The 56189-nt window shown below is 73.6% G+C and carries 50 protein-coding genes (1 of these 50 running past the window's edge); 24 read left to right on the forward strand and 26 right to left on the reverse strand.

The window, feature by feature from the left end; genetic code table 11:
• Positions 1 to 181 precede the first annotated feature (181 nt).
• The gene (locus ABZ444_RS23355; RefSeq protein WP_358000396.1) at positions 182 to 1348 is read left to right on the forward strand and encodes an extracellular solute-binding protein; all 1167 of its coding nucleotides are present in this window, start codon (positions 182 to 184) and stop codon (positions 1346 to 1348) included.
• Positions 1349 to 1579: 231 nt separating this feature from the next.
• Positions 1580 to 2791: a saccharopine dehydrogenase C-terminal domain-containing protein gene (locus tag ABZ444_RS23360; RefSeq protein WP_358000399.1), complete on the forward strand. Its 1212-nt coding sequence runs from the start codon at positions 1580 to 1582 to the stop codon at positions 2789 to 2791.
• Positions 2792 to 2829: 38 nt separating this feature from the next.
• Here the strand turns inward: ABZ444_RS23360 and ABZ444_RS23365 are convergent, their stop codons facing one another.
• Together ABZ444_RS23365 and gabT are read right to left on the reverse strand one after the other, a co-directional pair.
• Positions 2830 to 3030, reverse strand: a complete 201-nt coding sequence (locus tag ABZ444_RS23365) for a hypothetical protein (protein WP_352362958.1) — start codon at positions 3028 to 3030, stop codon at positions 2830 to 2832.
• A 210-nt stretch (positions 3031 to 3240) separates the two neighbouring features.
• Positions 3241 to 4569: a 4-aminobutyrate--2-oxoglutarate transaminase gene (gabT, locus tag ABZ444_RS23370; RefSeq protein WP_358000402.1), complete on the reverse strand. Its 1329-nt coding sequence runs from the start codon at positions 4567 to 4569 to the stop codon at positions 3241 to 3243.
• A gap of 124 nt (positions 4570 to 4693) precedes the next feature.
• Between gabT and ABZ444_RS23375 the strand changes: the two genes are divergently transcribed.
• Positions 4694 to 6355, forward strand: coding sequence for a PucR family transcriptional regulator (locus tag ABZ444_RS23375; protein WP_358000405.1), 1662 nt, complete (start codon positions 4694 to 4696; stop codon positions 6353 to 6355).
• Between the two features lie 12 nt (positions 6356 to 6367).
• On the opposite strand, the gene ABZ444_RS23380 is transcribed toward ABZ444_RS23375, so the two are convergent.
• On the reverse strand, positions 6368 to 7015 hold the full coding sequence (locus ABZ444_RS23380) for a TetR/AcrR family transcriptional regulator (protein ID WP_358000408.1): 648 nt from the start codon (positions 7013 to 7015) through the stop codon (positions 6368 to 6370).
• A 291-nt stretch (positions 7016 to 7306) separates the two neighbouring features.
• Between ABZ444_RS23380 and ABZ444_RS23385 the strand changes: the two genes are divergently transcribed.
• Positions 7307 to 8734, forward strand: coding sequence for an aldehyde dehydrogenase family protein (locus tag ABZ444_RS23385; protein ID WP_358000411.1), 1428 nt, complete (start codon positions 7307 to 7309; stop codon positions 8732 to 8734).
• 57 nt (positions 8735 to 8791) lie between these two features.
• Here the strand turns inward: ABZ444_RS23385 and ABZ444_RS23390 are convergent, their stop codons facing one another.
• Positions 8792 to 9856, reverse strand: coding sequence for a trypsin-like serine protease (locus tag ABZ444_RS23390; RefSeq protein WP_358000414.1), 1065 nt, complete (start codon positions 9854 to 9856; stop codon positions 8792 to 8794).
• A 55-nt stretch (positions 9857 to 9911) separates the two neighbouring features.
• Positions 9912 to 10745, reverse strand: coding sequence for a peptidase (locus ABZ444_RS23395; RefSeq protein WP_358000417.1), 834 nt, complete (start codon positions 10743 to 10745; stop codon positions 9912 to 9914).
• 211 nt (positions 10746 to 10956) lie between these two features.
• On the opposite strand from ABZ444_RS23395, the gene dxr reads away from it, so the two are divergent.
• The 4 genes from dxr (at position 10957) to ABZ444_RS23415 (ending at position 15946) form a co-directional block, all read left to right on the forward strand.
• Positions 10957 to 12147, forward strand: coding sequence for a 1-deoxy-D-xylulose-5-phosphate reductoisomerase (gene dxr / locus ABZ444_RS23400; protein WP_358000420.1), 1191 nt, complete (start codon positions 10957 to 10959; stop codon positions 12145 to 12147).
• Between the two features lie 40 nt (positions 12148 to 12187).
• On the forward strand, positions 12188 to 13357 hold the full coding sequence (gene ispG, locus ABZ444_RS23405; RefSeq protein ID WP_358000423.1) for a flavodoxin-dependent (E)-4-hydroxy-3-methylbut-2-enyl-diphosphate synthase: 1170 nt from the start codon (positions 12188 to 12190) through the stop codon (positions 13355 to 13357).
• A gap of 129 nt (positions 13358 to 13486) precedes the next feature.
• The gene (locus ABZ444_RS23410) at positions 13487 to 15067 is read left to right on the forward strand and encodes an alpha/beta hydrolase (protein ID WP_358000426.1); all 1581 of its coding nucleotides are present in this window, start codon (positions 13487 to 13489) and stop codon (positions 15065 to 15067) included.
• Positions 15068 to 15103: 36 nt separating this feature from the next.
• Positions 15104 to 15946: a GNAT family N-acetyltransferase gene (locus ABZ444_RS23415; protein WP_358000730.1), complete on the forward strand. Its 843-nt coding sequence runs from the start codon at positions 15104 to 15106 to the stop codon at positions 15944 to 15946.
• Positions 15947 to 15956: 10 nt separating this feature from the next.
• Here ABZ444_RS23415 and ABZ444_RS23420 read toward each other — a convergent pair whose 3' ends face one another.
• From ABZ444_RS23420 to ABZ444_RS23430, 3 genes are read right to left on the reverse strand one after another with little or no spacing between them, the layout of a single operon-like run.
• Positions 15957 to 16334, reverse strand: coding sequence for a DUF3037 domain-containing protein (locus tag ABZ444_RS23420; protein ID WP_358000429.1), 378 nt, complete (start codon positions 16332 to 16334; stop codon positions 15957 to 15959).
• Positions 16331 to 17143: a HipA family kinase gene (locus ABZ444_RS23425; protein WP_358000432.1), complete on the reverse strand. Its 813-nt coding sequence runs from the start codon at positions 17141 to 17143 to the stop codon at positions 16331 to 16333. The genes ABZ444_RS23420 and ABZ444_RS23425 overlap by 4 nt, the downstream gene beginning before the upstream one ends.
• Positions 17144 to 17192: 49 nt before the next feature.
• Positions 17193 to 18371 (reverse strand): FAD-dependent monooxygenase, encoded by a 1179-nt coding sequence (locus tag ABZ444_RS23430; RefSeq protein WP_358000435.1) that lies wholly within the window; start codon positions 18369 to 18371, stop codon positions 17193 to 17195.
• 62 nt (positions 18372 to 18433) lie between these two features.
• Between ABZ444_RS23430 and ABZ444_RS23435 the strand changes: the two genes are divergently transcribed.
• On the forward strand, positions 18434 to 18889 hold the full coding sequence (locus ABZ444_RS23435; protein WP_358000438.1) for a MarR family winged helix-turn-helix transcriptional regulator: 456 nt from the start codon (positions 18434 to 18436) through the stop codon (positions 18887 to 18889).
• A gap of 52 nt (positions 18890 to 18941) precedes the next feature.
• Here ABZ444_RS23435 and ABZ444_RS23440 read toward each other — a convergent pair whose 3' ends face one another.
• On the reverse strand, positions 18942 to 19811 hold the full coding sequence (locus tag ABZ444_RS23440) for a TIGR03619 family F420-dependent LLM class oxidoreductase (protein WP_357984076.1): 870 nt from the start codon (positions 19809 to 19811) through the stop codon (positions 18942 to 18944).
• On the reverse strand, positions 19808 to 21055 hold the full coding sequence (locus ABZ444_RS23445) for an LLM class flavin-dependent oxidoreductase (RefSeq protein ID WP_358000441.1): 1248 nt from the start codon (positions 21053 to 21055) through the stop codon (positions 19808 to 19810). Before ABZ444_RS23445 ends, ABZ444_RS23440 begins: the two co-directional genes overlap by 4 nt.
• A gap of 86 nt (positions 21056 to 21141) precedes the next feature.
• Between ABZ444_RS23445 and ABZ444_RS23450 the strand changes: the two genes are divergently transcribed.
• From ABZ444_RS23450 to ABZ444_RS23460, 3 genes are all read left to right on the forward strand, one after another.
• Positions 21142 to 21951: a TIGR03619 family F420-dependent LLM class oxidoreductase gene (locus tag ABZ444_RS23450; protein WP_358000444.1), complete on the forward strand. Its 810-nt coding sequence runs from the start codon at positions 21142 to 21144 to the stop codon at positions 21949 to 21951.
• 21 nt (positions 21952 to 21972) lie between these two features.
• The gene (locus tag ABZ444_RS23455) at positions 21973 to 23406 is read left to right on the forward strand and encodes a serine/threonine-protein kinase (protein WP_358000447.1); all 1434 of its coding nucleotides are present in this window, start codon (positions 21973 to 21975) and stop codon (positions 23404 to 23406) included.
• A 108-nt stretch (positions 23407 to 23514) separates the two neighbouring features.
• Entirely contained in the window at positions 23515 to 25545 is a 2031-nt protein-coding gene (locus tag ABZ444_RS23460; RefSeq protein ID WP_358000450.1) for a PASTA domain-containing protein, read from the forward strand.
• Between the two features lie 80 nt (positions 25546 to 25625).
• On the opposite strand, the gene ABZ444_RS23465 is transcribed toward ABZ444_RS23460, so the two are convergent.
• Entirely contained in the window at positions 25626 to 26147 is a 522-nt protein-coding gene (locus ABZ444_RS23465; protein WP_358000453.1) for a TetR family transcriptional regulator, read from the reverse strand.
• Positions 26148 to 26244: 97 nt separating this feature from the next.
• On the opposite strand from ABZ444_RS23465, the gene ABZ444_RS23470 reads away from it, so the two are divergent.
• Positions 26245 to 28476, forward strand: a complete 2232-nt coding sequence (locus tag ABZ444_RS23470) for an MMPL family transporter (RefSeq protein WP_358000456.1) — start codon at positions 26245 to 26247, stop codon at positions 28474 to 28476.
• Positions 28477 to 28523: 47 nt separating this feature from the next.
• On the opposite strand, the gene ABZ444_RS23475 is transcribed toward ABZ444_RS23470, so the two are convergent.
• From ABZ444_RS23475 to ABZ444_RS23490, 4 genes are read right to left on the reverse strand one after another with little or no spacing between them, the layout of a single operon-like run.
• A complete protein-coding gene (locus ABZ444_RS23475) occupies positions 28524 to 28835 on the reverse strand; it encodes a hypothetical protein (RefSeq protein ID WP_358000459.1) in 312 nt (103 codons plus the stop codon).
• A gap of 24 nt (positions 28836 to 28859) precedes the next feature.
• Positions 28860 to 29525 carry a metalloregulator ArsR/SmtB family transcription factor gene (locus ABZ444_RS23480; RefSeq protein WP_358000462.1) on the reverse strand — a complete coding sequence of 222 codons (666 nt, stop codon included), beginning with the start codon at positions 29523 to 29525 and terminating at the stop codon, positions 28860 to 28862.
• Entirely contained in the window at positions 29525 to 30016 is a 492-nt protein-coding gene (locus tag ABZ444_RS23485) for a cupin domain-containing protein (RefSeq protein ID WP_357984052.1), read from the reverse strand. Before ABZ444_RS23485 ends, ABZ444_RS23480 begins: the two co-directional genes overlap by 1 nt.
• Before the next feature lie 41 nt (positions 30017 to 30057).
• Positions 30058 to 31146 (reverse strand): alcohol dehydrogenase catalytic domain-containing protein, encoded by a 1089-nt coding sequence (locus ABZ444_RS23490; protein WP_358000465.1) that lies wholly within the window; start codon positions 31144 to 31146, stop codon positions 30058 to 30060.
• 128 nt (positions 31147 to 31274) lie between these two features.
• Here ABZ444_RS23490 and ABZ444_RS23495 point away from each other — a divergent pair, with 128 nt between their 5' ends.
• Genes ABZ444_RS23495 through ABZ444_RS23505 form a run of 3 tightly spaced genes read left to right on the forward strand, consistent with a single transcriptional unit; the run spans position 31275 to position 35933 of the window.
• Positions 31275 to 32507 (forward strand): ABC transporter substrate-binding protein, encoded by a 1233-nt coding sequence (locus ABZ444_RS23495; protein WP_358000468.1) that lies wholly within the window; start codon positions 31275 to 31277, stop codon positions 32505 to 32507.
• Positions 32504 to 35191, forward strand: coding sequence for an ATP-binding cassette domain-containing protein (locus ABZ444_RS23500; protein ID WP_358000471.1), 2688 nt, complete (start codon positions 32504 to 32506; stop codon positions 35189 to 35191). The genes ABZ444_RS23495 and ABZ444_RS23500 overlap by 4 nt, the downstream gene beginning before the upstream one ends.
• A 1-nt stretch (position 35192) precedes the next feature.
• Positions 35193 to 35933 carry an ABC transporter ATP-binding protein gene (locus tag ABZ444_RS23505; protein WP_358000474.1) on the forward strand — a complete coding sequence of 247 codons (741 nt, stop codon included), beginning with the start codon at positions 35193 to 35195 and terminating at the stop codon, positions 35931 to 35933.
• On the opposite strand, the gene ABZ444_RS23510 is transcribed toward ABZ444_RS23505, so the two are convergent.
• Together ABZ444_RS23510 and ABZ444_RS23515 are read right to left on the reverse strand one after the other, a co-directional pair.
• Complete coding sequence (locus ABZ444_RS23510) at positions 35925 to 36653, reverse strand: dienelactone hydrolase family protein (RefSeq protein WP_358000477.1); 729 nt, start codon at positions 36651 to 36653, stop codon at positions 35925 to 35927. The two genes, ABZ444_RS23505 and ABZ444_RS23510, sit on opposite strands and share 9 nt — an antisense overlap.
• Positions 36654 to 36698: 45 nt before the next feature.
• Positions 36699 to 37592, reverse strand: coding sequence for a LysR family transcriptional regulator (locus tag ABZ444_RS23515; protein WP_358000480.1), 894 nt, complete (start codon positions 37590 to 37592; stop codon positions 36699 to 36701).
• Positions 37593 to 37665: 73 nt separating this feature from the next.
• Here ABZ444_RS23515 and ABZ444_RS23520 point away from each other — a divergent pair, with 73 nt between their 5' ends.
• Together ABZ444_RS23520 and ABZ444_RS23525 are read left to right on the forward strand one after the other, a co-directional pair.
• Complete coding sequence (locus ABZ444_RS23520; protein WP_358000483.1) at positions 37666 to 38322, forward strand: type 1 glutamine amidotransferase domain-containing protein; 657 nt, start codon at positions 37666 to 37668, stop codon at positions 38320 to 38322.
• A gap of 148 nt (positions 38323 to 38470) precedes the next feature.
• Entirely contained in the window at positions 38471 to 39436 is a 966-nt protein-coding gene (locus tag ABZ444_RS23525) for an alpha/beta hydrolase (RefSeq protein WP_358000486.1), read from the forward strand.
• Here the strand turns inward: ABZ444_RS23525 and ABZ444_RS23530 are convergent.
• A complete protein-coding gene (locus ABZ444_RS23530) occupies positions 39414 to 40502 on the reverse strand; it encodes a helix-turn-helix domain-containing protein (protein WP_358000489.1) in 1089 nt (362 codons plus the stop codon). The two genes, ABZ444_RS23525 and ABZ444_RS23530, sit on opposite strands and share 23 nt — an antisense overlap.
• Before the next feature lie 66 nt (positions 40503 to 40568).
• On the opposite strand from ABZ444_RS23530, the gene ABZ444_RS23535 reads away from it, so the two are divergent.
• The 3 genes from ABZ444_RS23535 to ABZ444_RS23545 are packed head-to-tail and all read left to right on the forward strand — an operon-like array spanning position 40569 to position 43472.
• Positions 40569 to 41669 carry an acyl-CoA dehydrogenase family protein gene (locus ABZ444_RS23535; protein WP_358000492.1) on the forward strand — a complete coding sequence of 367 codons (1101 nt, stop codon included), beginning with the start codon at positions 40569 to 40571 and terminating at the stop codon, positions 41667 to 41669.
• 19 nt (positions 41670 to 41688) lie between these two features.
• The gene (locus ABZ444_RS23540) at positions 41689 to 42663 is read left to right on the forward strand and encodes an acyl-CoA dehydrogenase family protein (protein WP_358000495.1); all 975 of its coding nucleotides are present in this window, start codon (positions 41689 to 41691) and stop codon (positions 42661 to 42663) included.
• Complete coding sequence (locus ABZ444_RS23545; RefSeq protein WP_358000498.1) at positions 42660 to 43472, forward strand: TIGR03619 family F420-dependent LLM class oxidoreductase; 813 nt, start codon at positions 42660 to 42662, stop codon at positions 43470 to 43472. The genes ABZ444_RS23540 and ABZ444_RS23545 overlap by 4 nt, the downstream gene beginning before the upstream one ends.
• 28 nt (positions 43473 to 43500) lie before the next feature.
• Here ABZ444_RS23545 and ABZ444_RS23550 read toward each other — a convergent pair whose 3' ends face one another.
• The 7 genes from ABZ444_RS23550 to ABZ444_RS23580 all read right to left on the reverse strand — a co-directional run bounded on the left by ABZ444_RS23550 (position 43501) and on the right by ABZ444_RS23580 (position 52566).
• Positions 43501 to 45393, reverse strand: coding sequence for a CHAP domain-containing protein (locus tag ABZ444_RS23550; RefSeq protein ID WP_358000501.1), 1893 nt, complete (start codon positions 45391 to 45393; stop codon positions 43501 to 43503).
• A 265-nt stretch (positions 45394 to 45658) separates the two neighbouring features.
• Complete coding sequence (locus tag ABZ444_RS23555) at positions 45659 to 46408, reverse strand: glucose 1-dehydrogenase (protein WP_358000504.1); 750 nt, start codon at positions 46406 to 46408, stop codon at positions 45659 to 45661.
• Positions 46395 to 48488 (reverse strand): acetate--CoA ligase family protein, encoded by a 2094-nt coding sequence (locus ABZ444_RS23560; RefSeq protein WP_358000507.1) that lies wholly within the window; start codon positions 48486 to 48488, stop codon positions 46395 to 46397. Before ABZ444_RS23560 ends, ABZ444_RS23555 begins: the two co-directional genes overlap by 14 nt.
• Entirely contained in the window at positions 48485 to 49999 is a 1515-nt protein-coding gene (locus ABZ444_RS23565; RefSeq protein WP_358000510.1) for a class I adenylate-forming enzyme family protein, read from the reverse strand. The genes ABZ444_RS23560 and ABZ444_RS23565 overlap by 4 nt, the downstream gene beginning before the upstream one ends.
• 16 nt (positions 50000 to 50015) lie before the next feature.
• Entirely contained in the window at positions 50016 to 50339 is a 324-nt protein-coding gene (locus tag ABZ444_RS23570) for a VOC family protein (protein WP_358000513.1), read from the reverse strand.
• On the reverse strand, positions 50336 to 50698 hold the full coding sequence (locus tag ABZ444_RS23575) for an OB-fold domain-containing protein (protein WP_358000516.1): 363 nt from the start codon (positions 50696 to 50698) through the stop codon (positions 50336 to 50338). Before ABZ444_RS23575 ends, ABZ444_RS23570 begins: the two co-directional genes overlap by 4 nt.
• A 62-nt stretch (positions 50699 to 50760) precedes the next feature.
• Positions 50761 to 52566, reverse strand: coding sequence for a protein kinase (locus tag ABZ444_RS23580; RefSeq protein WP_358000519.1), 1806 nt, complete (start codon positions 52564 to 52566; stop codon positions 50761 to 50763).
• Between the two features lie 178 nt (positions 52567 to 52744).
• On the opposite strand from ABZ444_RS23580, the gene ABZ444_RS23585 reads away from it, so the two are divergent.
• Together ABZ444_RS23585 and ABZ444_RS23590 are read left to right on the forward strand one after the other, a co-directional pair.
• Positions 52745 to 53335, forward strand: a complete 591-nt coding sequence (locus tag ABZ444_RS23585) for an isochorismatase family cysteine hydrolase (protein ID WP_358000522.1) — start codon at positions 52745 to 52747, stop codon at positions 53333 to 53335.
• Entirely contained in the window at positions 53335 to 54072 is a 738-nt protein-coding gene (locus ABZ444_RS23590; protein ID WP_358000733.1) for an SDR family NAD(P)-dependent oxidoreductase, read from the forward strand. The genes ABZ444_RS23585 and ABZ444_RS23590 overlap by 1 nt, the downstream gene beginning before the upstream one ends.
• A 14-nt stretch (positions 54073 to 54086) precedes the next feature.
• Here the strand turns inward: ABZ444_RS23590 and ABZ444_RS23595 are convergent, their stop codons facing one another.
• Positions 54087 to 55283: a serine hydrolase domain-containing protein gene (locus ABZ444_RS23595; protein ID WP_358000525.1), complete on the reverse strand. Its 1197-nt coding sequence runs from the start codon at positions 55281 to 55283 to the stop codon at positions 54087 to 54089.
• Positions 55284 to 55312: 29 nt separating this feature from the next.
• Between ABZ444_RS23595 and ABZ444_RS23600 the strand changes: the two genes are divergently transcribed.
• Positions 55313 to 56189, forward strand: partial view of a cyclase family protein gene (locus ABZ444_RS23600; protein WP_358000527.1) — the 5' portion only. The gene runs 32 nt beyond the window's last position; 877 of the gene's 909 nt are visible here — the first part of the coding sequence; it begins with the start codon at positions 55313 to 55315; its stop codon lies beyond the right edge, outside the window.

Genomic DNA, 56189 nt, shown 5'->3' on the forward strand with positions numbered 1-56189 from the left:
GGGGGTGCATTTCTACACGCGGGGCAAGGTCGTGACCTCGCGTTGGCTGGACCCGTCCCACGGCGGCGTGAACCTCGGCTTCCCCACGAACGGGTAACTCACGTCTGCGGCCGGGAGGGACCGGCGTCCCTCCCGGTCCCGTCCCCGGTAAGCTCCAGCGCAACGGACAAGGGGGGACATCGTGAGACGCCGTCGCATATCCGCCGTGGCGCTGGCCGCGGCGGCGCTGGTCGCCGGCACGGGAGCGGTGTCCACGGCTGCCGGGCAGGCGGCCCAGCCCGCCGCCAGGCCCAGCCCCAAGCCGACCAAGCCGACCCCGTCGGCCACGCCCTCGCCCACGGCCACCCAGAGCGACGGCACGCTGCAGATCCTCACCTACCGCGGCTACGCCGAGTACGGCGGCGTCAGCCCCAAGGCCAACTGGGTCGGCTCCTTCGAGAAGGAGACCGGCTGCCGCCTGGCCCGCGTGGACACCGTCCGCACCGCCGAGGAGATGGAGCGGGCCGTCGCGGCCGCCGAGCGCCCGTACGACCTGATCTCGGCGGGCCCGGCGCTGGCCGGCGACCTGATCACGCGCAAGCTGGTGCAGCCGATCGACCCGGCCAAGGTGAGCGGCTACGACGACCTCGACGAGCGTTTCCGCGACATGGTGAAGGTGTCCGGCAAGGTCTACGGCGTGCCGTTCCTGTGGGGGTACCACGAGTTCATCTACGACGCGGCCAGGGTCAAGGACGCGAGCATGAGCCAGGTGTTCGCCTCCGGCCGGGCCGCGCTCCGCGACAGCCCGCTGACCATCGCCGACGCCGCGCTGACCGACGCCACCGTCAAGGACCCGTACGAGCTGAGCCAGGAGCAGCTCGACCGGGCCATGGCGCTGCTCGGGCAGCAGAAGGAGCGCACCTACTGGCGGAAGCCGATCGACCTGATCAAGGGCTTCGCCACCGGGTCGCTGGATTACGCGCAGGCCACACCCTACTATCGCCTGCTGCTGCAGAAGGCCGGCAAACCGGTCCGGACGGTCGGCGCCAAGGCGGCCACCGGCTGGCTCGACTCCTGGATGCTCGGCGCCAACCTGCCCGACACCACCTGCGCCTATCGCTGGCTGACCTGGATGACCGCGGCCGACGCCCAGCGTGACGCCGCCGCCTGGGTGGGGCTCGCGCCGGCCAACGACAAGGCGTGCAAGGGCCGGGCCAAGTCGATCTGCGACCTCTACGGCGCCGACGACCCCAAGCGGCTCGACCGGATCGCCTTCGCCGTCCGGCCGCCGGGCGGTTGCCGCGGCGAGGACGGGGAATGCACTGATTATGCCGTCTGGGGGAAACGGTGGGCCGAACTCGCCGAGTAGGTGAGATCTCCGCCCCCGCTCGACCCCATCGCGGGCGCGCCTTCCCCCGGGTGCGCCTGCAGAGACGCCCCGGGCCTTCCCCCCTGTCCCGGGGCGTCTCGCCGTTTCCGGGGTGGAGAACGTCCTGGTTCCGGGGCGTCTCGCTGTTCCCGGGCTGAAGAACGTCCAGGTTCCGGAACTCTCCGGCGCCAAAATTCGACTGAATGACCAGTCAGTGAGTATGTTCTTCCCATGAGAATCCTTCTTGTCGGCGCCGGAGGCGTCGGCTCCGCCGTGGTGCCCATCGCCGCCCGCCGCCATTTCTACGAACACATCGTGGTGGCCGACTCCCAACAGAGCCGGGCGGCCCGCGCCGTCGCCGCCGTGGACGACCCCCGCTTCACCGCCATCCAGCTGGACGCCTCCGACCGGGCCCAGGTCACCGCGGCGCTCCGGGAGCACCGATGTGACGTGCTGTTCAACGCGGTCGATCCGCGCTTCACGATGCCGCTGTTCGAGGCCGCCCTGGAGGCCGGGGCCCACTACCTGGACATGGCGATGTCGTTGTCGAAGCCGCATCCGCGCGAGCCGTACCGCAAGCCGGGGGTGAAGCTGGGGGACCGGCAGTTCGAGCGCGACGGCGAGTGGCGCGGCGCGGGCCGGCTCGCGCTGGTCGGCATGGGCGTCGAGCCGGGGCTCGCGGACGTGTTCGCCCGCTACGCCGCCGACCACCTGTTCGACGAGATCGACGAGATCGGCATCAGGGACGGCGCCAACCTCGTCGTGGACGGCTACGACTTCGCGCCCACGTTCTCCATCTGGACCACGATCGAGGAGTGCCTGAACCCGCCCGTCGTCTGGGAGGACGGGCAGTGGCGCACCACCGAGCCGTTCAGCGAGCCCGAGGTGTTCGACTTCCCCGACGGGATCGGGCCCGTGGAGTGCGTGAACGTCGAGCACGAGGAGGTGCTGCTCGTCCCGAGGTGGATCCCGGCGCGGCGGGTGACGTTCAAGTACGGGCTCGGCGAGGAGTTCATCGGCGTGCTGAAGACGCTGCGCAAGCTGGGCCTGGACAGCGCCGACAAGATCAGGGTGGGCGGGGCGGAGGTGGCGCCGCGCGACATGGTCGCCGCGAGCCTGCCGGACCCGGCGACGCTGGGCGCCCGCATGCGCGGCAAGACCTGCGCGGGCACGTGGGTCAAGGGCACCGGCAAGGACGGCTCGCCGCGCGAGGTGTACCTGTACCACGTGGTGGACAACGAATGGTCGATGCGGGAGTACGGCTCCCAGGCCGTGGTGTGGCAGACGGCGATCCATCCGGTCGTCGCGCTGGAGCTGGTGGCGACCGGGGTGTGGAAGGGCGAGGGCGTGCTCGGCCCCGAGGCGTTCGACGCGGTGCCGTTCCTCGACCTGCTGCGCGAGTACGGCTCGCCGTGGGGCCTGCGCGAGGCGGCCGCGGCTTGACGGCCGCACCTTGACAGCCGCTGTTCGACAGCCGCGGCCTAACGGCCCGGGAAGGCCACCACGGTCGCCATGGGAGCGGGCAGGAGCGCCTCGGCGCATTCGGTGCAGGCGAGCACGGAGGAGTTGTCGGGCAGTTTGCCGACCCGGACCCGGGGGCGCGGCCACCTCTTGTGGCACACCACGCAGGCGTCGCCGTCGCGCTGGGCCGGAGTCAGGCCCTCAGGGTCGAACGTCAACATACTCCGTGCCGTTCTGGCGGGACCCCAGTTCATCACGCTCCCAGCTGCCATCGCCCCTCCGCATGTCCGGATCCGTTATAACCCTGACCGAGGCCGTGATCGTCTAGCTGAGCGTCAAGCCAGGGTGAATTCTCTACCCGAGTGACCTGCGTTACACACACAAAATCGGGCATCCAGCCGCAAGCTGGATGCCCGATTTTTCGGTCTTTGCTATAGAGCGGAGATGGCCTTCTCCAGGATCCCCAGGCCCTCCTCAAGCAGGTGCTCGGGCATGACCAGCGGGGGCAGGAAGCGCAGCACGTTGCCGTACGTGCCGGCGGTCAGGACCACCAGGCCCTCGGCGTGGCAGCGCTTGACGATCTCCTGGACGGCCGCCGGGTCCGGGTTCTTCGTGCCCGGCTCGACCAGCTCGATCGCGATCATCGCGCCGCGTCCGCGCACGTCGCCGATCATCGGGAACCGCTCCTGCAGCGACCGCAGGCGGGGGAGCATGATCTCGCCGATGCGGCGGGCCTTGGCGACCAGGTCCTCCGACTCGATCGTCTCCAGGACGCCGAGCGCGGCCTCGCAGGCCAGCGGGTTGCCGCCGTACGTGCCGCCCAGGCCGCCGACGTGCACGTGGTCCATCAGGTCGGCGCGGCCGGTCACGGCGGCCAGCGGCAGGCCGCCCGCGATGCCCTTGGCGGTGCAGATGATGTCGGGGACGACGCCCTCGTCCTCGCAGGCGAACAGGTCACCGGTGCGCGCGAAGCCGGTCTGGACCTCGTCGGCCACGAACACGATGCCGTTCGCCCGGCAGAACTCGGCGATCCGCGGCAGGAAGCCTCTGGCCGGGACGATGAAACCGCCCTCGCCGGCGATCGGCTCGATCACCACGGCGGCCACGTTCTCCGCACCGACCTGCTTGTTGATCTGGTCGATGGCCTGCGCGGCGGCCTCCTCCGCGCAGTCGTCCGCGCCCGTCGGCCAGCGGAACGGGTAGGCCAGCGGCACCCGGTACACCTCGGGCGCGTACGGGCCGAAGCCCTGCTTGTACGGCATGTTCTTGGCGGTCATGGTCATCGAGAGCAGCGTGCGGCCGTGGTAGCCGTGGTCGAACACCACGACGGCCTGCCTGCCGGTGGCGTGCCGGGCCACCTTGACGGCGTTCTCGACGGCCTCGGCGCCGGAGTTCACCAGGAAGGTGCGCTTCTCGTGGTCGCCGGGGGTCAGCTCGTTGAGCTTCTCGCAGACCTGCACGTACGACTCGTACGGGGTGACCATGAAACAGGTGTGGGTGAAGTCGGCCACCTGCTTCTGGACGCGCTCGACGACCTTCGGCGCGGAGTTGCCCACGTTGGTCACGGCGATGCCGGAGCCGAAGTCGATCAGAGAGTTCCCGTCGGCGTCCTGGAGGATGCCGCCGCCGGCGCGGGTGACGAAGACCGGCAGCGTGGTGCCGATGCCGGAGGGGACGGCGGCCTGCTTGCGGGCCAGCAGCTCCTGCGACTTGGGGCCTGGGATCGCGGTCACGACGCGCCGCTCCTGGGGAATGCTCATGGGCTCGACGCTACGTCGGGCTCCGACCTGGACCGATACGTCGATATGGCACACTGGGGGTGCTCGCCTTTGCCGGAATGGACAAACTCGTATGGCACCTTCGCTGCGCACCGTGGTGCGACGGATGAAGTTGCGTCAGCTGGCGGGCGCGGCGGCCTCCGGAGCGCTCGACGCGGAGGTGCGCTGGGTGGCGGTCAGCGAGCTGGAGGACCCGACGCCGTTCCTGGAGGGCGCGGAGCTGCTGCTGACGACGGGGATCCGCCTGGAAGGCGACTTCTCCGGATATGTCGCCCGGCTGGTGGGCCGCGAGGTGGCCGGGCTCGGCTTCGGCGTCGGGCTCTCCCACGAGCACGTCCCGGCCGCCCTGGTCGCGGCCGCCGACGAGGCGGGGCTGCCGCTGTTCGAGGTGCCGCGCGAGACGCCGTTCATCGCCATCGGCAAGGTGGTCAGCGAGCTGCTCGCGGCCGAGCAGTACGACGAGATCACCCGCGCCTTCGCCGCGCAGGGGCGGCTGACCCGGGCGGCGCTGCGGCCGGAGGGCATGCACGCGGTCATCGACCGGGTGGCCAAGGAGATCGGCGGCTGGGCCGCGCTGCTCGACGAGACGGGCGAGGTCCGGCACGCCACGCCGGGGGCCGACGTGCCGGTCGTGGTGGCCGAGCTGCGCCGGTTGCGCGCCGGCGGCCCGAGCAGAACCCGGCCCGACCGGATCGCCGGGGCGGAGCGCGCGCTCACGGGCGAGCCCGTCGCCACCGGGGCCCAGGCCGGCGAGCGGGCGCGCGGCGCCGTACCGGCGGGAGAACGGGCGCGCGGCGGGGCCCAGGCCGGTGAGCGGGCGCGCGGCGGGGGCCAGGGCGGTGAGCGGGTGCCGGCGAGTCTCGCGTTGTCCGGGCCCGACGAGCACGTCGTGATCCAGCCGCTCGGCGGCGGTCCACGGCCGCGCGGCTTCTTCGCGGTCGGCGCCCGCAGGCCCTTCTCGCCGGTGACCCACACGGTGATCAACGCCGCCGGCTCACTGCTCACGCTCGCCATGGAGCAGGGCAGGGCCCAGCGGGAGGCCGGCCGGCGGCTCCGCTCGGCCGTGCTGGAACTGCTGCTCGGCGGGGCGGTCGAGCAGGCGCGGGCGGTGGCCGGCACGCTCGGCGCGCGGCTGCCCGGCGAGCCGCTGGTGGTCCTGGCGGCGGGCGCGGGCGCCCTGGAGACGCTGGAGCCGCACGGCTTCACGGCGCTCCTCGACGACGGCGCCGGCGGTCACGGCGGTGGTCACGGCAGCGGTAACGGCGGCGGCAGGGGGAGCGGCGGTGGTTCTCAAGGCGGTGAGCAGGTGAGCGTCTGCCTGGTGTCCGAGGGGGCCGCGGAGAAGGCGGCGCGGGAGGTGGAGGGGCCGGCCGGGCTGAGCTCGCCCTGCCGCTACGACGGCCTGCGCGACGCGCTCGACCAGGCACGCCGCGCGCTGGCCCACAGCGACGGCGGCACGGTGCGGTTCGCCGACCTGGCCGGGCAGGGCCTGCTCGCACTGCTGGACACCGACGCCCTGCGCGCGTTCTCCGGCGCGCTGCTGGCCCCGCTCACCGCGTACGGCTCCCGCGCCGACCTGGTCGAGTCGCTGCGCGCCTACCTCGAGAGCAACGGCCACTGGGACGCCGCCGCCCAGCGGCTCGGCGTCCACCGGCACACGCTGCGCTACCGCATGCGCCGCGTCGCCGAACTCCTCGGCCGTGACCTCGACGACCCGGGCGTACGAGCCGAGCTGTGGCTCGCCCTGGAGGCCGGCCGCCGCCGCTGACTTGTGGGTGCCTCAGCGGCCGGGGGCCGACGGCAGGCTGTCCTTGTCCACCAGGTAGCAGCAGATCGTGGCCAGGGTGACCGCCTCGTACGTGCGGTCGTCCCGCAGGTGGCCGGCCCGTTCCAGGCTGATCGCGCCCTGCGCGGCGGCCCAGAGCGCGTCGGCGATCTTGCGCGGCTGGGTCGGCGTCACGTAGCCGGCGGAGATGCAGTCGGCGATCACCCGGTCGAGGATGTTCAGCGCCGCGCGGGCGAGCGTCCTGGCCCGCTCGCTGGGCTCGAAACCGGGGATGGCCTGCTCGAACATCAGGCTGTAGTAGCCGGGCTCGGACAGGCACGCCTGCCGGTAGGCGGGGCCGAGCGCGGTCAGGTACTCCAGCGGGTTGCGCCGCTGCGGGACCGCTTCGAGAAAGCGGCGGAAACGCTCGAAACCCTCCAGATAGAGCGCCTCGGCCAGGCCCTCCCGGTTGCCGAACATCGTGTAGATGACGGTCGTCGTGCAGCCGGCCTCGGCCGCGATCCTGCGCATGGTCAGACTGTCGGGACCCTCGCTCTGAAGCAGGTTCACCGCCACGTCGAGCAGTCGGGCACGGAGTTCGTCGTGGGTGGCGCGCTCGCCCAGCAGGTAGGCGCCCTGCAGGCCCAGCGGCGTCGAGGTCATGCGACCTCCCCAGCGACCAAGGAGCTCAGCGTCCTTGTGACCTCACGTTGCTCGGTCACGGGGCCCACGCCTTTCTGATCGGGGGCCCACCGCGCTGGAGACCCGCACCCGATGACTTAGCCATGGCGGAGATCGCTCAAACCACTCCGCATGGTAAACATCCCGAATTGGGTCTACTTCTGTTACATCATGGGTATACACCAGGGCTTGTACTTAACGGTGAGCGCTCGTGGGAGTCTTGTGCACCGTGGTGTAAATCCCCGGTCTCCCGCTTGGCATAACGTCATGGGTATGGACGTGCGTACCTTCTGGCTTGCCGGCCGGCCCGCCACCGGCGAAACCGATCTCACCGTGACCAACCCCCATGACGGTCGTGCGGTCGGCCGGTACTCCGTACCGACCGATGCTCAGGTCGAGGAGGCCGTCGCGGCCGCCCATGCGGTCTCGCGCGAGGCCGCCGCGCTGCCCGTGCACGTACGTGCCGAGGCCCTGGCGCACGTCTCACGCAGGCTGGCCGAGCGGGCCGACGAGATCGCCCACCTGATCACCGCCGAGAACGGCAAGCCGATCTTCTGGGCGCGCGGCGAGGTCAACCGCGCCATCTCCACGTTCCGCTTCGCCGCCGAGGAGGCCCGCCGCTGGTCCGGCCAGGTGCAGCGGCTCGACACCGAGCCGGCCGCCGCGGGGCGCCTCGCCTACGTCTCCCGCGTGCCCAAGGGCCCGGTGCTGGCGATCACCCCGTTCAACTTCCCGCTGAACCTGGTCGCCCACAAGGTCGCGCCCGCCATCGCCGTCGGCGCCCCGATCATCGTCAAGCCCGCGCCCGCCACGCCGCTGTCCTCGCTGATCCTCGGCGAGATCCTGGCCGAGACCGACCTGCCCGCGGGCATGTTCTCGGTGCTGCCGGTGCAGAACGAGCGCGCCGCCGCCCTGGTCGACGACCCCCGCCTGCCCGTGGTCTCCTTCACCGGCTCCGCGCCCGTCGGCTACGCCATCGCCGACCAGGTGCCGCGCAAGCACGTGACCCTGGAGCTGGGCGGCAACGCCGCGGCCGTCGTGCTGGCCGACGCCGACCTCGACTGGGCCGCGCAGCGCATCGCCCTGTTCGCCAACTACCAGGCCGGTCAGAGCTGCATCGCCGTCCAGCGGGTGATCGTCGAGCAGCCGGTCTACGACGCGTTCGTCGAGCGTCTGCTGCCGGCCGTCGGCGGGCTCGTCACGGGTGACCCGGCCGACGAGAAGACCCAGGTCGGGCCGCTGGTGTCGGAGGCCGCCGCCGAGCGTGTGGAGCAGTGGGTGCGCGAGGCGGTCGCCGCCGGCGCCCGCGTCCTGGCCGGCGGCACCCGCGAGGGCGCCACGGTCGCGCCGACCGTGCTGGCCGACGTCCCGCACGACGCCAAGGTGGCCTGCGAGGAGGTCTTCGGGCCGGTCATGATCCTCCAGCCGGCCGGGTCGATCGACGAGGCGTACGCCATGGTGAACGACTCCAGGTACGGCCTCCAGGCCGGCGTCTTCACCCGCTCCCTGGACGCCGCCTTCAAGGCCAACCGCGAGCTGGAGGTCGGCGGCGTGATCATCGGCGACGTGCCGTCGTACCGGGCCGACCAGATGCCGTACGGCGGCGTGAAGGACTCCGGCATCGGCCGCGAGGGCCTGCACTCGGCCATGGAGGACCTGACCTACGAGAAGGTCATGGTGCTCACCGGCCTGTCGCTGTAGCTCCCGGCCCGCCCCGCGCCTCCCCGGCGCGGGGCGGTCGCACGTCCTGCGCCGTCGTCAGGCGCGTTCGGCCGTGGCGTAGACCGTCTTGGCGGCCTGGCCGAAGTACGGGCCGTACATGGTGTGCTGGTCGTCGCTGTACTTGAAGCTGCTCAGCGAGGTGACCGTGCCGCGGCCGGTCATCGGGTCGAAGCCGGACAGCCAGGGGCCGCCGCTCGACCCGGCGGTCATGGCGCAGCCGAGCCCCTGGTCGTGCGTCTGCCTGTAGGGGTCGTCGCGCAGCCGCCCGGCGCAGTAGACGAGCTGGTCGCCGTCGTAGGGCGGGTCTGCCGGATAGCCGAAGCCGTAGGTCTGGCCGCCGCGCCTGATGTCGAAGGCGATGTCCTGGGTGCCCACCACGTCGGCGACGTGCCGCCCGCCCGAGGTGGCCAGGGCGACCATGCCGACGTCGTGGTTGTCGTCGCCGGAGCGCGACCAGGGGGCGGAGACGAACATGCGGCGGGCCGCGTACTGGCCGTAGGGCTGCTCGCCGCCCCTGCCGTAGCCGGGGACGAACGTCCAGTTCTCGGCCCATTCGCCGGCGCCGTCCTTGACGCAGTGGCCGGCGGTGACGACGAGGTCTTTGCTGGCGCTGGTGACCGTGCTGGCCGAGCAGACGAAGTCGGCGCCCGCCAGGGTCAGGAACACCCGCCCGGTGGTCCTGGTCACGGCTCCGCCGGTGCTCCAGCGCGCGCCGATCGTGCTGGCCTGGGGCCTGGACGACGCCTGGTGCCGGCGGCCGACGTTGATCTCGGTACGGCCGCCGGACACGCCGGGCTTCGCCTGCACCCCGCCGCGGCCGGTCAGGCCGCTGAGCAGGCCGTCGCCGTCGGTCACGGAGTCGAGCAGACCGATGGGCAGGGCCGCCGCCATGCGTTGCGGGGTCCAGTAGCCGAGCACGCGGCGCTGCTCGGCGTCGCTCCGGGCGGCCTCGTGCTCGACCACCAGGCTCCGCCGGGCCGCGGCGTGCTCGACGGCGGGACGATCGACCAGGTGCTGGCCGGGGACCGCGCCGAGGATCGCCGGTCCCGTCAGCCCCGCGATCAGCGGGGCGGCCGCAAGCAGGGAGGTGCTCAGGGTCATGGCCCCCGAGTGTGCACCACGAGGTGTGTTCTTGCGGCTACTTTCCGTAAATTGATCAGAGTGCGCCGGTGCTTTGCGCCGCCTGGTAGACGGCCTGTGCTTCGTTTCCGAGATACGGGCCGAACATCCAGGTGGGGGTGAAGTTGTATGTGAAGCTGTTGACCGAGTTCTGCGTGCCGAGACCGGTCGACTCGTCGAAATTCAGCATCCACGGGCCGCCGCTCGCGCCGCCGGTCATGTCGCAGGTCAGGCCGAGGTCGTCGGAGGGCAGGAAGTCGTCGAACGTGCGGCCGCTGCAGTAGATGAGCTTCGAGCCGTCGTAGGGGGCCGCGGCCGGGTGGCCGAAGGAGTACATCTGCCGGCCGCGCCGCTGGTTGAAGGCCACGCCCTGGCCGCCGACGACGTCCACCAGGCTCTTGCCGTCCACCTGGGCCACCACGGCGGCGGCCACGTCGAAGTCGACGTCCTCGCCGGCGTTCCACTGGGGGGTGGTCAGCAGCCTGGCGGCCGGCCAGGTGCCGAAGGGGCGCTGGCCGGCGGCGTAGCCGGGCACGAACACCCAGTTCGTGTGGAAGGCGCCGCCGAGCTTGACGCAGTGGCCGGCGGTCAGCACCACGCTCTTGTTCGCGCTGGTCACCGACGAGCCCGAGCACGAGGCGCTGCGTCCCTGGTAGGTGAAGAAGACCCGGCCGGTGGTCCGCACGACGGCGCCGCCGCCGCTCCAGGGGGCGCCGTAGCTGTTCGCCGACCGGAGCTGCCGTCCGCCGTCCCGGCCGCCGGTGGGCGGCGCCTGGCTGGGCGGGACGGGGTGCCGCGCCGGCCTGCGCCGCGGTGCCGGGGAGCAGGGCGACGCTCCCGGCGGCGAGGGTGAGGACGGAGAGCAGGGCAAACCTGCGGTGCATTACGTAACCTCCCGAAACCGGAGCTGGGGCTTGGAAGGTAGCCACCCAATAATCGGGATTTCTCAAGATATGCGCATCCCGATATGGCGATATTTGGACATAACTGGTCTGGGTTATCGCCTGTCGCTCGGGAGCCGGGATCGTGGCTGTCGGCCCCTCACGTGCCCGTCCGCGTCCGGCAGCGGGGACAATGGACAGGTGCATGCAGAGACCCTCCGCTCCGTCGTCGTGCTCGGCTCCACCGGCTCGGTCGGCACCCAGGCCCTCGATGTCATCGCCGCCGACCCCGCCGGGTTCAGGGTCGCCGGGCTCGCGGCTGGGGGCGGCAGGGTCGAGGAGCTGGCCGCGCAGGCGGCCGCGTTCGGCGTCGAGGTCGTGGCGGTGGCCGACGCCGCCGCCGTCCCGGCGCTGAAGGAGGCGCTGGCCGCGCGCGGGGCGTCCCCCGTCGTGCTGGGCGGCCACGAGGGCGTCGCGGAGGTCGCGGGCTGGCGGTGCGACACCGTGCTCAACGGCATCACCGGCGCGCTGGGCCTGACGTCCACGCTGGTCGCGCTGGAGGCCGGCCGCACGCTCGCGCTGGCCAACAAGGAGTCCCTGATCATCGGCGGGCCGCTGGTCAAGCGGCTGGCCGCGCCGGGGCAGATCCTCCCGGTCGACTCCGAGCACTCGGCGGTGCAGCAGTGCCTGTGGGCGTCCGGTCCGGGCGGCCACGACCCCGCCGCCGTCAAGCAGCTCGTCATCACCGCCAGCGGCGGCCCGTTCAGGGGCATGAAGCGCGAGGAGATGGCCGACGTCACCCCCGAGATGGCGCTGGCCCACCCCACCTGGTCCATGGGCCCGGTGATCACCATCAACTCCGCCACCCTGGTCAACAAGGGGCTGGAGGTCATCGAGGCCCATCTGCTGTTCGACATCGGCTTCGACCGCATCGAGGTCGTGGTCCACCCGCAGTCGGTGATCCACTCCATGGTCGAGTACGTCGACGGCTCCACCATCGCCCAGGCCAGCCCGCCCGACATGCGCCTGCCGATCGCGCTCGCGCTGGCCCACCCGGCCCGCGTGCCCGGCGCCGCCCGGCCCGTCGACTGGACCAGGGCCCACACCTGGACCTTCGAGCCGCTCGACGACGCGGCCTTCCCGGCCGTCGCGCTGGCCAGGCACGTCGGCGCCGAGGGCGGCACCGCGCCCGCCGTCTACAACGCCGCCAACGAGGTCTGCGTCGAGGCGTTCACCAGGGGCGGGCTGCGTTTCCCCGCGATCGTCGACACGGTCGCCAAGGTCGTCGAGGAACACCGCGTCACCCCGGCCTCCAGCGTGGAGGAGGTACTGGCCGCCGACGCCTGGGCCCGGGCGCGTGCGGCCGAACTCACAGCCGGGCAGTCCTTCTAGCTACCTAGACTGGGTAGCGTCGTCACACCTAAGGGTAGAAATGTCTTCTGTAGCACTTGGCATCCCGACGGTCCGCCCCAAGCCGCTCGCCGAACGCCGGCACTCCCGCCAGATCATGGTCGGCAGCGTTCCCGTGGGCGGCGACGCGCCCGTCTCCGTCCAGTCGATGACGACGACGGTCACCGCCGACGTCAACGCCACGTTGCAGCAGATCGCCGAGCTGACGGCGTCCGGCTGCCAGATCGTGCGCGTGGCCGTCCCGTCGCAGGACGACGCGGACGCGCTGCCGATCATCGCGAAGAAGTCCCAGATCCCGGTCATCGCCGACATCCACTTCCAGCCGAAGTACGTGTTCGCGGCCATCGAGGCGGGCTGTGCGGCGGTCCGCGTCAACCCGGGGAACATCAAGAAGTTCGATGACAAGGTGGGCGAGATCGCCAGGGCGGCCGCCGACCACGGCGTGCCGATCAGGATCGGCGTCAACGCCGGTTCGCTCGACCCCCGCCTGCTCCAGAAGTACGGCAAGGCCACGCCCGAGGCGCTGGTCGAGTCCGCCCTGTGGGAGTGCTCGCTGTTCGAGGAGCACGGCTTCAGGGACATCAAGATCTCGGTCAAGCACAACGACCCGGTCGTCATGATCAACGCCTACCGGCTGCTCGCCGCCAAGTGCGACTACCCGCTGCACCTCGGCGTCACCGAGGCCGGCCCCGCCTTCCAGGGCACCATCAAGTCCGCCGTGGCGTTCGGCGCGCTGCTGGCCGAGGGCATCGGCGACACCATCCGCGTCTCGCTGTCCGCGCCTCCCGTCGAGGAGGTCAAGGTCGGCGCCCAGATCCTGGAGTCGCTGGGGCTGCGCGAGCGGGGGCTGGAGATCGTCTCCTGCCCGTCGTGCGGCCGGGCCCAGGTCGACGTCTACACGCTGGCCGAGCAGGTCCAGGCGGGCCTGGAGGGGCTCAAGGTCCCGCTGCGGGTGGCCGTCATGGGCTGCGTGGTCAACGGCCCCGGCGAGGCGCGCGAGGCCGACCTCGGCGTCGCCTCCGGCAACGGCAAGGGCCAGATCTTCGTCAAGGGCGAGGTCATCAAGACCGTGCCCGAGTCGCAGATCGTCGAGACCCTGATCGAGGAGGCCCTGCGGCTGGCCGAGGAGATGGGCGTCGAGGTCGACCTCGACGACGACGCCGTCTCCGGCCCCCAGGTGACCGTGGGCTGAGCGCCTCCGGGGGCCGGTGACCCGGTGCAATGGCCCCATTACAAACTGGCAAGCCTTTCCCCATACCCAGCGTCATGACCCCGTCGCCCGCGGGAGCATCACAGGGCCATGACGAGGGGGAGGGGCTGGGTGAAGCGCGTATTCAGTGTTGCCGTCGGCATCGCGGTGCTGGTCGCCGGGGTTGTCAGCGCGGACGGTGTGGCGTCGGCCGGCAGAGGCGCGGCTCGGGGGGCGCAGCAGGTGGTCTGGGGGGCGTGCCCGGCGAAGGAGGGCAAGACGGTCCGGGCCGACCTGGAGTGCGCCTCCGTGCGCGTGCCGCTCGACTACCGCGACCCCTGGGGCCAGTCGATCAAGCTGGCGATCAACCGCATCAAGGCCAAGGTGTCCAGGGACGGCAACCATCTCGGCACCCTGCTGATCAACCCGGGTGGCCCGGGAGCCTCGGGCCGTGACCTGACCGAGTTCGTCTCGAACGGGCTGCCGAACAGGCTGGGCGAGCGCTACGACGTCGTCGGGTTCGACCCGCGCGGGGTCGGCGGGAGCGAGCCGTCGCTCCACTGCGTGGACCCCGACACCTACTACCGGGCGCCGCGGCCCGACGCGGTGCCGCACACCGCCGGCGATGAGAGCAAGCTCCTGGCCAGGGCCGGCGAGTACGCCACCCGCTGCGGCGACCTCTGGGCCTGGGTGTTGCCGTACCTGACGACCGAGAACTCGGCCAGGGACATGGACACGATCAGGGCGGCGCTGGGCGAGGAGAAGATCAGTTACCTGGGCTACTCGTACGGCACCTACCTCGGGGCCGTCTACGCGACCCTGTTCCCGCAGCGGGTCAGGCGGCTGGTCATGGACAGCACGGTCAACCCCGAGGGCGTCTGGTACCGGTCGAACCTGGGCCAGGACGTCGCCTTCGAACGCCGCCACCGCGCCTTCCTCGCCTGGACGGCCCGGCACAACGACGTCTACCGGCTGGGCGGCACGCTGAAGCAGACCTCGTTCGCCTACTACGCGATGCGCGACCGGCTGCGCACCCGCCCGGCCGGCGGCGTGGTGGGGCCGAGCGAGCTGGACGACACCTTCACCCTCGGCGGGTACACCGACCGGGTGTGGCCGGAGTTCGCCCGCGCCTGGTCCGCCTACGTGCGCAAGGGCGACGTGCAGCCGCTGGTGGAGGCGTACAACCGGCGCGGCAAGAACGACGCCGAGGACGAGAACGGCTACGCCGTCTATCTCGGCGTCCAGTGCCGCGACGCCGCGTGGCCGCGCGACTGGGCCAAGTGGCGCACCGACATGACCCGGCTCCACCACAGGGCGCCGTTCCTGACCTGGCCGAACGCCTGGTTCAACGCGCCGTGCGCGTTCTGGCCGGTCAAGGGCGGCACGCCGGTCGAGGTGCACGCCTCACCGAAGCTGCCGCCGGTGTTGTTCCTGCAGTCGCGCGACGACGCCGCGACGCCGTACCGGGGCGCGCTGGCCATGCACCGGCGTTTCCCGCGCAGCGGCATGGTGATCGACGAGGGCGGCAACCACGGCGTGTCGCTGGCCGGCAACCGGTGCGTGGACGGCCACCTCGCGGCGTACCTGGCCGACGGCACGCTGCCGGCCCGGACGGTGTCCTGCGCGGCCCTGCCGGACCCGGCCCCGGCCGCCCACATGGCCGCGGGAGGCGCGCAGGGTCACGATCGGCTCACCGACGTGCTGTCCCGGTGAGCTATTCGGGGGACGTTCGCGTAGTCTGACCATGTGATGCTGCGTACATCGGCGTCGCGCGTGCTCGACGACAGCGACCGGGACGAGGTTCTCGCCCTGCTTGACTGCGATCCGGTCGCCAACGTCTTCGTCTCCTCCCGGGTGCGGGCCGTCGGACTCAATCCGGCACGCCTCGGGGGGCAGATGTGGGGGTTCGGGCCGCGCGGCGGGCTCGTGTCGCTCTGTTACGCCGGCGCGAACATGGTGCCGGTCAACGCCGGCCCCGAGGCCGTGCACGCGTTCGCCGACCGTGCCCGCAAGCAGGGGCGCAGGTGCTCGTCCATCGTGGGCCCCGTCGAGGCGGTGTCCCTGCTGTGGGAGCGGCTGGAGCCGCACTGGGGCAGGGCGCGGGCCATCCGGTGGGCGCAGCCGGTGATGGCGACCTCCAGCAAGGCCCCCGTGCCCGCCGATCCGCTGGTGCGCCGGGTGCGGCCCGAGGAGTTCGACATCGTGCTGCCGGCGTGCGTGGCGATGTTCACCGAGGAGGTGGGCGTCTCGCCCAACCTCGGCGACGGCGGCGCGCTCTACCGCACCCGGGTCGCCGAGCTGATCCGCATCGGCCGCTCCTACGCGCGCATCGACGACGGCCGGGTGGTGTTCAAGGCGGAGGTGGGCGCGGTCACGCCGCACGCCTGCCAGATCCAGGGCGTGTGGGTGGCCCCCGACCAGCGCGGCAAGGGCCACGCGGCGGCAGGCATGGCGGCGGTCGTGGAGGCGGCGCTGAGCTGCTTCGCCCCCGTCGTGTCGCTCTACGTCAACGACTTCAACCACTCGGCGCGGGCCGTCTACCGCAAGGTGGGGTTCCGCGAGGTGGACACCTTCATGTCGGTGTTGTTCTGAGGGTGGGCGGCTAGAGTCGCACCAGCTTGTCGAAGAGGCGGGCCAGCTCGATGGCGGGGTCGGCGGTGAGGCCCGCGTGCACCGGCCCGGTCTGGACGATCGTGCTGCGCGGCGCGGTCAGCCAGCGGAACCGGCCGCCCAGCGGCTCGCCCGCGAGGGGGCCCGGCCGGTCGCCGCAGGCCCGCTCGTAGGCGCTGAGCGCGTGGCGCACGCCGTCGAGGTCGGCGCCGGGGTCGAGGGCTCGCAGGCGGGCCGGGTCGAGGTGCACGCGCGCGCACAGGTAGTCGCGCGGCTGGCAGTAGAGCAGCACGCCGGCGTTGATCAGCTCGCCGCGCTCGATCTTCGGCATGACGCGGATCACCGCGTACTCGTAGACGTCTCTGGTCACCGGCTGCCTCCCCGCCAGAACTCGCCGACCGAGCCGGGCCCGGACGCCCTGCGTTCCTTGTCGGGGCCGCGCAGCAGCCACTCGCGCGGCCCGTGCGCCCGGCTCAGCAGATGGTCGATGTAGGCCTCCCGCACGGCCTGGGCGGAGTCGAAACCCGGCTCGCCGTCGAGCCATTCGTCGGGCACCAGGGCCGTCACCTCGCCGAGCAGCTCGCGGGTGATCCGGCCGGCCAGGTGGTCGCCGGCGGCGAGCACGTCGGCCGCGAACGGCGCGAGCACGTGGTCGCCGGTGTCGAAGGCGCGCTGCGGGTCGGCCGTGCGCCAGTTGTGGTGGAACCACAGGGCCGCGCCGTGGTCGATGAGCCAGGTGTCGCGGTGCCAGACCAGGAGGTTGGGGTTGCGCCAGCTCCGGTCGATGTTGTGGATCAGCCCGTCGAACCAGACGACCCTGGAGGCGAACACCGGGTCGGGGATCCAGCCCAGCGGGTCGAACCCGAGCGCGCCGGGCAGGAAGTCGACCGCCAGGTTGAGGCCGGTGCTGGCCTTGAGCAGGTCCTGGACCTCCTCGTCGGGCTCGCGGACGCCGAGCTGCGGGTCGAGGTCGATGAGCTTGAGCTCGGGAGTGCGCAGCCCCAGGCGGCGGCCCAGCTCGGCGGCGATGATCTCCGCGACGAGCACCCGCCGGCCCTGCCCCGCCTCGCGGAACTTCACCACGTACGTGCCGAGGTCGTCGGCCTCGACGACGCCCGGCAGCGACCCGCCCTCCCGCAGCGGGGTCACATATCGGGTGGCTGCGATCTTTTCCAGCACGGGACGAGGCTATCGCCCCCCTGGCTCCCATCCGTAACTCCGGGCCGGTTCAACGCGCCGGTGGCCGGACAGGACGGGCGAACGGGGCGAACGGCTGTTGCAACGAGGCCTCGACCGCGGTGAACGCGTAGTCCAGCATGGCGTGCTCGTAGGCCGTCTTCGCCTCGGCGAGCGGGCGGCCCTCGGCGGCGGCCGCGGCCAGACCCGCGCTCAGGGTGTGGGCGTCACGCAGTGCGACGTTCGCGCCTTCGCCGCGTCCAGGGCTCATGCTGTGCACGGCGTCGCCGAGCAGGGTCACCGCGGGCTCGTCCCAGGGGCGCACGCGCCGGGCCGAGTGGGTGTGCACCACGAATGTCGCCTCGGGGTCGGCCAGCTCGACGATCCGGCGCACGCCCTCGTGCCAGCCGGCGACCGTGGCGAGCGCGAGCCGGTGCAGGGCGGCGGGGGAGGTGTCCTCCGGCCGGGGGCCGGGCGCGGTCAGCGTCCAGGAGAAGTAGCCGGGAACGTCGGTCAGCCGCAGGCCGGGGGCGTGCCGGGCGGCGGCCTCGGCCACCGGCGCGCAGGGGCGGCAGGTGGCGACCGAGATCGCGGTGTGGTCCGGCGCGGTGACGCGGTTGAAGGTGTCGACCAGGTCGGGAGGCGTGGCGGCCAGCAGGTCGGGGGTCAGGACGGTCCTGCCGTACAGGGCCCAGTCGAGCCGGTCCACGACGGCGTCGGGGAGGAGCTGGGCGCGGACGCGGGAGCCGACGCCGTCCGCGCCGGCGAGCAGGTCGCCGTCCAGGGCGGAGCCGCCGGCGAGGTGGGCGCGGACGCGGGCGCCGGGCAGCGGCTCGTACCGGGTGAACTCGGTGCCGAAGCGGACGTCGAGGCCGGACAGCAGGATCTCGCGCAGGGTGAGCCGGTTGACGCCGAAGCCGTCCACGCCGGGGAGCTGGGGCGGGACGTCCTTGGAGAACTTGGGGACCAGCCGGGTGTCCAGGAAGGTCATGCGGGTGGCCGGGCGGATGGAGGTGGCCACGGCCAGGTCGTACAGGCCGGGGGGCAGGCACGCGCGCAGCGCCGCGGCGCCGGTCTCCTTGAGGCTGATGCGGTAGCCCTGGGGGCGGTGGCCGGCCGAGGGGTCGCGCTCCAGCACGGTGGCCCGGAAACCCGCCTTGCGCAGGCCCTGGGCCAGGGATAAGCCGCCGATGCCGCCTCCCGCGACGATGATGTGGGGAGAAGTGTCCATGGACGCGACGATAGACGATAGCTGTCGCGACAGTAAATGCCTGCGCCAGCTATTCTGGTCGCGTGACCGACGATCGCATGCCGCCGCCGTTCGAGCTGGTGCTGGGCGGCGGGTCGCTGCTCGTGCAGGTGGGACGGGAGCTCAACACCGAGACCGAGCGCCGCCTGGCCCCGCTCGGGCTCACCGCGCAGCAGGCGGCGCTGCTGCTGCACGCGGCGGGCGGCCGCAGCACGCCCGGCGTGCTGAGGGGCCGGCTCGGCACGGACACGGCGGGGATGACCCGGCTGCTGGACCGGCTGGAGGCCAAGGGGCTGCTGCGCCGGGTCCGGCGGCCCGAGGACCGGCGCTCGGTCGTCATCGAGCTGACGAGCGAGGGGCACGCGCTGGTGCCGCGCCTGCCGCCGATCTTCGGCGGGGTCAGCCGCCAGGTCTTCTCGGGTTTCTCCGAGGAGGAGATCGAGCAGGTCACGGGCATGCTGCGGCGGATCATGGCCAACCTGGCGGAAGGCGAGTCCTGACCGGGGTCCGCGCGTGTCGCGTGCCCGGTCAGGATCGTCCCGGCGGCCGGGGTCAGAGCTTGGCGATGACCTCCTCGGCGAAGCGTTCCATGGTGGCGATCTTGAGGTCGAGGCTGTCCTCGCCGTACCGGGCCTTCTCCTCGGGGGTGGCCAGCCACCAGGGGGCGGCCATGGTGGCGGTCACGCCCTTGGCGGCGAAGCGGCGGTAGGTCTCGGCGTCCGGCAGCACGGCCAGCGGGGCGACGATGTCGAACGGGCCCGTCCTGCCGTTCTCGTCGAGGTGCCGGCGGAGGGTGTCGAGCACCGGGTCGAGCTGCTCCTCGGTGTAGATGCGGTTGCCCAGCCAGCCGTCGCCGAAGCGGGCGGCCCGGCGCAGCGCCGCCTCGCTGTCGCCGCCCACGTAGACGGGCACGGGCCCGGCCGGCGTGGGGGAGATCGACAGCGGCGGCAGGCCGTCCAGCTCGACGGTCTCGCCGGACCACAGGGCGCGCAGCGTGGGCAGCATCCGGTCGAGGCGGCGGCCCCGGGTGTGGAAGTCCTGGCCGGTGCCGGCGAACTCCTCCTCGCACCACCCCACCCCGACCCCGAACGACACCCGTTCCCGCGACAGCACCGCCGCCGTGGAGACCAGCTTGGCCACGGTGAACAGGTCGCGGGCCGGGGCGATGTAGACGTTCGGCGAGAAGCGCAGCGTCGTGGTCGCCGTGGCCATCGCGCCGATCGTCACCCACACATCGGGCCAGTGCGTCTCGGCGCTCCACCGGGGCGCGCCCGACCGCGAGTACGGGTAGCGCGAGGCGAAGTCGGCGTAGAACAGGTGGTCCGACAGCGTGAAGGTGTCGAATCCGCAGCGCTCGGCCGCCCGCGCGAGCTCCACGAACTGGTCGGTCGGGACGAACGAGGCCCCCAGCCACATCTTCATCGGAACTCCGGCGCGACCTTGGTGGCGAACATCTCCAGGTTCCGCTTGACCGTGTCCAGCGGGAGCACACCCTGCTGCCCCTGCATGTACAGGCCGAACCACTCCAGGTCCGGCATACGGTCGAGCATGCGCTGGATGCCGCGCTTGACGTCGTCCGGGGTGCCGAACAGCGCCATCTCCACGTCGTTCATGCGCTTGGCGTCGCCCTTCTCGGGGGAGATCGGCTTGTGCTTCTCGTCCTCCTTCTTGCGCAGCACCTCCAGGTAGCCGAACGGGCCGAAGAAGGCGGCGAAGTCCTTGGGGATGCTGCGGCCGAAGGTGTTGATCGCCTCCTCGGTGGTGTCCGCGATGCCGACGATCTTCAGGATGCCGGTGTGCTCGCCCAGCTTGTACTGGCGGCCCTGCCGGGCCGACTCCTCCTGGTAGAGCTTGGCCTTGGCGGCGTGGTCGTCGGGGTTGGGGGTGAACATCCACGGCAGGATGTCCTCCTGCGCGGCCCTGATCACCGACCGGTCGGAGATCGTGAACGGCTGCCACAACTCCGGATGCGGGTTCTGGTACGGCCGGGGGCAGACCGAGATCGCCTGGATCTTGTCGTCGTCGGAGACCTCGCCGGGCGCCCCGAATGTCTTGGTCCATTCCATCGCGGGCCAGCCCTCGATACCGTCGTAGGGGTACGGCACCTCGTAGTCCAGCACGTCGGACTTGTAGCGGAGGGTCTCCTGCGTCCAGGCCATCTTCATGATCTTCAGCACCTCGCCGAAGACGTCGAAGTTCCGCGTGTCCGAGGCCGAGCCGTCGGAGCGGGCGGCGGCGGCCTGCCAGCGCTGGCCCAGGACGTTCATCCAGCGGTTCTGGTAGCCGCGGGCCACGCCGAGCCGCAGGCGGCCCTTGCTGAACTGGTCGAGCAGCGCCACGTCCTCGGCGGCCCTGATCGGGTCCCAGGCGGGCAGCACCATGCCGAGCGGGGCGAGCAGGATGCGCTCGGTCCGCGCGGCGAGGTCGGTGAGGAACATCAGCGGATTGACCGAGAACTCCATCCCCTCGGAGTGGAAGTGGTGCTCGGTCATCATCAGCGCGTCGAACCCGATCTGGTCGGCGTGGACGGCTATCTCCCGCACCTCGTGCAGCAGCCGCTGATACGACTCGGTGTCGCGTCCGATGGGACGCCGTGCCTTGGCGTTCTCCTCGGCCGCGTATCCAGAGCCTGGAATCTGCGGGTTCAGGAAGATAGAGAACTTCACCGGGAACCTCTTTCCGCGGACGTCGCCTTGCAAGCTACCCTGGAAATCTTAGCCGAGCAATCGCTTGGTTGACATGAGGAGGCCGTATGAGGCTGGGTGTCACGATGTTCGCCACGGATCTGGCCATGCCGGTCCAGGACCTCGCGGCCGCGGCCGAGGAGCGCGGGTTCGACTCGCTCTACCTGCCCGAGCACACCCACATCCCGGTCAGCCGCCGCACGCCGCCCGCCGGCGGCCAGGACGAGCTGCCCGAGGAGTACAAGCGCACCCTGGACCCGCTGGTCGCGCTCTCCTTCGCCGCCGCCGCGACCCGGCGGCTGCGCGTCGGCACCGGCATCCTGCTCGCCGCCCAGCGCGACCCGATCGTGACCGCCAAGGCCCTGGCCACGCTCGACCACCTGTCGGGCGGGCGTGTGGTGGTCGGCGTCGGGTTCGGCTGGAACGTCGAGGAGATCGAGAACCACGGCGTGCCGTACGGGCGGCGGCGCGAGGTCGCCCGGCGCAACGTGCTGGCCATGCGGGCGTTCTGGCGGGACGAGGTGGCAGTCGTCGAAGGGCTCGAACCGTCCTGGTCGTGGCCCAAGCCCGCGCACGACCTGCCCGTCTACCTCGGCGGGGCCGCCGGGCCGAAGCTGTTCGCCCACATCGCCGAGTACGGCGACGGCTGGATGCCCATCGGTGGCAAGGGCATCAAGGACGCGCTGCCCGCGCTGCGCGAGGCGTGCGAGAAGGCCGGGCGGCCGATGGCCAGGGTGATCCCGTTCGGGACCCTGCCCACCAGGGAGAAGCTGGACTACTTCGCCGGGCTCGGCATCGAGGAGGCCGTGGCCACCCTGCCGAGCGGCCCGGCCGACGTCGTGCTGCGCGCCCTCGACGGCTACGCCGCGCTGCTGTAGGCGGTGCCATAATGACGCCCTATGTCCGAGCTCCGTGCTGATGATCCCCGCCGGCTGGGGGAGTACCGGCTCTCGCGCAGGCTCGGGCAGGGCGGCCAGGGCGTCGTCTTCCTCGGGCACTCGGCGGCCGGGGCGCAGGTCGCGATCAAGCTGCTGCACGCGAGCGTGTCCAAGGACGCCGACGTACGGCGCAGGTTCCTCGGCGAGGTCGAGGCGGTGCGCCGGGTCGCGGCCTTCTGCACCGCCCAGCTCCTCGACGCCGACCTCGACGGCGACCGGCCCTACCTGGTCAGCGAATACGTCGAAGGGCCCTCGCTGGGCGAGCACGTGGTGGCCGGTGGGCCGCGGCGCGGTGGCTCGCTCGACCGGCTGGCCATCGGCACCGCCACCGCCCTGGGGGCGATCCACCGGGCGGGGGTCGTCCACCGCGACCTGAAGCCGGGCAACGTGCTGCTCAGCCTCGACGGGCCGCGGGTGATCGACTTCGGGGTGTCCCGGCTGATGGACGCCGCCGCCACCACGACCAGGTCGCCCATCGGCACGCCGGCCTACCTGTCGCCCGAGCGCATCAGCGGGGAGCCGGCGGGGCCGCCCGCGGACATGTGGGCGTGGGGGCTGACCGTGGCGTACACGGCCGGGGGGCGGCACGCGTACATGGCGGACACCTACCAGGAGGTCCTGGCCCGGATCCTGTACGGCAAGCCGGACCTGCGCGGGTTGTCGGGGCGGCTGCGGGAGATCGTGGAGGCGTGCCTGGCCCACGACCCGCGCGACCGGCCGGACGCCGAGGAGACGCTGCGCGCGCTGCTCGGCCAGGACGGCGGAACGGGCGACGTCCTCCCCTCCGGCGCCCAAGCCGCCACCCCGACCCCACCGCCCCCCTTCCCGCGTACCACCCCCACCTCCACGACCACCCCCGACAGAACCCCCACCACAGCGCCCCGGCCCTCTCCGGAAGGGACGCCCCCCACAACCCCCTGGCCCTCCCCCGCAAGCACCCCCGCGCCCGGGGGAATGCCCGCCACCTTCCCCGAAGGGACGCCCGCCGTCGCGGGGCGCAGGGTGTGGCAGATGGTCGTGGCGGTGGCCGGGGTGGTGATGGGGGTTGCCGGTTTCGTGTTCTGGTCGCGCGCGTCCCAGGGCCCAACCCTGGACGGCACCTGGACGGGATCGGCCGAGCACCCCACGGCCGGCCGGGTCTTCCCGGTCGAGCTGCGCCTGCGCGCCGACGGCGGATCCACCATGCGCTGGGGCGCCGACCTGCACTGTTCCGGCCGCCTCGCCCCCACCGGGAGCGCCGTCGTGTTCGCCCTCGGCCAGGTCAAGGGCGAGTCGTGCCACGCCGGGACGGTCCGCATCGTGCCCTCCGACGACCCCGACCGGTTCCTGGTCAAGGTGACCCGGTCCGACACCGGCGCCGTCATGTACGCGGGCCAGCTCTCCCGGGCCTCCTGACCGGCTGTGTCACGGTCAGGCGGCGATTGCCGTGCACACTGTTGACTGAACGCCGCCCGTTGCTTTCAGTGGAGAGCAAGAAGGGGTGGCGGCGAGGGGAGGCGCCCCGTGCCGACGGCGCAGCCGCTGAGAACGGGGGACCCGCACAGACTCGGCGAGTACGAGCTCGCCGGGCGACTGGGCGAAGGCGGACAGGGCGCGGTGTTCCTCGGTTCGCGGAGCGGCGAGAGGTACGCGGTCAAGCTGCTGCACGGGCCCGTGGGGGACGAGCAAGGGGCGTTCCTGCGGGAGGTGGAGCTGGCCAAGCATGTGGCGAGGTTCTGCACGGCCCAGGTGATCGACGCCGGGTTCGACGAGGGCCGGCCGTACATCGTGAGCGAGTACGTCGACGGGCCCTCGCTGCACCGGGAGGTCTCGCTGACCGGGCCGCGGCACGGCGGCGCGCTGGAGCGGCTGGCGGTCGGCACCGCGACCGCGCTGGCCGCGATCCACCGGGCGGGCATCGTGCACCGGGACTTCAAGCCGCAGAACGTGCTGCTCGGGCCCGACGGGCCGCGGGTGATCGACTTCGGCCTGGCCAGGGCGCTGGACGCGGCGGCCACGGTGACGAACAGGGGCGTGGGCACGCCGGCGTACATGGCTCCTGAGCAGATCACCGCCTCGGCCGTGACCGGGGCGGCCGACGTCTTCTCCTGGGGCGCGACGATGTGCTTCGCGGCCAACGCGAGCGCGCCGTTCGGGCAGGACTCGGTGGCGCCGGTCCTGCACCGCATCCTGACCGCGCCGCCCGAGCTGGGCCGGCTGGACGGGCGGCTGCGGGTGCTGGTCGCCGCCTGCCTGGACAAGGACGCCAGGAACCGGCCCGCCAGCAGGGAACTGCTGCTCGCGCTGCTCGGCGAGCCGGACTCGCCGGACCGGGGGTACGGCGACGTGCCGCTGGTCCCCGGCCAGCGCCCGCCCGTGCCGCTGGCCGAGCCCGAGGTCACCGGCGTGGCCGGCGCCTACCATCTGCGCTCGCGGACGGGCGCAGGCCCGGAACCGCTCACGTCCACCGGCCAGACGACCCCGCCGGGCCCGACGGCGCCGGTCGCGGCGACCCCGCGAGGCCCGCGGACGCCGGACGACGCGGCCCCGCCGGACGGCCTGAGAACGCGGGCCGGCACGGGCGCGCAGGATCGCCGGGGGCGCGGGGCCGGGTGGGTGCAGGCGGTCGTGGCGGTGTGCGCGGCGCTGCTGGTGACCGCGGTGGTGCTCACCGTGATCGTGCCCGCGCTCGACGGCCACCGCTCCGGCCAGGCGTCCGTGCTGCCGTCGGCGCCGCCGAGCCCGGCGGGGTCGGCGCACGCCTCCTCGCGGCCGGGCGGGAAGCCGGCGGAGCGCGAGCGCGTGCCCACCGTCGCGCCCACCGTCGCGCCCGCCGTCGAGCCCACCGGTGTGCCCATCGGTGGGCCGACGGCAGGGCGGCCGGTGACCACGGTCGTGGTCCCGCCGCTGACGGGTCTGGACCGGGCCGACGCGGTCAAGGCGCTCAAGCAGGCCGGTCTGACCGCCGGCGTGGTCACCAGGACCGACTCGCCGCGGGAGATCGGCCGGGTGCTGGGCAGCCGTCCGGCGGCCGGCACGGTGATGGACCGGGGCGGCGCGGTCGCGCTGGAGGTGTCGGCGGGGGTGCCGGTGCCGTCCGTCGTCGGGCGGCGGCGCAAGGCGGCCGAGGCGGCGCTCACCGCCGCCGGGCTCGCGGCGGGGACGGTCACCCGGGCCTGCTCCGACCAGCCGGACGGCCAGGTCCTCGCGACGCGGCCGGAGGCCGGCGCGCGGCTGCCGGGCGGCGCCCCGGTGGCGCTCACGGTGGCCCGCCAGGGCGTCGAGGTGCCGTCCGTGGTGGGGCGGTCCCGCACCGACGGCCGGGCCGACCTGGTCGCGGCCGGCTTCACGGTACGGTCCCGCGCCCAGGTCGTGGACGACGACGCCAAGGCGGACACCGTCCTGGCCCAGAGCCTGACCCCCGGGACCTGCGCCGCGCCCGGCGACGTGGTGGTGATCACGGTCGGCGTCACCGGCCAGTCCGGCGGCCCCGGCCCCGAGGAGCCCACGCAGACCCCGACCGGCCCCGCCACCGACCCCTCGACCGGCCTGTAGCCGCTCCGCCGCGCCCGGAAGCGGTGGGGCGGGGACTCCAGGACGAGCAGCAGGTCGGCGAGTCGGCGGTCGCGCTCCCGTCAGAAGGCCAGCGCGGACTCCAGCATGACCGCCGTGACCTGGTCCTCGGGCAGGTCCATGGTCTTGACCACGCCCCACTGCAGGGCCCCGAGCAGCGCCCAGCACCTGACCCTGGCCTCGGGGCCCGGGTTCTCGCCGGCGAGCTTGGCGAAGATCTCGTCCCTGAACGTGCCGACGACCGCGCGCTCGGAGCCGGGCGGCTGGCTGTCGTCGGCCGCCAGGTCCTCCATGAACAGGCGGATCACCGCGCGGTGCCGCACCGCGAAGACGGCCAGGGCCTCGACGAACGCCTTGCGGTCGGGGTGATCGGTGTCGAGCAGCGTGATCATCTCGGCCGCGGCGGGCGAGAGCAGTTCGGAGGCCAGCCGGTCCTTGGGGTGGAAGTGGTAGGCGACGGCGGTCTTGGTCAGCCCGACCGCGGCGGCGATGTCGGCCAGCGAGGTGCCCGCGTAGCCGCGCTCGGCGAACAGCTCGCGCGCGGCCGCCAGGATCCGGGAGCGGGTGTCGTCGGGTGTGGTCATCGTCTCATTTCCCACGGGATCCGGAATTTCCGATGTCCTCCGTTTTATCGTAGTCCTGTACGACCGTACAGGACGGCCGTCGGGCAGGGGCGAGACGATGACGCGGTTTCTTGGTCGGCTGGGTGGCTGGTGCGCGCGGCACGGGCGGATCGTGCTGGCTTTATGGGTGGCCCTGGCCGCCGGCCTGATGGGCGCGAGCCTCGCGCTCGGGAGCCCGGTCAGCAACGACGCCTCCATCCCGGGCACCGACGCGCAGCGCGCGCACGACCTGATGAAGGAGGGCTTCGGCCCCGGCTACGCCACCGGCGGAACCGTGCAGCTCCTCCTCTACACCGCGGACGGGAAGCTCACCGACGAACCACGCAAGCAGGCCGTCGAGCGCTCGGTCGCCGCGATGCGCACGATGCCGCACGTCGTCCAGGTGGACACGCCCTACCGGATGGGCGGCATCGCCTCGAACCTGCAGATCGGCGTGATCACCGTCAAGATGCAGGGCAACGACCCCGACAAGGTGGGCGAGGACACGCAGGCGCTGTCCGACGCCGCGGCCCCGGCGAGGGACGCCGGGCTGGAAGTGGTGGCCGCCGCCGACTCCAACCCGGCGAGCAAGGAGATCAAGACCGGGCCGAGCGAGATCATCGGCGTGGTCTGCGCGCTGCTCGTGCTGGTCTTCGCGTTCGGGACGCTGGTCGCCGCGATGGTGCCGATCTTCGCCGCGCTGGTCAGCGTGGCGACCGGGCTCGGCGTGATCGGCCTGCTCGGCTACGTCGTGGACATGCCCAAGCAGGCCGGGATCATGTCCACGATGATCGGGCTCGGCGTCGGCATCGACTACGCGCTGTTCCTGCTGTCGCGCCACCGCAAGCTGCTGGCCGACGGCGTGCCGGTCGTGGAGTCCGTACGCCGGACGGTGGCCAGTTCGGGCGGGGCCGTCGTGTTCGCCGGCGGCACGGTGATCATCGCGTTGAGCGCGCTGATGCTGGCCGGGTTCCCGCTGCTGAGCACGCTCGGCTGGGTGACCGGCATCTCCGTCGTCTTCGCCGTGCTGACCTCGGTCACCCTCGTGCCCGCCCTGCTCGGGCTGCTCGGCCACCGCGTCAACGCGCTCAAGGTGCCGCTGGTGCGCGGGCGGTCGTCCACCCGCGGCGGGGGCGCCGGCTGGGCCGGGCTCGGGGCGTGGGTGGCACGCCGGCCGTGGCGGGTGCTGATCGGCAGCGTCCTCGTGCTCGGCGCGCTGGCCGCGCCCGCGCTCGCGCTGAAGCTGGGGCCGCTGGACGAGGGGTACGCGGCCAAGGACTCGACCGGGCGGCGCGCGTACGAGCTGATGGCCACGGCCTTCGGGCCCGGCAGCAACGGCCCGCTGATCGTGGTCGCCGAGCTGCCGGAGAAGGTCTCCGGCGCCGGGGACGCCACCGTGAAGCGGATCGCCGACGAGGTCGCCCGCGTCGACGGGGTCGCCCACGTGTCCGACCCGAAGGTGAACGACTCCGGCCGTTCGGTCCTGCTCCAGGCGATCGGCGACTACGCCCCGAGCGACCCGAAGGCGGCCGAGGTGGTCAGGGAGGTCAGGGCCATCTCGATCCCGGACGTCCAGGTGCACGTCGGCGGCAAGGTGGCCGGGCTGACCGACGCCGGGGACCGCATGAACGAGCGCACCCCGCTGGTCATCGGCGTGGTCGTGCTGCTCAGCGCGCTGCTGCTGCTGTTCGCCTTCCGGGCGCCCGTCGTGGCGGTCAAGGCCGCCGTGATGAACCTGGTGTCGCTGGGCGCCGCGTTCGGCGCGCTCGCGCTGGTGTTCTCGATCGGCCTCGGCAGCGGCCTGGTCGGCATGGACGCCCCGATGGACTCCTCCTACCTCCAGACGCTGTTCTTCTCCGTGCCGATCGAGAGCTACGTGCCGCTGATGCTGTTCGCGGTGCTGTTCGGCCTGTCGATGGACTACGAGGTGTTCCTGCTGACGGCGGTGCGCCAGGCCCACGCCCGGCACGGCGACGACAGCCGGGCGGTGGCCGAGGGCCTCGGCTCGACCGGCCGGGTCATCACCTCGGCCGCCCTGATCATGGTGGCGGTGTTCGTGGCGTTCATCGCCTACCCGGACGCGATGGTCAAGACGTTCGGCGTCGGGCTGGCCGTGGCCATCGCGGTGGACGCGACCGTCATCCGCGGCTTCCTCGTGCCGGCCACGATGGTGCTGCTCGGCCGGGCGAACTGGTGGTGCCCCCGCTGGCTGGACCGGCTGCTGCCGAACCTGTCGGTCGAGGGGCACGAGGAGGACGAGCCGGAGCCGCGCCGCGAGCGCGCGCAGGAGCCGGTGGGCGCCGGGCGCTGACCCCGCCGGCGGCCGCGTAAGTCGGGGTCGGTCGGGGTCGGTCAGGGTCAGTCGGGGTCGTCGAGGTGGCAGGCCGGCACCCACCCGACGACGCCGGTGGTCGCGTCGGTGCCGTGGTGCCACAGGGTGCTGTCGAACGCGTCGTCGCAGCGGAACAGCTCGTGCTCCTCCGACCGGTCGGAGTCGAAGCCCTGGCCGGGACGGCCCACGCCGACCTGGGCCGCGCCGCCCTTCGGCTCGCTCCAGATGACCACCTCGCGGCTGCGGAAGTCGTAGCGGTAGCGGGCCTGCGCGGGGCCGGCGCCGCCCACGGTCACGACCGCGAGCAGGCCGGCCGCGACGGCTCCTCTGGCGAGCATGCGGACCTCCCTCACTGTGGGCGATTACCCGCTCACAGTACGCTCCCGCGCGACCTCGTGCCCGGCACGCCGCCAGCCGATCAGGCCGCCGTCCAGCGGGCGGGCGTCGAGACCGTGCTCGCGCAGCAGGCGTACGGCCTGCGGGGAGAGCACGCAGTACGGCCCGCCGCAGTAGGCCACGACCCGGGCGTCCGCCGGCAGCTCCGCCAGGCGGCCCGCCAGGTCGTCCAGGGGCACCGAGAGCGCGCCCGGCACGTGTCCCTTGGCGTAGGCGGCGGCCGGCCGGACATCGACGACCACCGTGCCGGGGTCGGCCAGCCTGGCGGCCAGCTCGTCGGCCGTGACGCCGGACAGGTCGCCCAGGTGCTCCCGTACCGCCTCGCGCAGGCCGGACAGCCGGTCGTGGGCGAAATGCTGGAGGTCACCCAGGAAACGCGAGACCTGCTCGTCGGCCAGCCGGTAGCGGATCCGCGTGCCGTCCCTGCGGCTGGTCACCAGGTGGGCCGCGTGCAGGTGCTGGAGCTGGGCCGAGGTGTTCTTGAGCGGCACGCCCGCCGCCCGTGCCAGCTCCTCGACCGTGCGCTCGCCCTGGTCGAGCACGTCGAGCAGGCGCAGCCGCACCGGGTTGGCCAGCGCCTTGCCGACGCGGGCCAGGTGCCGGTATATGGGCTCTTCAGGGAAACCCGTCATCAGACCGCGTACTGGTCGTGGCGGAGCCAGAGCTCGGTCCACTCCTCGGGGGTGAGCTCGCGGCCGGTGTGGGTGATCTCGGCCAGCTCCTCGAAGTACGCCTCGCGCGGCGCGCCCGGCGTGAAGAGCACCAGCATCGAGGCCGGCTCGCCCGAGGCGTTGCGGAAGGCGTGCACGCCGCCCTCGGGCACGTGCAGGAAGTCGCCGGGGCGGCCGTCGGCCCACTTGTCGCCGTCGTAGAGCTGGACGGTGCCGGTCAGCACGTAGAACGACTCGGTGATGGTGCGGTGGAAGTGCGGGGACGCGCCGCCGGGGCGCGGGCCCATCTCCCAGCGGTACAGGCCGTAGGCGCCGTTCGTCGAGCCGCCCGTGCCCAGGTAGTGGACGCGGGTGCCGGTCGCCATCGACAGGTCGGGGCCGTTGGCCGCCGGGCGCAGGGTGGCGCTGATCTCGCCGGTCTCGGCCAGGTAGCGCTGTTCGGGGTACGACATGGGACAACCTCCACTATTCCAAAGAAAATTAGAATAGCGCCTCAGAACGTGATGACCGTGCGGGCGACCGTCCCCTGGCGGACGTGGGCCACGGCCTCGTTGATCTGGTCGAGGGGGAGGCGTTCGGTGATCAGGCCGTCGAGGTCGAGCCGGCCGCGGAGGTACTGGGCGGCCAGCATGGGCAGGTCGCGGTGCGGCGCGGCGTCGCCGCCCTGGGTGCCCATGAGGCGGCGGGAGGAGAACAGCAGGCCGGTGTCCAGCGCCATGGGGTGGCCCTGCGGCGGGCTGCCGACCATGACCGTGGTCCCGCCCGGCTGGGTGGCGGCGAAGGCCTCCGCCAGCACGCCGGGGACGCCGGTCGCGTCGAAGGCGTAGTCGACGCCGCCGCGTACCAGCGCGCTCACCTGGCGGGGCAGGTCGCCGGCGGGGAGCAGGTGGGTGGCCCCGAAGCGCTCGGCCAGCTTGAGCTTCGCCTCGGCCGCGTCCGCGGCGATGATCGTGGTGGCGCCGGCGAGCACCGCGCCCTGGATGACGTTGAGCCCCACGCCGCCGCAGCCGACGACCAGGACCGAGGCGCCCGGCGGCACCTCGGCCACGTTCAGGACGGCGCCCACGCCGGTGATCACGCCGCAGGCCAGCAGGCACATGGCGGCGAAGGGCGCGTCCTTGGCGATCTTGACGCACATGGCCTCGGCGACCACCGCGTACTCGGCGAACGAGCCGATGCCGATGAAGCGGCGGGTCTCCAGGCCGTCGAGGGTGACCCTGGGCGGGCCGCCCATGATGGTCGGCAGCCGCTGCGGGCCCGAGCACAGGTGGAATCGGCCGGAGCCGCACTGGCGGCAGCGCCCGCAGGGGCCGCTCATGGCGATGATGACGTGGTCGTCCGGCTTGACGGAGGTGACGCCCGCGCCGACGCTCTCCACCACGCCCGCGCTCTCGTGCCCCAGGATGAACGGCGGCGCGCTCACCACCGGGCTCTTGCCGTCGATGGCCTTGAGGTCGGAGCCGCACACGCCCGAGGCCATGATCCGGACGCGCACCTCGCCGGGTCCGGGGGCGTCGATCTCGACGTCGCGGATCTCCATCGGGGCGTGGAACCCGGTCAGCACGGCCGCGCGCATCAGCATGCGCCCACGCTAGCCCGGCGCGCCGCCTGCGAGCAAGCGGTTGCTCGGTTGCCGTTGACACCCCTTCCCGGCAAATCTACGCTCAGCGAAACCAAGCGAGCGCTAGGCCGAGTCGCGAGGAGAACAACATGGTACGGCGGGGCGCGGCGGCGCTCACCCTGACGCTGCTCGTCGCCGGCTGCGCGGCCCAGCAGACGGGTACGGCCCAGTCGGGCGCGGGAGTGACGGACACCACCATCAAGATCGGCGGCGTGCTGACCAAGACCAGCGCGAGCGGCTACTCGACCAGGGACGCCGAGATCGGGGCGAAGGCCAGGTTCGCCCGCGCCAACGCCGAGGGCGGCGTGCACGGCCGGAAGATCGACTTCATCGGCGCCGAGGACGACGCCCAGGACGCGGCCAAGGGCGACGCGGCGGCCAAGAAACTCGTCCAGAAGGACCAGGTGTTCGCCCTGGTCCCGGTGCACGCCCCGAACTTCGGCGGCGCGGCCTTCCTTGAACAGCAGGGCGTCCCCTGGTTCGGCTGGGCCACCGGGCCGCAGTGGTGCGGCACCAGGACCGGGTTCGGCTACAACGGCTGCCTGGCCCCCAAACAGGGCGCCGGCTCCCAGACGTGGTGGGGCAGGCAGATGGCCGACCTGCTCGGCGGCGCCGCCGGCAAGAGCGTCTACGTGCAGACCAGCGACTCCAGCGGCAGCAAGTACGGCGGCACGACCATCTCCCAGTCGTTCACCGCGGCCGGGTTCGAGCTGGCCGGCGTGAACTCCGGCCTGCCGGCCGCCGCCCCGCCCTCCGACTGGCTCCCGTACGTCAACAAGATCATGACCTCGGACGGCGGTAAGGCGCCCGACGTCGTCGTCTCGGTGATCGCCGGCACCAAGTTCAACGTCGGGCTCTACGCGGCGCTCAAGCGGGCCGGGTACAAGGGCGTGCTCACCGACGCCACCAGCTACGACCTGGCCATCCTCAAGGACCCGGCCGGCGCGCAGGCGCTCGAAGGGGTGATCGCCGCGCCCATGTTCGAGCCGTTCGAGTCGCCGGCGCCCGAGATCGCCCAGCTCAAGAAGGACGTCGAGCAGGTCGCCCCCGGCACCGCGCTCACCCAGCACCTGGCGATCGGCTACTGGGCCGCCGACATCTTCCTCGACGTCCTCAAGCGCACCGGCAAGGACCTGACCAGGGAGAAGTTCCTGGCCACCGCCAACGGCGACTACCTCTACGAGAACCCCGGGTTCGGCCGTATCCGCTACCCGCGGGACCACAGCGAGCCGAACGGCTGCGGCGCCCTGGTCAGGCTGGAGGGCGGGGCCTTCCAGGTGGCCAGGAGGATGGCCTGCTTCGACAACGTGCCGCTGAAATGATCCTCCAGTACGTGCTCAGCGGCCTGGTCACCGGGGCCGTCTTCGCGATCATGGGCTCCGGCCTGACCCTGTCGTACGCGGCGACCGGGGTGTTCAACTTCGCCCACGGCGCCGTCGGCTTCCTGGCCGCCCTGGTGTTCTACGAGCTCACCGCCGCCGCCGGGCTGCCCGCCTGGCTGTCGGCGGTGGTGGCGGCCGGGCTGTTCGCGCCCGCGCTCGGCTACCTGCTGCACCGGGCCATGTTCCGCGGGCTCGCCCAGGCGGGGGAGACCGCGCAGATCGTCGCCACCATCGGGCTCACGATCGCGCTGCCCGCGCTCGGCCTGCTGGCCGTGGAGCTGGCCGGGCTGCCCGCCACGGACGCCACCTCGCTGCCGCGCGGCGTCGGCCCCCATCCGGCCCGGACGTTCGACCCGCTCGGGGTGCGGCTGGACACCGACCAGCTCATCACCTTCGCCTTCTCGGCCGTCGCGGCGGCCGGGTTGTGGGCGTTCCTGCGGCACACGCCGTACGGGCTGCGCATGCGCGCCTCCGTGGACCGCCGCCGCCTGGCCACGCTCCGGGGCATCGACGTGGACGCCACCTCGGCGTTGGCCTGGATGCTCGGCTCGGGGCTCGCCGGGCTGGCCGGGGTGCTGGCGGCGCCGGTGCTCGGGCTGGACGCGACGGCGTACACGGTGCTGCTGTTCGCCTCGGCGACGGCGGCGGTGTTCGGGCGGCTGCGCTCGATCCCCTGGACGTTCGCGGCCGGGCTCGCGCTCGGCGTCGTGCAGAACCTGGTCGCCGGGTACACCGACTTCCTGGAGGAGGTCACCGGGCTGCGCACGGCCGTGCCGGTGATCCTGCTGTTCGCCGGGCTGCTGCTGCTGAACCGGTCGCGGGAGCGGGTGGCCGGCAGCGCCGCCGAGGACGTCCCGCCGCCCGACCACCTGGCCGGGGTGCCGGCCTGGCGCAGGCGGCTGCCATGGGCGGCGGGCCTGGCCGTGCTGGCGGCCTTCGCCCTGCTCGGGCCGGAGTACTACGTGGGCGTCGCGGCCCAGGGGCTGGTGCTGGCGCTGATCTTCTGCTCGTTCGTGGTGGTGACCGGGATCGGCGGCATGGTGAACCTGGCGCAGGCCGCCTTCGCCGCCATGGCGGCGCTGACCTGCGGGTGGGCGTTCGCCTCCGGGCTGCCGTTCGGCGTGGCGATCCTGCTCGGGGTGGCCGCCGCGGGAGCCGTCGGGCTGCTGGTGGCGCTGCCCGCGCTGCGGCTGGGCGGGCGGGTGCTGACGCTGGCCACGCTGGCCCTGGCGCTGCTGGCCGACCAGGTGCTGTTCCAGGTGGACGCCTTCAGCAACGGGACCATCGGATGGGCGCTGCCGGCGCTCGGGCTCGGCTTCGCCGACACCTCCGACCCGCGGGTGCGGGTGGCCGTGCTGCTGGCGCTGATCGGGCTGGTGGCGCTGCTGGTGCGCAACCTGGAGCGGTCGGCGTCGGGGCGGGCCGTCCTCGCCGTACGGTCGGCGCCCGCGGCGGCCGTCACCTCCGGGCTGTCCGCGGCGCGGGCCAAGATCGTGCTGTTCGTGCTGGCGTCGGGGATCGCCGGGCTCGGCGGGGTGCTGTTCGCGATCTCCAAGGGGTCGGTCACGGCCACCGACCTGCCGGCGTTCGCCGGGTTCGTCTGGCTGGCCGTGGTGGTGCTGCAGGGCGTGCGCAGGATCGGCGGGGCGGTGCTCGGCGGGCTGGTCGCGGTGGCCGTGCCCGAACTGCTGGCGACCTGGGACGTGTCCGCGCACGTGGGGTCCATCCTGTTCGGCGCGGGCGGCATGATCCTGGCCCGGCATCCGGACGGCGTGCTCACCCAGCTCGCCGAGGCCCGCGCCCGCAGCCATGCCCGCAGCCATGCCCGCAGCCGGGCCCGCCGGCTCCCCGCCGCTTCTTCCGCCACGCCTTCCGCGCCTGCGGCCGAGGTGGTCGCCGGCGTCGTGCCCCGCCGGGCCGCGGCCGGCGGCGCCGGGCCCGGCGGGGCGCTGTTCGTGCTGGAGGACGTCGTGGCGGGCTACGCCGACTGCACCGTGCTGCGCGGGGTGCGGCTGGAGGTGCGGCCCGGCGAGGTGGTGGCGCTGCTCGGCGCGAACGGCGCGGGCAAGTCCACCACGTGCGCCGTCGCCGCCGGGGACCTGCCGGTGACCGGCGGCCGGATCCTGCTCGACGGCGTGGACGTCACCGCCTGGCCGGCGCACCGGCGGGCGCGCGCCGGCGTCCTGCTGGCCCCCGAAGGGCGGGGCGTCTTCCCCGGGCTCACCGTGGAGGAGAACCTGCGCACCTGGCTGGACGATCCTGGGCCGGTCTACCGGCGCCTGCCGCAGCTCGCGGCCCGCCGTACGGTGGCCGCGGGCGCGCTGTCGGGCGGCGAGCAGCAGCTCCTCACGCTGGCCCCGGCCCTGGTGCGCCCGCCGCGGGTGCTGATCGCCGACGAGCCGTCGCTCGGCCTGGCCCCGCTCGTGGTGCGGCAGGTGTTCGACGTCTTCGCCGAGCTGCGCGACCGGGGCGTGGCGCTGCTGCTGGTGGAGGAGAAGGCGACCGAGGCGCTGGCCGTCGCCGACCGGGTCGCGTTCATGCGGCTGGGCGCCGTCACCTGGACGGGCCCCCGCTCGGAGGTGGACGGTGACCGGCTGACCGCCGCCTACCTGGGGGTGAGGTGAAATGCTCGCGGTGCAGGACGTGTCCGTGGCCTTCGGCGGCGTCAGGGCGCTCGACGGCGTGTCGTTCGAGGCCGGGCCCGGCCAGGTCTGCGGCGTGATCGGGCCGAACGGCGCGGGCAAGACCACGCTGTTCGACGTGGTGTCCGGGCTGCGCAGGCCGGTCGCGGGCCGGGTCGAGCTGGACGGGCGCGACCTGACCGGCGTGTCCGCGCTCCGGCGGGCCAGGGCCGGCGTGCGCAGGACGTTCCAGCGCACGCAGGTGTTCGGCCGGCTCACCGTGGCCCAGAACGTGCTGGCCGCGCTCGACTGGCACGGCGGTGGCGGCGGGCTGGCCGCCGACCTGGCCGGGTGGCCGGGACGGCGGCGGATCGAGCGCGAGCGCGGCGCGCGCGTGGCCGAGGTGCTCGACCTGTGCGGGCTCACCCCGCTGCGCGACGCGTACGCCGCCGCGCTGCCGGTCGGGCAGCGCCGGATGGTCGAGCTGGCCCGCGCGCTGGCGGACCGTCCGCGGCTCCTGCTGCTGGACGAGCCCACCTCCGGCCTGGACGCCGCCCAGACCGCCCGGCTCGGCGAGGTCGTCAGCGCCCTGGACACCACCGTGCTGCTGGTCGAGCACGACATGGGCTTCGTCATGGAGATCTGCGACCGGATCGTCGTCCTGGACCTGGGCAGGGTCATCGCGTCCGGGACGCCGGCGCGGGTCAGGGACGATCCGGTGGTGCGGGCCGCGTACCTAGGCTGAGTGCCGTTCGGTGAAGGACAGGATGCGGCGCCAGGCGTCCTGGCAGACGTCCTCCCACTCCTTGAACGAGCGGTCGAAGAAGGAGTGGGGCGCGCCCTCGTAGACGTGGGTCTCGTGCTCGGTGCCCACCCGGTCCAGCGCCGCGGTGTAGGCGTCGAACTCCTCCGGGCTCGACACCTTGTCCGCGCCGCCCCTGAGCAGCAGCAGCGGCGCGCCGGGCCCGCTCTTCGGCTCGTCGATGAAGCGCAGCGCGCCGTAGAAGCCGATGCTCCCGGCCAGGCCGTTGCCCTCCGCGCCCTGACGCCACGACAGGGCGCCGCCCATGCAGAAGCCGACCGTGAACACCGGGCCGCCAGGGGCCAGCTCGGCGGTCGCCGCCGCCGCGTCGGCCTGCACCTGGTCGAGCTTGAGCCGGTCGACGTGGGGCATGTAGTCGAAGCCGTCGTCCCGGTCGTCGGTCCCGGCGGTGCGGCCGAAGTAGTCGATCGCGATCGTGCGGAACCCGGCCTCGGCGAAGCGCACCGAGAGGTCGCGGTAGAACGGGTGCAGGCCGCGCACGTCCGGCATGATCACCATGCCGCGGCCGTTCGGCTCGGCCGGCTCGGCCCGGTAGGCCATGAAGCGGGTGCCGTCGGCGGAGGTCAGGGTGATCTGCTCGTGCGCTGCCACCTCGCCCCGGATCGGCGGGGCGGGCGGCCGGCTGTCGGTGGAATGACACATGTGCCCAGCATGCCCAAGGTGATCGCCCCTCATCCACCTTCGCCCTCAGTACGGCGGCGCCGCCCGGAACGCCGCCAGCAGGTGGGCCCGCACCCGCCCCACGGCCGGCCTGGCCGGGGCCCCCGACCGTACGGCCAGGTAGCCGGTGTTGATCGGCGGCTCCGCCGGCTCGGCCAGCACGACCAGCGTGCCCTCGGCCAGGTCGCGCCGGCACAGGTACGCGGGCAGTACGGACACGCCCATGCCGGCCCGCACCGCGCTCAGCACGCCGCGCAGGTCCGGGAGGACGACCTGCGCGGCCATCGACGGCCGCCGCCCGAAGACGGCCCGCCAGTAGCGGCGCACGATGGGCAGGTCCTCGGCGTAGGCCACCACGGGGACCGCGGCCAGCTCCTTGGGCCCGACCCGGCCGGGCGGCAGCGCGCGGGCCACGGACGGCGCCGCCACCAGGACGAACTCCTCGTCGTAGACCGGGTCCGCCTGGACGCCGCGCACCCGGGGCCGGATCGTGGACAGCACCAGGTCGAGCCGTCCGGCCGCGAGGTCGGCCAGCAGGTCGTCGGCCAGGCCGAGGGTGGTGCGCAGCCGCAGCCCGTCGCGTACGAGCGGGGCGAGCATCGGCATGACCTCCTCGCACAGGAACTCGGCCGGGCCGCCCAGGTGCACGGCCTCGTCCGAGGGCAGCTCCGAGCCGGCCACCTCCTCCAGCGCGTCGAGGGCGGGGGCGACCCGGCGGGCCAGCTCGTCGGCGGCGGAGGTGGGCGCGACGCCGCGCGGCAGCCGGTCGAACAGCGGCCGGTCGAGCGTCGCCTCCAGCGTCTTGACCTGGGCGGTCACCGCGGGCTGGGAGAGGCCGAGCGTCTGCGCGGCGGCGGTGATGGAGCCGGTCCTGTGGACGGCGAGGAAGGTCCGCAGCAGGTCCAGCGAGAGAGGCGACATATCAGTATTCTGATGCCACAACCGATATTTCGCTATTTGTTGCTGATGGGGCTTCCCGGCCATGCTCGAAGGCATGAGCAAGCGCATCCTGATCGTGCTGACCAGCCACGACGACCTCGGCGGCGTGGAGCGTACCGGATACTACGTCCCCGAGGCGGCCCATCCCTGGCAGATCTTCACCAAGGCCGGCTTCGAGGTGGACGTCGCCAGCATCGCCGGCGGCCGGCCGCCGCGCGACGGCCACGACCCGGACGACCCGGCGCAGGCCGCCTTCCTCGCCACCGGCCTGGACGACGACACCGCCCCCCTCTCCGGCGTGGACGCCTCGGCCTACGACGCCGTCCTGTACGCCGGCGGCCACGGCACCATGTGGGACTTCCCCGCCGACCCCGACGTGGCCCGGGTCGGCCGCGAGATCTACGAGCGCGGCGGCGTGGTCGCGGCGGTCTGCCACGGCCCGGCCGCGCTGGTCGGCCTGACCTTGTCCGACGGCTCCCACCTGGTGGACGGCCGGCGGGTGGCCGCCTTCACCAACAGCGAGGAGACCGCGCGGGGCGTGGCGGGGGTGGTGCCGTTCCTGCTGGCCGACGCGCTGACCGAGCGTGGCGGACGGCACGAGCCCGCCCCCGACTGGCAGCCGCAGGTCGTCGTGGACGGCCGGCTGGTCACCGGCCAGAACCCGGCCAGCGCCGCGCCCCTGGCCGAACAGGTCGTCACCCTGCTGGGCTGACCCTGCCCGACACCGGAGGCCTCCGGCCGAGGTCGCCGGACGGCGGGCGTCGCGCGCGCAATGGCAGCCGGATGGCGGTTGCCGCACCCTCGCGCGGGATCCGACCATCGAGGGGTACGGCAAGCCCCCTCCGTGGAAGGAAGTCCTCATGGCGTTCCACCCCAACCTCGATCCCGACCTGCGTGCCGCCCTGGAGAGCGCGCCGTTCCCGGCGTTCGACGTGACGGCGCTCGACGCCGAGGAGCTGGCCGGGCACCGGGCCCAGATCCACGCGATGCTGGCCGCCATGCCGCCCGCCGAGACCGAGGTGCGGATCGAGGACCGCCGTGTCCCCGGCCCCGACGGCGAACCGGACATCCGGGTCCGCGTCTACCGCCCCGCGCAGGACGGCGCCGGCCGGCCCGGCCTCTACTGGATCCACGGCGGCGGCATGATCGTCGGCATGCCCGAGGTGGACGAGGCCACGATGATCGAGTACGTCGAGCGGCTCGGCGTCGTCGTGGTCTCCGTCGACTACCGCCTGGCGCCCGAGCACCCGCACCCCGCGCCGGTCGAGGACTGCTACGCCGGGCTGATGTGGACCGCCAAGAACGCCGAAGAGCTGGGCATCGACCCCGCCAGGCTGGCCGTCGGCGGGGCCAGCGCGGGTGGGGGGCTGGCCGCCGGGACCGTGCTGCTCGCCCGCGACCGGGGCGGGCCCGAGGTGGTCCTCCAGCTGCTGATCTGCCCGATGCTCGACGACCGCAACACCACCCCGTCGAGCCTGGAGTTCACCGAGGCCGTGGTCTGGGACCGGGCCGCGAACCTCTACGGCTGGTCCGCCCTGCTCGGCGACCGGGCGGGCGGCCCGGACGTCCCGCCGTACGCGGCGCCGGCGCGGGCCGAGGACCTGTCGGGGCTGCCGCCCGCGTTCGTCGACGTGGGCGAGCTGGAGGTGTTCAGGGACGAGGACATCGACTACGCCCAGCGGCTCGCGCGGGCCGGGGTGTCCACCGAGTTCCACCTCTACCCGGGGGCGTTCCACGGGTTCGACGTCATGGTGCCGGACACCCCGCTGAGCAGGCGGGCGCGGGAGACCCGGCTGGCCGCGCTCAGGCGGGCCTACCGCCTGTAGCGGTGGGGGCGTTCGCGAGGAGGCGCAGCAGGGCCAGGGCGAGGTGGGCGCGCAGGCGTCCGGCCGGGTCGGCGAGGGAGAAGCCCAGCACCGACTCCGCCCGCGCGATGCGGCCCGCCATCGAGCTGTGGTGCAGGTGCAGCCCGGCGGCGGCGGCGCGGACCGATCCGGCCGAGCACAGCGCGCGCACCGCGAGCAGGTGGTCCTCGCCCAGCCGCGCCGTCGCCCGCACGTCGGCCAGCTCCGCGACGGCCGGGCCGGGCAGGTCGGCGAACAGCGCGAGCGCGCCGAGATCGGTCCAGCGCACCACCCGGTCGTGCGGGCCGGTGAAGCGCAGCGCCGTGCGGGCCTTGGCCCACGACTCGGCGGCGTGCGACCCGGGCAGCTCGGGGCCGATGCCCACGCGGGCGCCCTCGGGCAGCTCACCCTCGACGGTGGTGGCCACCAGCACGGCCTGGGTGTCGCCGATCCGCGCCGTACGCACGCGGTGCCCCATCGCCCGCAACCCGGCCGCGAGCGGGTCGCGGGGGAGGGCGAACGCCATGGCCTGGAGTGGGGTGGTGGGGGCGAAGCCGAGCAGCCGCAGCGCCCGTGCCCGTTCCGCCTCGCCGGTCTCGGCCGACAGCACCAGCTCGACCAGCGCCGGGTCCTGGCCCTCGCGGGCCTGCGCGGCGGCGCGTTCCAGGGTCAGCTCGGCGGCGGCGGCGAACCGTTCGAGCACGATGTCGTCGAGGCCGTGAGGAGCGCCCTCGCGTTCCATCCACACGCTGCCCAGGCCGCCGCTCAGCTCCCTGGCCCGCGCCCCCTCCCCGGCTCCCTCCCCGGCTCCCTCCCCGGTCCCTGGCGTCTCCGCGTCGGCGGGCCGGCCGTCGGGGCCCGTCCGGAGGCGCCGGCCGCCGGTGGCGTCGTGCAGGCCGACCGGACATCGCGCCAGCCGCGCGGTGGCCGCGAGCAGCACGGGCACGGTCACGTGGTCGCGCACCAGGGAGTCGAAGTAGGCGATGACCCGCACCGCGCTCTCGGCGTCGGTGTCGAGCGTGGACAGCCGGAGCAGAAGACCCTGCACGACGTCCAGACTAGGCCGACCGGCGGCGGCCTGGCCAGTAGACCAAGCGTGCGCTAGTTTGGTTTCGTGGATCTCGACTTCTCCCTGGCCGAGCTGGACTTCCGCGCCGAGGTTCGCGACTGGCTGGCCGCCCACGTGCCCGAGCGGCTTCCGCCGATGGACACCGACGAAGGTTTCCAGGCCCACCGCTCCTGGGAGGCGCTGCTGGCCGGCGAGCGGCTGTCGGTCGTCTCCTGGCCCCGCGAGTACGGCGGCCGGGCCGCGTCCCTGATCGAATGGTTGATCTTCGAGGAGGAGTACTGGGCCGCCGGCGCCCCCGCCAGGGTCAGCCAGAACGGCATCTTCCTCCTGGCCCCCAGCCTCATGCGCTTCGGCACCACCGAGCAGCGGCGGCGCTGGCTGCCCCGGATGGCGACCGCCGAGGACGTGTGGGCGCAGGCCTGGTCCGAGCCCGAGGCCGGCAGCGACCTCGCCGCGCTCACCGCGCGCGCCGAACGCACCGACGGCGGCTGGCTCCTGTACGGCCACAAGACCTGGAGCTCCCGAGCCGCCCACGCCTCCCACGGCTTCGGCCTCTTCCGCACCTCCGGCGCGCGGCACAAGGGCCTGACGTACTTCCTGTTCCCCCTGGACGAGGTCGCCGTCCGGCCGATCGCCCAGCTCGACGGCCTGCCCGGGTTCGCCGAGCTGCACTTCGACGGGGTGTTCGCGCCCGACTCCATGGTGCTCGGCGAGCCCGGCGACGGCTGGCGGATCGCGATGTCCACCACCTCCTCCGAACGCGGCCTGACCCTGCGCAGCCCCGGCCGCTTCCTCGCCACCGCCGACCGCCTCCTCGACCTGGCCCAGGACGCCGACCCCGCCCTGGCCGACCGGGCCGCGCGCTGCTGGACGGCGGCCGAGGCGTACCGGCTGCACACCTTCGCCACCGCCCGCCGGATCATGGCCGGGGCCGAGATCGGGGCGGCGGCCAGCATGGGCAAGGTGTTCTGGTCGGAGCTGGACCTGCGTATGCACGAGCTGGCCATGGAACTGCTCGGCGACCGCGCCGGCGGGACGGCCTGGCTGGACGGCTTCCTGTTCTCGCTGGCCGGGCCGATCTACGCGGGCACCAACGAGATCCAGCGCAACATCATCGCCGAGCGTGTCCTGGGCCTGCCCCGATGACCCCTCTGGAGTCGCCCTCATGCACTTCGCCTTCACCGACGAGCAACTCGCCCTGGGGGCGACCGTACGCGACGTGCTGCGGGCGCACTGCCCGCCCGGCGCGCTGCGGACCGAACGCCGTCCGGCCTGGGATCGGCTCGCCGAGCTGGGGTTCTTCGGGCTGCTCCTGCCGCCGGAGCTCGACGGGCTCGGGCTCGGGCTGACCGACGTGCTGCCCGCGGTCGAGGAGACCGGGCGGGCCTGCCTGCCGGGGCCGGTGGTCGAGACGGCGGTGGCGGCGGCGTTCCTGACGCCCGGGCTGTCCAAGCTGGCCGCGGGTGGGGTGTGCGTCGGGGTGCTGCTGCCGGGGGAGGCGTACCTGGCCGACGCCGATCTCGCCGACGTGCTGGTCGTGGCGCGTACGGGGGAGGGGGTGCGGGTGCTGCCGGGGCACGAGGCTCGGCTCACCGCCGTGCCGGGGGTGGATCCGTGCCGGCCGATGTTCGACGTCGCCCTCGATGCGTCCGGACATGATGATCCCGGCGCGGACCGGGTGGCGCTCGCGGCGCGGGCCGTCGCGGTGGCGACCGCCGCCCAGCTGGTCGGGGTCGCGCGGGAGCTGCTCGCGGTCTCGGTGTCGTACGCGGGGGTCAGGAGGCAGTTCGGCGCGGCGATCGGATCCTTCCAGGCGGTCCGCCACCAGCTCGCCGACGTGGCGGTCGCCGTCGAGTTCGCCGCGCCGCTGGTGCACCGCGCGGCGCTGTCCGTGGACCGGGGCGCGCCCACGGCCGGACGGGACGCGAGCGCCGCCAAGGCCGCGGCGGGCGAGGCGGCGACGCTGGCCGCCCGGGTCGCCCTGCAGACCCACGGCGCGATCGGCTACACCGAGGAGCTGGACCTGCGGTTCTGGCTCGCGCGGGCCTGGTCGCTGTCGGCCGCGCACGGCACCACCGCCGCCCACCGCCGACACGTCCGCGCCTGCCTGCGCACCCGCGACCTGCGGAGGTACCCGTGAAGTACGGCGTGCCGCTGGGGCTGCTGCACCCGGACGCCTGGAAGGACGTGGCCGTGGCCGCCGACGAGCTGGGGTTCGAGTCGGTGTGGCTGCCCGAGCACCTGGTGTTCGCCACCGACCTGTCGCTCGCCGTCTACCCGGGCACCGAGGACCCCGGCATCAGGCCGACGACCCCGCTGTTCGACGCCCCGGCCTACCTGTGCTGGCTGGCCGGGCTCACCACCCGCGTCCGGCTCGGCACCGCCGTGCACCTGCCGGCCCTGCGCCACCCGTTCGTCTCGGCCCGCGCCTTCGCCACCCTGGACGTGGTGTCGGACGGACGGGCGATCTGCGGCGTGGGCGCGGGCTGGTACCGCGGGGAGTGGGCGGCGGCCGGGCTGCCCTTCGAGACCCGCGGCGCCCGCCTGGACGAGGTCATCGAGGTCGTCCGGCGGCTCTGGACCGAACCCGTGGTCGCCCATTCCGGACGGTTCTACCGGTTCCCCGAGGTCGCCTTCGAGCCCAAGCCCGTGCAGGGGCGGCTGCCGGTGCTCGCGGGCGGGGAGTCGGCGGCGGCGCTGCGCCGGGCGTCCCGGCTGTGCGACGGGTGGATCAGCATGCCGCACACGATCGAGTCCATCAGGCCGCAGGTGGCGCGGCTGGGGGCGGGGGTGCCGGTGACGGCGCACGCGTACGCGCTGGGCTCTCCCGGGGAGGTGGCCGCCTGGGCGGAGCTGGGGGTGGACCGGCTGATCGTCCGGCCGTGGACGCGCAGCCGGGACGCGGTCACCCGCCTGGCCGCCTTCGCCGCCGAGTACGACGTGACCTGACCTGCCCCGCCCGGCCGCCGGGCCGTCCTCAGGCGGGCTGACGCCCCCAGTCGGGGGTGCTGACGATCTCGCGGGTGGGGGCGCGGTGACGGCGGCCTCGCAGGGGGGCGTCCTGGACGAAGGCGTCGACGGTGCTCGTGCCGCCGGACTCCTGGCGCCGGCTGCGCGGGTGCTGCGAGACCGTCGTGGCGGCGTGACGGTGGCGGCGGCCGCGCGGGACGGAGTCGGCGGTGAACTCGTCCATGAAGAAGACGCGCTCGGCGGCGTACGTGTCCGGGAGCGGCTCGCTGCGGCGGCGACGGCCCTGGTACGTCGCGCCGATCCCGGACGCCTGGGCGGCCCGCGGCGTCGTCCTCGTCCGGGCGGCCACCTCGGCCCCGGGACGGGGGCTGGGGGAGAAGGCGCTGAACGTGCTCGTCGCCGGGGGAAGCGAGATCGGCACCATCGGGCCGGTGTCGAACATGGGCTCGAAGGGCGCCGTGTCGGGGGCGGACCGGAACGAGGCGCTGTCCAGCCGCCGCGGCGGTGCCATCCGGTCGGTGAACGCCTCGAACGCGTCCACACCGGCCGCGAGCTCCACGCCGCCCGCGGGGCCGAACTCGGGGACGGGGGCGGCGAGCTCGAAGGGGGCGGCGGTGGTCCGCAGCGGGGACGGGCGGGTGTGTTCGTGGCGCGTCTCCGCGGGACGGCGGCGACGCCGGTGGCGTGAGGGGGCGGCGTGCGTGCCGCGCCTGGAACGCGTCCCGGCAAGGGGCACGGCGACGGGTACGGGAACGGGCACGGGCAGAGCGATGGGCACGGGAACGGGCAGAGCGACGGGCACGGCGATGCCCGCAGCTACGCCCGCAGGGGTGCTCTGCGCCGAAGTGACGCTCAGCGCGGCGGTGCTCAGGGTGACGCCTTCCCCTGCGGAGAGGCTCGGCGCGGAGGCGGCGCGTACGCGGGCGGCCCTCGCGGCGGTCGCCGGGCGGAGGCGGCCCTGGCGGGTCTTCGCCAGGGCGACGAGCGCCAGCGCGGCGATCAGCGCGGACCCGACCAGCGACGGGGAGCCGATCGTGGACAGCGAGCCGGGCGAGGAGGCGTCCACGAGCGCGGGAAGGGGCTCGGCGGTGGCGGACGTGGTGTCGGCGGTCGTCGCCTTGGCGTGCTTGGACTTCTGTCCCGACCTCCCGGCCGCCGCCGTCGGCACGGGCGCCGCCTCCGTCCCGGGCGAGGCGGACGTCGAGGGCGCGGCGGGCGACGCCGTAGGCGAGGACGCCGTGGTCCTGGCCGGCTTGTCGGACTCGGCCTTCGGACGCGCCGCGAGCGGGACCTCGGCGGCGCGCTCCTGCTCGACGTGCGGGATCAGGGAGCTGAGCGAGTCGGCGGGAAGCTGGAGCGTTCCCCCGTCGGTGCCGGGCCTGGCGGGCGTCGCCGCCTGCTCGTCGGCCCGCTGCTGCGCCGCCTCCTCGTCGAGGCGGGCCTTGATGCGCTCGGGGTAGCCGTAGCCGACGACCTTGCTGGTGTCGCGCTCCTTGCGCTTGGCGACGCCGCCGTCGATGTTGCCCTCGATGGTGAAGATCGTGTCGCCCTCGACCCGCGTGACGATGCCGACGTGGTCGATGTTGTCGATCTTGCCGGTGCCGCTCCAGTCGTAGAAGACGATCGCGCCGGGCTTGGGCGTCCTCCCCCAGGCTCCCTGAGCCTTGAACCATTCGGCGTGCCGTACGGTCCAGGCGAACTGCCCGATCCACTCCTGGTAGCCGAGCTTGTGCGCGGCCCAGGAGAGGTACATGTCACACCAGGGTGCGGCGGAGTAGTCGGCGTCGAACTCGACGGTCTTGCCGTACCAGTCGCCGAACTTGGTGTACGCACCGGCCTTCTCGGAGTAGCCGAGCTGGCTTTCCAGCAGGTCGATGTATTTCTGCATCTCGGGCGTCATGGAAGTATGGGGGAACCTTCCGGTCAAGATCCGGATTTATCCACACATGCTTGGGTACACGGGGGTAACCCGGGACATGTGTGGCAAATTCGGAAACCTGTGGTCTTCCGTGCGGTGCGAGGTTACCGCTTCGTGACCAAGGTCAAGCACACCCCAAGAGCGGGTAAAGACATCACCGGGCGCATAACAGCAGCTCAACCAAGCTGCCGGAGCCGCCCAGGGTGGGTGATTTAACAGGAAGAGTGCCGCGTGTCGTGCCGGGAGCCTAGTAACCGGCGCCCGTCAGCAGCCCTCCGTCCACCGTGAACTCGCTCCCTGTGCAGTAGCTGGCCCGGTCCGAGGCCAGGAACGCCACCACGTGCGAGACCTCCACCGGCTTCGCGAACCGCTTGATGACCATGGACTTCACGAACGCCTCCGCGTCCACCTCGGCCATCAGGTCCGGGTTCACCGCCATCGCCGTGTTGATCGCCCCCGGATGCACCGAGTTCACCCGGATCTTGAACCGGGCCAGCTCCCGCGCCGCGGACTTGGTCAGCCCGCGCACCGCGAACTTCGAGGCCGCGTACGCCGACAACCCCTCCGCCCCGACGAACCCCTCGATCGAGGAGATGTTGACGATGGCGCCGCGCCCGGCCGCCTTCATGGGGTCGATCACCGACTTGACCCCCAGCCAGGTGCCCTTGAGGTTCACGTCGATCACCCGGTCGAAGTCCTCGGGGGCCATGTCCTGGATGCGGCCGTAGGTGAGGATGCCGGCGTTGTTCACCAGGACGTCCAGCCGGCCGTGCAGCTCGGTGGCCGTGCCGACGGCCCGCCGCCATTCGTCCGGGCTGCGCACGTCGTGCCGCACGTACGTGGCCCCGGTCCCGGCGGCCAGCGCCTTGCCCTCCTCCTCCAGCACGTCGCCGAAGACGACCCGCGCGCCCTCCTCCAGGAACAGCCGCACGTGCGACTCGCCCATGCCCCTGGCCCCGCCCGTGATCAGCGCGACCTTGCCGTCAAGCAGTCCCACGACTACCTCCTGCCGCGACGGCCGCCGCGGCCGCCTCCATGGAGCGGTAGACGGGGACGCCCGCCGCCGCCGCGATCCGCCGTACCTCGTCCTCCACGCCCGCGGGCGCGCACTCGCCGTTCCTGGTGACGAGCGTGATCCTGACGCGCGGCAGCGCCTCCTGCGCGCCGGCCAGGGCCCGCGCGTAGGCGTACAGGGGCTCGGCCGCGTCGCCGTAGGTGAAGAAGCTCTGCACGTTCACGTGGGCGACCACGTCAGCGCACGGCTCCCGCCGGACGATCGCCTCGATCACCTCCGGCACCAGCCCGGGACGCCCGCGCGGCCCCACCGGCACCTCCAGCGGGTTGCCCGCGGCGGCCAGGCCGAGCCCGTCGAGCGCGCCGTCCGGCAGCGGGGCGAGCCGCACGCCGGCCCGGTCGAACGCGTCGGCGGCCAGCACCCCCGCGCCGCCGCTCGGCCCGATCACCAGCACCCGGTCGCCGTCCGTCGCACGGGAGCCGTGCGCCTGGAAGAAGGCCAGCACGCCGATCAGGTCGTCCTGGGAGGAGACCAGCGCCGTGCCGGTCTGGGCCGCGACCGCCGCCCACACCCGCAGGTCGCTCAGCATGCCGCCGGTGTGCGAGAGCGCCGCCCGCTGTCCCTGCGAGCTGCGCCCGCCGACCAGCAGCACCACCGGCAGCCCGGCCGCGCGCAGCGCCTCGTGCAGCTCCCGGCCGCCGCGCGGGTCCTCCAGGTAGAGCCCGACGGCCCGGGTCTCGGGGTCGCGGGCCAGCCACGACAGCAGTTCGGCGGGGGTCACGTCGGCCGCGTTCCCCACGGTGACGACCCGGCTGAACGCCAGCCCGCGCCGCTCCCCGACCTTGATCACCTCACCCGCGAGGCCGCCGCTCTGCGAGATCAGCGCGACCGTCCCCGCCGGTCCGACGCCGCCGCCGACGAACGTCTGCCGGCCGCGCGGGCAGTACACGCCCATGCAGTTGGGGCCGAGCAGCCGGGTGCCCGCCGCGCGGGCGGCCCCGGCCAGATCGCGTTCCAGGTCCGCGCGTCCGGCCTCGCCGAACCCGCCGCTCATCACCTGCACGTACGGAATGCCCGACGCCTGCCGCACGACCTCGGCGCACCGCTCGGCGGGCACCGCCACCAGCGCGTAGTCCACGTCGGCGGCGGCCAGCGACGGCACCGCGGGCACCCCCGCCACCTCGGCGGCCGACGGGTGCACGGCCACCAGCGGCACCCCGGCGGCTCTGTAGAAGTCGAGGAACATGTTCCCGAAGTTCGGCCTGCTCGCCGAGGCGCCGACGACGGCCACCGCGCGGGGTTCGAAGAGCGGCAGGAAGTCCGCCGGTTCGCGGACGGCGGGCGGGCGCGCCCGGCCGGGCAGGTAGCGTGCGTCCACCGCGGTCACTCCCGAAGGGGTGGCGATGACCGGGTTCAGCTCGAACTCGCCCAGTTCCAGCCGTTCCCACAGGCCGCCTGGGCCGCCGACCGTCATGAGCAGCTTGACCACGGCGGCCACGTCCACGGGCGGGCTGCCGCGGTGGCCGTGCAGGAGGGCCGCGCCACGCAGCTCGTCCAGCATGAGCCGCGCGTCCCGCTCGGAGATCGGGCAGAGGCGCAGCGCCGTGTCGCGCATCGCCTCCGTCCAGACGCCGCCCAGCCCGGTCAGCAGCACCGGGCCGAACCCCGGGTCGCCGACCAGCCCGACGATCAGCTCCACCCCGGCGGGCGCCTGCTCCTCGACCAGGAACCCCTCCACGTCCAGCCGGGAGCGCATCTCCGCGGCCGCCGCGGCGAGGCCGTCCGCCCGCAGGCCGAGCCGTACGGCCCCCGCCTCCGACTTGTGCACCAGTCCCGGGCCGAACGCCTTCAGCACCAGCGGCTCGGCCAGCTCACCGGCCGCCGTGAAGTCCAGGTCGCGCACCACGACCCCGCGCGGCACCGGCACCCCGGCCCCCGCGACCAGCTCCTTGACCTCGTGCTCGCGGGGAACGTCCCGGCTGTCGTGCGCGCGAGGGTCGCGGCCGTCGTGCTCGCGGGGGTCGCGGCGGGCGTCCCCGCTCCCGTGCTCCTGGGCGCTCACCCGAGCAGGTGCCCGTGCTGCTCGCGGATCCGGCGGCGCAGCAGTTTGCCGGGGCCGCCGGAGGCGTCCTGCGAGTGCGGCAGCTCGCCGGTCACCACGATGTGGTCCGGCCGCTGATGCGGCGGCAGCGTGTCGGCCAGGGCGAGCGACAGCTTGGCGGCGTCCAGCGACTGCCCGGCGCGTGGCACGACCGCCAGCAGCACCCGCTGCTCGGCCGCCCCCTCGGGCACGCCCACCGCGCCGGCCTCGGCCACGCCGTCCAGGGCCGAGACGGCCTCCTCGATCGTGGCCGGCTGCGTCCACCGGCCGTGCTTGAGTATGGAGTCCTCCCGGCGGCCGAGGACGCGCAGCACGCCGTCGGCCGACAACGTGCCGAGGTCGCCGCCCACGTACCACTCGCCGCGCAGGACGCCGTGGTCGTCCGTCCCGTCGTAGCCCGCCATGCGGTGCGGCCCGGCCAGGTTGATCTCGCCTACCTCGCCGGTCACGGCGGCGCCGGACGGGCCGGTGATCCGTACGGCGTTGCCCGTGCGCGCCCGCCCGGACGACCCGAGCGGCGTCGAGCCGTCGTCCACGCGGCCCATGCACGTGTACGGCGCCTCGGTCTGCCCGTAGTAGGAGTAGACCCCGGCCCCGGGCAGCCTGGCCTTGATCCGGTCGAGCATGGTCGCGGTCAGCGGCTCGCCGCCCAGCATGATCACCTGGATCGACGACAGGTCCACGCCCTCGTGCTCGGACGTCCCCAGCAGCGCCGCGTAGAACGACGGGATCTGCGACACGTGCGTGACCCGTTCGCGCGGCACCACGCGCAGGAAGTTCGCCGGCCCCCAGTCCTGCTCCAGCACCAGGCGCATGCCCGCGTACAGGGCGGGGCCGACGATGGCGGGGAAGCCGATGCCCCAGATGATCGCGCCGGTGCCGAACACCGAGTCGGGGCCGCGCGGCACGTCCAGCCAGATCTGGGCGGTCGCCAGGGAGGAGGCGTGGGTGTGCACGACGGCCTTGGGCAGGCCGGTCGTGCCGGAGGTGTAGTAGAGGGCCAGCGGGTCGTCGTGGAAGCCGCCCAGCGGCGGTTCCCCCTCCCGGCCGCCGGTCAGCTCGCCGGCGTCGATCCAGGTGGTGACCTCAGGGAGGGCGTCCCTGATGCCGTCGACCAGCTCGGCGACCGTGGAGTCGTACACGAAGGCCGTGCAGCCGGAGGCGGCCACCACCGCCCGCAGCGTCTCGGCCGGCCAGTACGGGTTGAGCGCCGCCGTCACCGCTCCGATCTTGGCCTGGGCGAGGTAGACCTCGGCGACCAGCAGCGTCTCGTTGAGCAGCGCCGCCACCCGCTGCCCGGCGGTGATCCCGGCCGCCAGCAGCGCGTTCGCCCGGCGGTTGACGGCCCGGTTCAGCTCGTCGTAGGTGAAGCTGCGCTCGCCGCAGTACGTCAGCGCCACCCGGTCGGGCGTGCGCAGCGCTCCCGCGGTCAGGATCGCGTGGCCGTAGTTGCCGTAGGGTGATCGCGCCATGGGGGGTGCCTCCAGGTCAGAGGGGCGAGTAGAGCACGAACGTGTTTCCTGAGGGGTCGCGCAGCACGGCCCGCCGCTCGTGCGGCCCGTCCTCGGGCGCGCGCACCACCTCGGCCCCGCGCGCCGCCATCTCGCGCACCGCGACCGCCACGTCGTCCACCTTGTACGACGGCGCCGCCGACGCGGTGACGTGCTCGGCGGGACCGGCCAGCGCCACGGTGACGCCGCCGCCGTCCAGCGCGGCGAACCTGTCGCCGTCCCTGAACTTCACCGGCAGGCCGTAGAAGGCGATCGCCTCGTCCAGGTCGGCTACGGGGATGAGCACGTTGCCGAGCTTCACACGGGCCTCCAATGCGGCAGATCGTCCACGAACGTCACCCGCACCGGCATCCCGACGCGGACCTCCTCCGGCGCGCACCCCACGACGTGCCCGAACGCGCGCACACCCTCGTCCAGGTCCACCCACGCCGGCACGTACGGCTCCCGCCCCCGGTAGCCGGGCGCGAACGACCGGTGCACGACGGTGAACGTGTGGACCGTCCCCGTGCCCCTGGCGGGCTCGGCGGCCAGCTCGCCGCCGCCGCACGACGGGCACGACGGCTCGGGCAGGCAGCCGCGGCGGCCGCAGGACACGCAGCGCTGGATCACCAGCTGGCCGCGCGCCCCTGCGGCGCCGGTGGGGGAGGTGTCACCGCTCATCGCTGCCAAGCTAGCGCACGCTTGGTAGCCCGACAAGAGCCAACGCCTCGCGCCCCCTGCTCCTAGTGGCCGGGCACCAGCCCGCCCTCCCCTGAGGGGGAATCCGCCGGGGTGGGCGGGAGGGCGGCCGCCGGGGACGTCGCCCCCGGCGTGGGACGTGCCACGGGTTGCCCGCCGGCCGGCGACGTCGCCCCCGGTGCCGGGTGGTCCACGGGCTGCCCGCCGGTCGGGGACGCGGTGCCGGTCGGGGTGGCCGGTCCGGAGCGGGTCGGCGGTGGGGTCGGGCAGGCGGGGCCGTCCACCGCGACCTCGCTCACCTGCGGCCCGTTGACCGCCGCCGGCTCGGTCATGACGATGATCCCGAGGTAGGCCCGCACCCCGCAGTCCACGCTTCCGGGATCGTGCCGGACCCCGCTGGTGTAGGCGGTGCTGCCGCGCAACGTGCGGGTCTCCCGCCGCTCGGTGGTGACCGGCCCGTCGCCCAGCCGCCGCGTGTACGCGATCCGCAGCCGCACCGGCCCGGTGCCGTCCGCGGACACCCTGATCGCGCCCGCCGAACCGCTCCACCGCGCGATGCTCGCCTCCCGCACGGCGGGCGGCGGCAGGGCGCTCCCGCTCTGCGCCCGCGTCGGCATCGGCGGCGGCATCGGCGGCGCGGCACTCGTGGGCGCGGGCGGGCCGGTGGAGACGTGCGGCCCGCCGGTGGGGGCGGGCGGGGGCGCGCTGCTGCGAGCCGTGGCGGGCGTGCTCCTGCGGGGCGTCGGCGTGTGGGCGTCGACCGGTGCCGGGTTCAGCTCGCCCGACGGCTTCGGCTGCGGCATCAGGATCGTGCCCGCCCCCGGCGACAGCCGTCCGCCGGAGATCACGAGGGCGATCGCCACGGCGACCACCGTCGCGCCCGCCACCCACAGGTGTGGTGGCAGCGCGGGCAGCCGGACCGCCCGCCCGCCGAACCCGGCCGGGGCGCGGGCGTCCCGCTCGGTCCTGGCCGCCAGCGGGAAGCGCAGCGCCAGCAGCGTGGCCAGCTCGGCGAGCCGGCGGCGGCCCCGCTGCTCCCAGTCCGGCCCGTACCCCGCGACGGCGTCCTCCTCCAGTTCGGCGGCGAACTGCCGGGCCGAGGCGTACCGGGCCGCCGGGTCCTTCGCCAGCCCGCGTCTGAGCAGGTCGCGCAGGGCGTCCGGGACCACCTCCAGCGGCACCGGATCCGTCAGGTGCAGCTCCCGCAGGGCCGCGACGTCCTGCTCGCCGTCCCCGCCCTCCTTGTACGCCCGGTAGGGCGGCCGCCCCCTGACCGCCTCGAACAGCACGCAGGCCGCCGCGTACAGGTCGGCCGGCGGCCCCGCCCGTCCCTGCGTCCACAACTCCGGCGACATGTACGCCGGGCTCCCCGCCGGCACCCCCGGCTCCTCGGCGTGCACGACCACGCCGAAGTCGGCCAGCTTGCTCGTGCCGTCCGCCTGGACCAGGACGTTCTCCGGCTTGACGTCCCGGTGCGGCACGCCCCTCTCGTGCGCGGCGGCCAGGGCGGCGAGGATGCCCTTGAGCAGCACCAGGGCCGCCTCCGGGGCCGTCCGGCCGTGCTCGGCCAGCAGCGTGCGCAGCGAGACGCCGTCCACCAGCTCCATGACGACGGCGGCCCGGGACGGGGTCTCGACGTACTCGTAGACGCGGACCACGTTGGGGTCGTCGATCTCGACGAGCTGATGGGTGTCGGCCCTGAAGCGGTCCATGAACCCGGGGTCCCTGCGCAGGGTGGCGTTAAGGTACTTGATCGCGACGTAGGCGCCGGTGGACTGGTAGGTGGCGAGGAACACGCGGCCGGTGCGGCCCGCGCCGAGCTGACGAACTTCACGGTAACCAGGGACCAAGTCCAACCCCCATCAGGCATGCCGTCGTGCATTCGACGGTCTCACCCGGGGTGTGGGTTGTCACGTCTGGAGAAATTTCGCTGTTTGTGATGAAAGGTGACGTCCGGTGAGGTCGTGGGGGCGGTGTTATGCTGTGGCGTACCCAAGCAAGCGCTCGGCTAAATGACGGAGGGTGCGGGTGGAGCGGTCGGCCGTGCTGGTGATGGAGATGCAGCGGGGGGTCGTCGGCGATCTCACGAAATTTCCGGATTTGGTGGCGGTCTGTGCCCGTCACGACGTCGTCCCCAACGCCGCCCGCGTCCTGCGCACGGCCCGAGCGGCCGGGCTCCCGGTGATCCACTGCACGGCCGCCTTCCGGCCGGACCGGGCGGGCTCGCACACCGGCAACTGCCCGTTCATCGTCTCCCTGCTCAAGGACCCCGCGCACATGCTGGAGGGCACGGCCGCTGTGGAGGTGCTGCCCGAGCTGCGCGAGGACGGCGACCTGGAGAGCCGGCGGCACCACGGGTTCTCGCCGTTCACCGGCACCTCGCTGGACATGACGCTGCGCTCCCTGGGCGTCTCGTCCGTGGTCGCGATGGGGGTCTCGCTCAACCTGGGCATCCCGGGGCTGGCGCTGGAGGCGGTCGACCTCGGCTACCGGGTGACGGTGGTGCGGGACGCGGTGGCCGGGATCCCCGAGGACTACGCGGAGGCCGTCCTGCGCAACACGATCGGCCTGCTGGCCACCCGCGTCGCCGCGGCCGACCTCGTCCGGGCGTGGACGTGATGGACGGCCTGCGCCTCGACGGCCGCGTCGCCGTCGTCACCGGGGGAGCGGGCGCGATCGGCACGGCCGTCGCCACCGACCTCGCCGCGCTCGGCGCCCGCGTCACCGTCGCCGACGTGGACCTGCCGGGCGCCCGCCGGACGGCCGCGGCGCTGGCCGGGGCGCGGGCGCTGGCCGTGGACCTGGCCTCGCCCGCCTCCGTCGAGGCGTTCTGCGCCGAGACCGGGCCGGTGGACGTGCTCGTGCACAACGCCGGGGTGTCGGTCGTGCGGCCGTTCACGGCGAGCGACCCGGCGGACTGGGACCTCATGTGGCAGGTCAACCTGCGTGGCCCGATGCTCATGACCAAGCTGCTCCTGCCCGGCATGACGGCCAGGGGCTGGGGACGGCTGGTGTTCGTCTCCTCCGACGGCGCCAGGGCCGGGTCGGGCGGCGAGGGCGCGTACGCGGCGACCAAGGCGGGCCTGTTCGGCCTGGCCAAGACGCTCGCCCGGGAGGCCGCGAGGGGCGGGGTGACCTCGAACGTCGTCTGCCCAGGGCCGACCGACACCCCGATGCTCCGGCGGATCTCCGAGGCCGAGCCGGGGCTGGTGGACAAGATCGCCAAGGGGATCCCGCTGCGCAGGCTGGGCACGCCCGCCGACGTCGCGGGGCTGATCGCCTACCTGTGCACCGACCGCGCCGCCTACATCACCGGCCAGACGTTGTCGGTGAGCGGCGGCGTGACCATGCAGTGACGCGCGCCGTGGGGTCACAGGGAGCGGTAGACGGCCTCGATGAGGCGCAGGCCGCGCAGGTTGCCGGTGAGGCTGTCGGCCATCCGGTTCATCACGTACCCGAAGGCCAGGTTGCGGGCGGGGTCGCCCATGCCGAGCGAGCCGCCCATCCCCGAGTGGCCGAACGCGGTCGCCGACGGCATCGGGAACGTGAACGACGGGCGCATGTAGCCGAGCCCGAACGCGGTGTCCATGAACAGCACGCGGTCGGGGCCGCTGACGCGGGGGCGCAGGGCGTCCTGGAGGGTCGCGGAGCTCAGCAGGTCGCCGCCGACCAGCGCGCGGTAGAACCCGGCCAGGCCCTTGGCGGTGGTGACGACCCCGGCGGCGGGCCATCCGGCGCGCAGGATCACCGGGTTGTTCGCGCCGCCGTCGAGCAGGCGGATGGCCGGGTTGCCGAGCGCCCGGTTCATCAGGCTGCCCGGATCGAGCACCGCCCGTCCCATCTCGCCCAGCAGATCCCGCCCCCCACCGGCGCCGGGCCCGGTCCCTCCGCCGGAGGGCGCCGGGGTGTCGGGGGTGGGGTTCTCGGGACCGGGGCGGGGGCGGGCAGGGGCCTTGAGGCGGGCGGCGCGGGGGATCACGTCGTCGGGCGCGCCGACCCAGAGGTCCAGCCCCAGCGGCCCGGCGATCTCCGCCGCCACCAGCTCGCCCACCGACTTCCCGGTGACCCGCCGCACCACCTCCCCGACCAGGAAGCCGTACGTCAGCGCGTGGTACCCGTGCGCCGTCCCCGGCTCCCACAGGGGCGTCTGACCGGCGAGCCGGGCCGCGATGGCGGGCTGGTCCTCGAACTCCGCCACCGGCACCGGAGTCTCGATCACCGGCAGCCCGCAGGAGTGCGTCAGCACGTGCTCGACCGTGACCGCCTCCTTGCCCCCGGCGGCGAACTCCGGCCACACGTCGGCGACCGGCGCCCGCACGTCCACCAGCCCCCGCTCGGCGAGCCGCAGCAGCACGGTGGCCGTCACGGCCTTGGTGCACGAGTACGCGAAGGCCGGGGTGCCCGCCTCCCAGGCCCGTCCCGTGTGCCGGTCGGCGACGCCGTCCCACAGGTCCACGACCAGCTCGCCGTCGAGGTGGACGGCCACCGCGGCGCCCAGCTCCTCGCCCTCGGCGAAGTTCCGCTCGAACGCCTCGCGCACGCGGGAGAACCGGGGATCGCAGTACATCAGACCTCCGCAGGAAAGGAAGCGCTTACTTGGTGCACGAGCCTAACAACTGGGGACGATTCGGCCCAGACGATCAGCGGGGCACCCTCAACCTGCTGACCCCCGCCGTCGTCCTGGAGGCCCTGCGCAGCGCCGTCACCGGCGAGGTGCTGAGCCTGGCCATGCCGATCAGGGGAGCCACCTCCTCGGCGGCCCCCACGACCGTCCCCCACCTGCGGGGCCGTCCGCTGCCGCAGCACTTCATGTCCGTGGACGGCGGCGACTACGCCGCGGGCGCGCGGCCGGTCGGCGACGGCCTGCGCGTGGCCGACGACGCCCTGCTGGTGAGCCACCACGGCACCACCACCCACATGGACGCGCTGTGCCACATGTGGACCGGCGACCGGCTCTACAACGGCCACCCGGCCGCCCGCGTCCGCTCCTACGGCGCCACCAGGTGCGGGATCGAGCACGTCGGCGGCGTGGTGGCCAGGGGCGTGCTGTTCGACGTGCCCCGGCGGCTCGGGCTCGACCACCTGCCGGCGGACTTCCGGATCCCCGCCGGGCTGCTCCAGGAGATCGCCACGCCGCGCCCCGGCGACGTCGCGGTGGTCCGTACGGGATGGCCGCTGGTGTGGCAGCGGTCGCGCGAGGAGTACTGGGCGGGGCAGCCGGGGTTGTCGGCGGAGGCCGGCGCCTGGCTGGCCGCCCAGGACGTGTCGGTGGTGGCCTGCGACAACGCCGCCGTGGGCGGCCTGAACGAACGTCAGCTCGCCGACGAGTGCGCCGCCGACGATCTGCACCTCATCCTGCTCCACCGGCACGGCGTCCACCTGGTCGAGATGTTGTGGCTGGAAGAGCTGGGCGCGGCCGGGCGGACGGAGTTCGTCTTCGTGGCCGCGCCGCTGCGCATCGAGGGAGGCACCG

Origin of the sequence: Nonomuraea sp. NPDC005730 (assembly GCF_040630865.1) — a bacterium.
Taxonomy (GTDB): domain Bacteria; phylum Actinomycetota; class Actinomycetes; order Streptosporangiales; family Streptosporangiaceae; genus Nonomuraea.

Excerpts from the sequence above, each read along its gene's own strand:
- ABZ444_RS23360 (WP_358000399.1), top strand. The coding sequence starts at position 1,580 with ATGAGAATCCTTCTTGTCGGCGCCGGAGGCGTCGGCTCCGCCGTGGTG.
- ABZ444_RS23365 (WP_352362958.1), bottom strand. The coding sequence starts at position 3,030 with ATGTTGACGTTCGACCCTGAGGGCCTGACTCCGGCCCAGCGCGACGGC.
- gabT (WP_358000402.1), bottom strand. The coding sequence starts at position 4,569 with ATGAGCATTCCCCAGGAGCGGCGCGTCGTGACCGCGATCCCAGGCCCC.
- ABZ444_RS23375 (WP_358000405.1), top strand. The coding sequence starts at position 4,694 with ATGAAGTTGCGTCAGCTGGCGGGCGCGGCGGCCTCCGGAGCGCTCGAC.
- ABZ444_RS23380 (WP_358000408.1), bottom strand. The coding sequence starts at position 7,015 with ATGACCTCGACGCCGCTGGGCCTGCAGGGCGCCTACCTGCTGGGCGAG.
- ABZ444_RS23385 (WP_358000411.1), top strand. The coding sequence starts at position 7,307 with ATGGACGTGCGTACCTTCTGGCTTGCCGGCCGGCCCGCCACCGGCGAA.
- ABZ444_RS23390 (WP_358000414.1), bottom strand. The coding sequence starts at position 9,856 with ATGACCCTGAGCACCTCCCTGCTTGCGGCCGCCCCGCTGATCGCGGGG.
- ispG (WP_358000423.1), top strand. The coding sequence starts at position 12,188 with ATGTCTTCTGTAGCACTTGGCATCCCGACGGTCCGCCCCAAGCCGCTC.
- ABZ444_RS23415 (WP_358000730.1), top strand. The coding sequence starts at position 15,104 with ATGCTGCGTACATCGGCGTCGCGCGTGCTCGACGACAGCGACCGGGAC.
- ABZ444_RS23430 (WP_358000435.1), bottom strand. The coding sequence starts at position 18,371 with ATGGACACTTCTCCCCACATCATCGTCGCGGGAGGCGGCATCGGCGGC.
- ABZ444_RS23440 (WP_357984076.1), bottom strand. The coding sequence starts at position 19,811 with ATGAAGATGTGGCTGGGGGCCTCGTTCGTCCCGACCGACCAGTTCGTG.
- ABZ444_RS23450 (WP_358000444.1), top strand. The coding sequence starts at position 21,142 with ATGAGGCTGGGTGTCACGATGTTCGCCACGGATCTGGCCATGCCGGTC.
- ABZ444_RS23455 (WP_358000447.1), top strand. The coding sequence starts at position 21,973 with ATGTCCGAGCTCCGTGCTGATGATCCCCGCCGGCTGGGGGAGTACCGG.
- ABZ444_RS23465 (WP_358000453.1), bottom strand. The coding sequence starts at position 26,147 with ATGACCACACCCGACGACACCCGCTCCCGGATCCTGGCGGCCGCGCGC.
- ABZ444_RS23470 (WP_358000456.1), top strand. The coding sequence starts at position 26,245 with ATGACGCGGTTTCTTGGTCGGCTGGGTGGCTGGTGCGCGCGGCACGGG.
- ABZ444_RS23475 (WP_358000459.1), bottom strand. The coding sequence starts at position 28,835 with ATGCTCGCCAGAGGAGCCGTCGCGGCCGGCCTGCTCGCGGTCGTGACC.
- ABZ444_RS23480 (WP_358000462.1), bottom strand. The coding sequence starts at position 29,525 with ATGACGGGTTTCCCTGAAGAGCCCATATACCGGCACCTGGCCCGCGTC.
- ABZ444_RS23485 (WP_357984052.1), bottom strand. The coding sequence starts at position 30,016 with ATGTCGTACCCCGAACAGCGCTACCTGGCCGAGACCGGCGAGATCAGC.
- ABZ444_RS23490 (WP_358000465.1), bottom strand. The coding sequence starts at position 31,146 with ATGCTGATGCGCGCGGCCGTGCTGACCGGGTTCCACGCCCCGATGGAG.
- ABZ444_RS23495 (WP_358000468.1), top strand. The coding sequence starts at position 31,275 with ATGGTACGGCGGGGCGCGGCGGCGCTCACCCTGACGCTGCTCGTCGCC.
- ABZ444_RS23500 (WP_358000471.1), top strand. The coding sequence starts at position 32,504 with ATGATCCTCCAGTACGTGCTCAGCGGCCTGGTCACCGGGGCCGTCTTC.
- ABZ444_RS23505 (WP_358000474.1), top strand. The coding sequence starts at position 35,193 with ATGCTCGCGGTGCAGGACGTGTCCGTGGCCTTCGGCGGCGTCAGGGCG.
- ABZ444_RS23510 (WP_358000477.1), bottom strand. The coding sequence starts at position 36,653 with ATGTGTCATTCCACCGACAGCCGGCCGCCCGCCCCGCCGATCCGGGGC.
- ABZ444_RS23515 (WP_358000480.1), bottom strand. The coding sequence starts at position 37,592 with ATGTCGCCTCTCTCGCTGGACCTGCTGCGGACCTTCCTCGCCGTCCAC.
- ABZ444_RS23520 (WP_358000483.1), top strand. The coding sequence starts at position 37,666 with ATGAGCAAGCGCATCCTGATCGTGCTGACCAGCCACGACGACCTCGGC.
- ABZ444_RS23525 (WP_358000486.1), top strand. The coding sequence starts at position 38,471 with ATGGCGTTCCACCCCAACCTCGATCCCGACCTGCGTGCCGCCCTGGAG.
- ABZ444_RS23540 (WP_358000495.1), top strand. The coding sequence starts at position 41,689 with ATGCACTTCGCCTTCACCGACGAGCAACTCGCCCTGGGGGCGACCGTA.
- ABZ444_RS23550 (WP_358000501.1), bottom strand. The coding sequence starts at position 45,393 with ATGACGCCCGAGATGCAGAAATACATCGACCTGCTGGAAAGCCAGCTC.
- ABZ444_RS23565 (WP_358000510.1), bottom strand. The coding sequence starts at position 49,999 with ATGGCGCGATCACCCTACGGCAACTACGGCCACGCGATCCTGACCGCG.
- ABZ444_RS23575 (WP_358000516.1), bottom strand. The coding sequence starts at position 50,698 with ATGAGCGGTGACACCTCCCCCACCGGCGCCGCAGGGGCGCGCGGCCAG.
- ABZ444_RS23590 (WP_358000733.1), top strand. The coding sequence starts at position 53,335 with ATGGACGGCCTGCGCCTCGACGGCCGCGTCGCCGTCGTCACCGGGGGA.
- ABZ444_RS23595 (WP_358000525.1), bottom strand. The coding sequence starts at position 55,283 with ATGTACTGCGATCCCCGGTTCTCCCGCGTGCGCGAGGCGTTCGAGCGG.